This is a genomic window from Flavobacterium jejuense (assembly GCF_006491595.2).
GTDB lineage: Bacteria > Bacteroidota > Bacteroidia > Flavobacteriales > Flavobacteriaceae > Flavobacterium > Flavobacterium jejuense.
On sequence record NZ_VEVQ02000014.1, the window covers coordinates 57,672 to 115,342 of the forward strand.

Genomic DNA, 57,671 nt, shown 5'->3' on the forward strand with positions numbered 1-57,671 from the left:
ACTTCCAAGTCTAATTGTATCTAGGAATTTTATACCACTAATCCAATTCCCTTCAAAAGAATCACCTTTCCATTGGTTGTCACTTTGTCGACCAGTAAAATTCCACATTAGGTATCTCCAATACATATCTCCAAATTGATAGTCAAACATAAACTTCATGTTGTTTACGAAGCTTGGTTTTTCAACAATTAAATAATCGCCATATCCTTTCAGAAATTTATTATAATCATCAAGGTCTAAGTTAGATCTTTTGTCATTAAATGCACTTCTAAATTCAGATACTATTTGTACTAATTCTTGTTCGTCAGCATATTCAGGTTTAATTCTAAAGTCTAATGGTTCTGTGAAACGCATGTAGTTGGCACTATGATCGCTACTCCACATTCTAGGTAAAAATGCTTTGTGATTGTCATCAGTGTTTTGATTAGCATTTTTGTAATTATTTGTAATGATATACTTGCCAGACTTATAGTCTCTTTCATAATTAGGTTTCCCATCTAAGTATGGATTGTTTTCATCTAAACCAGAGTAGGTGTCAGAAAACTGAGGTCCATAAAATAAATGTTGTTCACCATATTGTTCTCTGTTGTAGTAAGCTAAAACTTCTGCTGCATCTGAAGGTTTGTTCTCGTTAATTGGAGGATTTGCATTAGCTCTAATAGGAAGCATTAACCAAGTTGAAAAACCAATTAAAATAAATAAAACAGAAAGTATAATTGTGTTGTAAAAGACATGTCCTTTTGTTTTGGTGTATTTTAAACCAAAATAGAATAAAGTTACTAGAACAATGAAAGCTATAATTGTACCAGAATTAAAAGGTAATCCTAAGCTGTTTACTACAAAAATTTCTGTTTTTCCAAAAAAAGCTAAAGTGTAAGGAAGTAATAATTTGAAAATGAACAGAAGTATGGCAACAATAACTACATTGGCAATTAAAAAACTTTTTACAGTAATGTTCTTATGTTTTTTGAAAAAATAAAGGAAACCAATAGCAGGAAAAGTCAATAAAGCCATGAAATGAACTCCAAATGATAAGCCTATAACGAGTGAAATAATAAGTAACCATTTGTTTCCTTTAGGTTTATCCATGTCTTGTTCCCATCTTAAACCTAGCCAGAAAAGTAAAGCAATTAAAAAAGAAGCCATAGCATAAACTTCTGCTTCTACTGCATTAAACCAGAAACTGTCAGAAAAAGTAAAAGCTAAAGAGGCTACAAAAGCACTACCTAATAGCATGATGTAATTTTCTGTAGAGTTGTTTTCTTCTTTAATGAAAATTCGTTTCATTAAAAGAGTCAAAGACCAAAACATAAAAAGAATTGTAAAAGCACTTGAAAACACAGACATCATATTAACCATGAATGCTATTTTTGAGGCACTATTTGCAAACATTGCAAAGAAAGCACCTAACATTTGAAATAAAGGAGCTCCAGGTGGATGTCCGATTTCAAGATTAGCAGAAGTAGCAATGTATTCTCCACAATCCCAAAAGCTCATTGTAGGTTCAACTGTTAATGTGAAGGTTACTAGGGCAATAGTAAAAGTAACCCAACCTACTATAGTGTTCCATTTTTTAAAATTAAATGCAGTCATAAAGTGTCTATTTGTCTTTTTTAATTTGTAATACAAAGAAACTACTTTTTTGTTAGCATAAAAGATTTAAAATAAATTTTAATATTTTTTTTAGAAAAACTTGCAGAATAAAAAATATGTTCTAAATTTGCACTCGCATTAAGGAAATATGTCCCATGGTGTAATGGTAACACTCCGGTTTTTGGTACCGTCATTCAAGGTTCGAGTCCTTGTGGGACAACAAAAAGCCTCTCAGTTGAGAGGCTTTTTTTATTTCAATTGTTTTTAGGTTATATTTTAAAGGTTATAACAGGTCTTTTGGCATGATTGACTAAGTCTTCACTAATGCTTCCATTAAAGAAGTGAGATAGGCCTTTTCTTCCGTGTGTACTCATTCCAATGATATCAGCATCTACGCTTTTTGCAAAATGAAGTATTCCTTTTTCAACATTAATGTCGTTATAGATATGAGTGGAGAAGCTGTTTATTTTAAAGCCAGAAATAAAATCATCCATGGTGTTTTGAGCAACATGAGTGGATTTAAAATTATTAGGTGTGTTTATATTTACCAAATGAATGTGTGAATTGAACTTATTGGCGAAATCTACTACTTTTTCAAATGGTTTTTTTATTTCATCTGAAAAATCAGAAGCAAACACAAAGTTATTTGCGTTAAAATTTTCTTCCTCTCTTTTAATAACTAAAACTGGTATTTCGGAATTTCTAACTACCTTTTCAGTATTTGAGCCAATAAACATTTCTTGAAAACCACTAGCACCATGAGAACCCATAACAATTAAATCGGCATTCTCGCTTTTTTCGTTTTTCATGATTCCGTCGAAGGCAACTTCAAATTGTATTACTTTGGTAGTTTTGATACCTTGTAAATAAGGTGCGTTCATTATATTGTCTAGTTTTGCTATAGCTGCATTTTTAAAAAGCATTAACTCTGGTATTTCATGAGATGAGGTTATAGCATCGTTTCCTGTAGTGGGAAGTTCAAGCATATGTATAACAATAATTTCACTATTGTCTTTTTTAGCTATTTGGGCAGCAACTTTTAGGGCATATTCAGCGTGTTTGGAAAAATCTGTAGGGACTAAAATTTTTTTCATAAATACTTTATTTTTTAATAATTTAAATTGTAAAAGTTTACATCATAAAGTTACTGATTATATTCTAATTAAACAATTATTTTAATTTAAAAAAATATTATGTATATTTGCACCGATTATTTATAAAGTAGTTAAATAATGAGGCACGCATTGCGTGCCTCTTTTTATAAAAATATGACATTTAAAGAAGACGTAAATCAGTTGTTAGAAGACGCCTTAAAAGAGCGTCCATCTTTGTTTTTGATTGATCTCAAAATAGATGATTCGTTTAAAATAAATATTGTTTTAGATGGTGATAACGGTGTTAGTTTACAGGATTGCATAGATGTAAGTCGAGCGATTGACGGTAATTTGGATAGTGAGAAATATGACTTTAGTATTGAAGTAGCTTCTGCTGGAGTTTCAAGTCCATTGAGTTTGGTTAGACAATACAAAAAGAATATTGGAAGGAATTTAAAGGTTAAAACAACAACATCACAAGAGATCGAAGCATTGCTTTCAGCTGCTGATGATGATGGAATCACATTAGAGTGGAAAGCAAGAGAACCAAAAAAAATAGGAAAAGGTAAAGAAACAGTAGAAAAATCTGTAAATTTGCCTTATTCTGAAATTAAAGAAGCTACAGTAATAGTATTATTTTAAATAAAGAGTTGACATGGAAAATATTGCGTTAATAGAATCGTTTTCAGAATTTAAAGACGATAAGCTCATAGATAGAGTTACCTTAATGGCAATTTTAGAAGATGTGTTTAGAAATGCATTGAAGAAAAAATATGGTTCAGATGATAATTTTGATATCATTATTAATCCTGATAAAGGAGATATGGAAATTTGGAGAAATAGAACTGTTGTTGAAAATGGAGAAGTTGAAGATGAAAACTCTGAAATTTCATTAGCGGACGCAAGAAAAATTGAACCTGATTTTGAAGTAGGTGAAGATGTTTCTGAAGAAGTGAAGTTATTTCAATTAGGAAGAAGAGCTATTTTAGCACTTCGTCAAAACTTAATATCAAAAATTCATGAACATGACAATACTAATCTTTATAAACAATTTAAAGATTTAGTAGGAGATATTTATACGGCTGAAGTTCACCATGTAAGACCTAAAATGGTGGTTTTGATGGATGATGATGGAAATGAAATTGTTTTACTAAAAGAAAAACAAATTCCTAATGACTATTTCAAAAAAGGAGATAATGTTAGGGGGATTATTGAAAGTGTTGAATTAAAAGGGAATAAACCTCAAATTATGATGTCAAGAACGGCACCAGAGTTTCTTGAAAAATTATTTGAACAGGAAATTCCTGAAGTATTCGATGGTTTGATTAATGTGAAAAAAGTTGTAAGAATTCCTGGAGAAAAAGCAAAAGTAGCTGTTGATTCTTATGATGATAGAATTGATCCAGTTGGTGCTTGTGTAGGAATGAAGGGGTCGCGTATTCACGGAATTGTTCGTGAATTAGGTAATGAAAATATTGATGTTATCAATTATACTAATAATATTCAATTATACATAACAAGAGCTTTAAGTCCAGCAAAAGTTTCTTCTGTTAAAATTGATGAGGAAACTAAAAAAGCTGAAGTTTTCTTGAAAGTCGAAGAAGTATCTAAAGCAATTGGTAGAGGAGGTTATAACATTAAATTAGCAAGTTTATTAACAGGTTATGAGTTAGATGTTATTAGAGAAGGTGTTGTTGAAGTTGATGATGTTGAATTAAGAGAGTTCTCTGATGAAATTGATGCTTGGGTGATTGAAGAGTTTGAAAAAATAGGATTAGATACAGCTAGAAGTATTTTAGGTCAAGATGTTGAAGATTTAGTAAGAAGAACAGACTTAGAAGAAGAAACTATATTAGAAGTTGTTCGTATTTTAAAAGAAGAATTAGAAGACTAATTTTTAGAAAAATAACAACACACAAAACAAAAAGAATTAGAAAAAAGATTATATGTCTGAAAAAAGAGTTATAAGAATCAATAAAGTTTTAAGGGAGTTAAACATTTCTCTAGATAGAGCTGTGGACTTTTTAAAAGAAAAGGACCATGAAATTGAGGCAAGTCCAAATGCTAAAATATCTCAAGAGGAATACGATGTCTTATGCAGTCAATTTTCTGCCGATAAAGGTAAGAAAGTGGCCTCTCTTGAAGTAAGTGAAGAGAAGAAAAAAGAGAAGGAAGCTCTTAAAAAAGAGCTTGAAAAAGAGGTTGAGATTAAACGTCAGCATGAAGAACTGCAAAAACAAGAAGTGATTAAAGCAAAAGCTTCTTTAGCAGGACCAAAAGCAGTAGGAAAAATCGATTTAAATCCTAGAAAGGTGGAACCAAAACAAGAAACTCCCGTTGTTGAGGAAAAACCAGTTGCTAAGGTTGAGAAAAAAGAAGAAACTCCTGTTGTTGAAGATAAGCCAAAAGTTGAACAGGAAAAACCAAAAGTAGAGCCAATACAAGAGAAACCAGTGGTGAAAGTTGTTGAAAAAGTAGAGCAACCAAAACCAACTAATACTCCTGTTGAAAAAAATGCTGTAGAAGAGACTACTAGCGCAAAAGTAGTTAGTGCTGAGGATTCTACAGAAGAGGTTAAAATAGCTACCAATTATCAAAAATTATCTGGAGCCACTTTTACAGGACAAAAAATTGATTTAAGTCAGTTTAATAAGCCTAAAAAGAAAATTGAGCCTAGAAAAGATATCAAGAAGCCAGGAGATACTAAAGCTCCTAATGTTGGTGGTGGTAACAATAATAACAATTCAAATAAGAATAAACGTAAGAGAATAACTAAACCCGTTCCAGGGGCAAACAATGCTGCAGGAGGACAAGGTGGTGTTAAAAAAGATTTCTCAAAAGATAGATTTAATAAAGGTAAAAAGGTTGTTGTTCAAAAGACTGAACCTACAGAAGAAGAAGTTAAAAACCAAATTAAAGAAACTCTTGAAAGACTTCAAGGTAAAGGTAAAAAAGGTTCAAAAGCTGCTAAATACCGTAAAGATAAAAGAGATACGCACCGTCAACGTGTGGATGATGAATTACAACAACAAGATCTAGAAAGTAAAATCTTAAAAGTAACGGAATTTGTTACAGTTGGTGAAATTGCTTCTTTAATGGATGTTCCAATTACAAAAGTTATAGGAACATGTATGTCTCTAGGTATAATGGTAACAATGAATCAGCGTTTAGATGCTGAAACATTATCTATAGTGGCAGATGAGTTTGGATTCGAGGTAGAATTTATTACAACTGATATTGAAGAAGCTGCTGAGGTAGTATTAGATAATCCAGAAGATTTAGTGCATAGAGCACCTATTGTTACAGTTATGGGTCACGTGGATCATGGTAAAACATCTTTGCTAGATTATATTCGTGAAGAAAATGTAATAGCAGGTGAATCAGGAGGAATTACTCAGCATATTGGTGCTTATGGTGTTCAGTTAGAAGGAGGGCAAAAAATCGCTTTCTTAGACACACCAGGTCACGAAGCGTTTACAGCAATGCGTGCTCGCGGAGCTCAAGTTACAGATATTGCAATTATCGTAATTGCTGCAGATGATGATATCATGCCTCAAACAAAAGAGGCTATTAGTCATGCTCAAGCAGCTGGAGTTCCAATGATATTTGCTATCAATAAAGTAGATAAGCCAACAGCTAATCCTGAAAAGATAAAAGAAAAATTAGCAGGAATGAATTTATTAGTTGAAGATTGGGGTGGTAAATACCAATCTCATGATATTTCAGCTAAAACAGGTTTAGGTGTTAAAGAATTATTAGAAAAAGTATTACTTGAAGCTGAAGTTTTAGAATTGACAGCTAACCCAGATAAAAATGCAATTGGAACTGTTGTTGAAGCACAATTAGATAAAGGACGTGGTTATGTTACTACTATATTAGTACAAGCAGGAACTTTGAAAATTGGTGATTATATGTTAGCAGGTAAAAATCATGGTAAGATTAAAGCGATGTTTGATGAACGTGGTCATAATGTTACTGTTGCTGGTCCTTCAACTCCTGTTTCTATTTTAGGATTAGATGGTGCTCCAACGGCTGGTGATAAGTTTAATGTATATGATGATGAAAGAGAAGCAAAGCAAATCGCAGCTAAGCGTACACAATTACAACGAGAGCAGTCTGTAAGAACACAGAAACATATTACACTTGCAGAAATTGGTCGTCGTATAGCTTTAGGTCAGTTTAAAGAATTAAATATAATTTTAAAAGGAGATGTTGATGGTTCTGTAGAAGCATTGTCTGATTCATTCTCTAAATTGTCTACTGAAGAAATTCAAATTAATATTATACATAAAGGTGTTGGAGCTATTACAGAATCTGATGTTTTATTAGCTTCTGCGTCTGATGCAATTATTATCGGATTTAATGTTCGTCCTCAAGGAAATGCGAAACAATTAGCTGAAAAAGAAGAAATCGATATCCGTAATTATTCTATTATTTATGCTGCTATCGACGATTTAAAAGATGCAATGGAAGGAATGTTATCTCCAGAATTAAAAGAAGAGATTACAGGAACTGCGGAAATTAGAGAATTGTTCAAAATTTCTAAGGTAGGAACTATTGCAGGTTGTATGGTTACGGATGGTAAAATCTTAAGAAATGGACAAATTCGTTTAATTAGAGAAGGTGTTGTAATCTATACGGGAGAATTAGTTGCTTTAAAGCGCTTCAAAGATGATGTAAAAGAAGTTTCTAAAGGGTATGATTGTGGTATGCAAATTAAGAACTACAATGACCTTAAAGAATATGACGTTATTGAATGTTTCCACGAAGTTGAAGTGAAGAAGAAATTGAAATAATAAAATAACTAGAATAGTATTTAAAAGTAAAAACCAAGCATTAAGCTTGGTTTTTTTTATTTTACTTTTTAAGGAGCACAGGATTAGTATGTTTTTTAGAAAAAACTTCCCGCTATCAGCTATGTCTTTGCTTTTTTATTAAAAAAAAGCAAAGGATGTCGTTTCTATAAAACTAGTTTGTGTTTTCATAAGATATTTGCTTAAAACTAATATGTAATAAAAAAAGTGAAACTATTTGAGTAATTCTCTTATGGGTTAAAAAGCGTATTTTAATCCACCATAAATATTTCTTCCAGGGGCATTAATTCCTGAGGCGAAATTTCTGTATTGTATATCTAAAATGTTTTCAATTCCAGCAAATAAAGTAGCTTCTTTTATTATGTTGAAGCTCATTTTAAAATTGTAAGTTTCCCAAGCTGCTATTCCTCCTTCTGGAGCATATTGTATGTTGTCTTCTCCATTTGTGAAATAATCTTTGCTACTCTTTTTGCCATTGTATAAGAGGTATGTCTCAAATTGCCCCCATTTTTTATCATAACGTAAACCAATTTTTCCAAAATAAGGTGAAATATGATCTAGAGGATTTTCATTTTCATCTTCTACAATTCGACCATAAGTATAATTGAAACTTGCGTTAAATTGTAAGTCTTCAATAATGTAGCCTCTCATGTTAGTTGATATTCCTGTAATGTAAGCTTTTCTTTTATTCTGGTTGGCTAAAACTTGACTATTGGAGCCATCATAATTTATGATAGTTTGTCCTTGGTATTCAAAATTATCGGTCACAATTGCGTCATATAAACGAGTGTAGAAATAGGTGTTTTCAAATTTAAACCGTTTATTGTTAGATTGAATTACTAAGCCAATATCTCCGGTAATTGTTTTCTCTGGACTTAAATCTTTATTGGGTACAATTATAAAACCATCTCCGGATTCAAATATTTTGCCAAAATCATCAATATTTGGTACTCTAAAACCAGAAGAAATATTCGCTTTTAAGGCTACATTTTTAGAAGTATTATGAATAATTCCTAATGAACCACTGTAAGTAAAATTACCTTGTTTTATTTCTGAAAAAGGTAAGGGGAAAAAAGTGTCATCCGTAATGGAGCTTTTTAAAGTAGTGTAGCCAAAACGTCCTCCAACAGTCCAAGTTGTTTTTTTAGTTGATTTTTCGTTGTACGAGATATAAATATCATTTCTAAACATAATATTGTCTCCATTGGGATAACGTGTATCTATACCTTCAATAATTCCTGTATTGATATTTTGTTTGTAACCAGATGATTTTAATGTTTCAAAATAAGATTCGAAACCATAAAACAATTCTCCTTTTTTAAATTTTCTGTTCAAGTCTGTAGAAAATGAATACATATTTACATTCTCCTCTCTATTCTGTAAATTATAGTTTTCAAAACGTCTATTATGTCTACTTTCTTTTGCGCTTTGAAAGGCAGTACTAATAAGTAAATTGCTTTCGAATAATGCTTTTTCTTTTTCAAGAGTATAAGCTGCTAAAATTCTTTGTTGAGGGCCATAATACCATTCTGCATTTTTTAGACCAGATGCAGTTTTATCAGTAAGTCTATCATATCTTGGTATATTTGATGTAGTTGAAAATTGTAAATTTACACCGTGCTTAAAGCCTGAATTGCTTTTATAAGCTAGTTTTTGAAGAGCATTATATTGGGTGTACCCCGAAAACTTTTGAAGATATTTATTGTTGTTTTCAACTTGTTGATCAATTCCATTTATAGTGGTAACATAAGAAAGTCTTTCTCCAAAAAAAGCAGCATGTGGATTTTTTTTCTTACCCATTTTTAAATCACCAAAATCATTGTATGATAATAGGGTTAATGAAGCGAAATTTTTACTAGCATAATTGAAATCAAATGTAATGGATTTTTCTTCATTGACACTTCCATATCTAGTATTTATTCTACCAGAAAACTTGTTTGAAGTTTCATTTAAAAATTTTACATTTTTTGTAGTCATATTTACAGTTCCACCAAGGGCATCACTTCCAAATAAAGTTGAAGTTGGGCCGTAAAATATATCAACATTTTCTAGCATGTTTTCATCAACAGTGATAACATTTTGTAAATGTCCTGCTCTAAATATTAAATTATTCATTCTAAAACCGTCTACTAGTAATAAAACTCTACTGGCTTCAAATCCTCTAATGACAGGGCTTCCTCCGCCTTGTTGTGATTTTTGAACAAACAAAGAGCCTGAATTTGCTAGCATTTCAGCAGTTGATTGAAAATTCTGAAATTCTATTTGCTTATTATTGATAGACTCAACCTGATTGGGTAGTTGAGTTTTGTTTTTAGGTGTTTTGTTTGAGGTAACGATTACTTCTTCCAAACTATTTGTCTTTATAGAATCTTTCAAGATTTGAGTAAAACTATAAATAGGTACTAGTAGGAAACAAGAAAAAAAAGCTTTCTTCATTCAATTTTTAACGATTTGGCTTAATTAGAAGAGCAGTAGGGTATTTTTTCTTTATTTCAACTAAATCCTTTTCTGCATTAATTCTTAACTTGTATTTGCCTACCCAAACTTTGTAAGTTGGATTAGTGTATAAATAGGTTGCTTCAATTTCTTTGAAGTCTTTTTTAAAACCCATTAATGTTTTCTTTGCAGTTTCTCTGTCTCCATAGAAAATTTGAATAGTATAATTTTCGTCAGATTCGTTAGAATTGTCAAGTTGTTGCTTTTCTTTTAGTAATTTGCCAAATCTTGGGTCTTGAATAACAGTTGTTTTGTTTTCTTGAGAAAAAGAATTTGAAGCAATAAAAAAGCTAATAAGTGATAAGTAAAAATAATTTTTAATGGTTAATTTTCTCATAATGAATAAAATTTAAAGCAAAAGTACAATTTTATAAACGAAACAAAATAAGTAAAATTATTTAGAATAAATATAAATTACATTTTATGATAAAATTAAGGTTTTTAGAATAGTTCTAATATTGTATTTTTGTCGGAGTTTAAAATAATGTATGCTTTCAAGGTGTAAATTATATATCTAAAATCATACCAAATCTAGTCGATAATCATTAATTAAATATGAAAAAGGTGGGTAACCATAAATCGTTTTCAAAGATTTTCTTCAGTTTAGCTTTAACGCTATCTTTTTCTTTATCTGTTTTTTCTCAAGATTCAGTGCCAACTGATGCAGCTGCGGCTCCAACTACTGGTGGTGATCCTGTAACGGGTAAAGCTCTTTTTAATGCTAATTGTGCTGCATGTCACGCTTTAGATAAGGTGATGACAGGGCCAGCTTTAAGAGGTGTAGCTGAAAAGTATGACATTGAATTTCTTTACAAGTGGATCAAGAACAATACTGAGCTTATTAAAGCAGGTGATGCTACAGCGTTGAAAATTTTTAATGAAAATGGTCAAAAAGCAATGACGCCATTTCCACAGTTGTCAAATGCAGATATTGATAATATTTTAGCGTATACTTCAACTACGCCTCCACCACCTCCAACTCCTAATCCAGGAGATGTTGTAGGTAAAACTGGTGGTGATTCTGGAATCTCGAATGATGTTATTCTAGGAGCATTGTCTCTAGTTTTGGCAATGTTAATTGTTATGTTGTTTTTGGTTAACAATGTTTTAACAAAAATTGCTAAGGCTAATGGAATTGAAGTTCAAAAGGATGAGAAATCATTACCAATTTGGAAAGCTTTTGTGAAAAACCAATTCTTACTAGTTGTTTCTGCAATTCTATTCTTATTGTTTGCTGCTTATTTTGCTTATGGTTTCTTAATGCAAGTAGGGGTAGATCAGGGATATGAACCAATTCAACCAATTCATTATTCACATAGAATACATGCTGGTGATAATGGTATTGATTGTAAATATTGTCACTCTGCAGCTAGAGTTGGTAAGCATTCAAATATACCTTCATTAAATGTTTGTATGAATTGTCATAAAAATATTTCTGAAGTGGCTCCTGAAACTTTAGCGGAAGGAAATGAGTTTGGTGTTAACTACAATACTGAAATTGATAAATTATACAAAGCAGTTGGTTGGGATAAAACATCACAGGCTTATACAGGGAAAACAGAACCAGTAAAATGGGTTAGAATACATAATTTACCAGATTTTGTGTATTTCAATCACTCACAACACGTAACGGTTGCTGGTGTAGAGTGTCAAACTTGTCATGGTCCAGTAGAAGAGATGGAAATTATGAGACAATATTCATCCTTAACAATGGGTTGGTGTATTAATTGTCACAGAGAGACTAATGTTAAAGTAGAAGACAACGCTTACTATACTAAAATACACGAAGAACTTTCTAAGAAATATGGAGTTAAGCAATTAACTGCAGCTCAAATGGGAGGTTTAGAATGTGGTAAATGCCACTATTAATTAATATAATTTAAGAAGCTAATATCAATATACAATATGGCATCAAACAAAAAATACTGGAAAAGTGTTGAAGAGCTAAACGAAAATAGTTCTATTGTTGAGACGCTAAGAAACAACGAGTTTGTAGAGCAAATTCCTGTAGATGAGTTTTTAGGAGACAATGAATCTTTATCAAACAGTGCAACATCTCGTCGTGACTTTTTAAAATACGTCGGATTTAGTACTGCTGCTGCGTCATTAGCAGCATGTGAAGGTCCTGTTGTAAAATCTATTCCTTATGTGGTTCAACCTGAGGAAATCATTCCTGGAGTTGCAGATTTTTATGCTACAACTATAGCGGATGGTTTTGATTTTGCAAATATTCTTATCAAAACACGTGAAGGTCGTCCAATTAAAGTTGAAAACAATAATTTAGAAGGAGCTAAGACTGGAGCTAATGCTAGAGTGCATGCTTCTGTGCTTTCCTTATATGATAGCTTGCGTTTAAAACAACCTAAAATTGCTGGTAAAGAAGCAACGTGGGGTGAGGTAAATGCGAAAGTTAAAGCTAGTTTAGAAGAGGCAAATTCTCAAGGAGGTTCTGTAGTTGTTCTAACAAATACTCTAGCAAGTCCTTCTACTGAAGCTTTAATTGAAGCTTTAAAAGTGAAATATCCAACAGTTAAGCATGTTATTTATGATGCTATTTCTGAATCTAATGCATTAGATGCTTTTGAAAAGGTTTATGGAGAGCGAGCTTTAGCAAATTACGATTTTTCAAAAGCAGATGTAATTGTGTCTGTTGGTGCTGATATATTAGGTGATTGGCAAGGTGGAGGTTATGATGCGGGTTATGCAAACGGCAGAATTCCTAAAAATGGAAAAATGTCTAAGCATATACAAATCGAAGCGAACATGTCTTTGGCTGGTGCTAATGCAGACAAAAGAATTCCAATGACTGTTGCAAATCAGAAGATTGCTTTAGTCGATTTATATAATGCAGTTGTTGGTGGTTCAGTATCTAAGAATACTGAAATAGTTAAAGTGGCAAATCAATTAAAATCGGCAAAGTCTAAAGGAGTAGTTGTTACAGGTATAGATGATCTTGATGCTCAGCTATTAGTGTTAGCAATAAATAATGCTATTTCATCTGAGGCTTTTAATCCAAATGATGCTAAGTTAACAAGAAAAGGTAATGCTAAGGAAGTTAGTCAATTGGTTGATTATATGAAGGCTGGTAAGGTGCATACTCTTATTATGAGTGGTGTCAATCCAGTTTATACTTTGCCAAACTCTAAAGATTTCGTAGATGCTCTTAAAAAAGTGAAGTTATCTGTTGCATTTTCAATGAAGGAAGATGAAACAGCATTAATTACAAATATAGCTGCTGCAGCACCACATTACTTAGAATCTTGGTCAGATGTAGCGATTGAAAGAGGACACTATAGTGTGGCCCAACCTACAATTCGTCCTTTATTTGATACAAAACAATTTCAAGATGCTTTGTTGACTTGGACAGAAAATAGTGCCAGTTATTATGATTATTTAAAAGATTTTGCTGCTAACACAATAGTAGAAAAATCTTGGAATCAAATTGTGCATGATGGTTTTGCGACAAGTGAGGTATTGCCTTTGGTGATGAATGAGGTTGATTTTTCATCTTCATCATCTAAATTAGCTCAAGTTAAACCTGCTGCTCTTGAATTGGTCTTATATACTAAAACAGGAATGGGTGATGGGCAACAAGCTAATAATCCTTGGTTACAAGAATTTCCAGATCCGATAACAAGAGTGTCATGGGATAATTATGTAACCATTTCTAAAAAAGATGCTGAGAGGTATGGTTTGAAAAATTGGAATGTGGCTAATGGAGGTATGAATGGAAGTTATGTTACTTTAAAAGTAGGTAATGCGACTCTAAATAAAGTGCCAGTAGTAGTTCAACCAGGTCAAGCTGTCGGTACCTTAGGTTTAGCTTTTGGTTATGGGAAATCAGCTGCTTTAAAACAAGAAATGCAAGTAGGAGTTAATGCTTATACATTGTATAATGATTTAACGGCAAATCAAATTGTTACTGTAACTAAGGAAGAGGGGGAACACGAGTTTGCCTGTGTGCAATTACAAAAAACATTAATGGGTCGTGGAGATATTATCAAAGAAACGACTCTTGAAATATTTAATTCTAAAGATGCAGAAGTTTGGAATCCGATTCCAATGGTTTCTTTAGATCATCAAGAGACTCCAGCAACTGAGGTTGATCTATGGACTTCTTTTGATAGAACAACAGGTCATCATTTTAATTTATCTATAGATTTAAATGCTTGTACAGGTTGTGGAGCATGTGTGATTGCTTGTCATGCAGAAAATAACGTTCCTGTTGTGGGGAAATCTGAAGTAAGAAGAAGTAGAGATATGCACTGGTTGCGTATTGATAGATATTATTCTCATGAAGAGACATTTAATGGGGATGTGGAATTAAAAGAAGGTACTTCTGGATTAATGGATTCTGTAAATACACTTTCAGATATGGAAGATCCATCTGAGAATCCTCAAGTAGCATTCCAGCCAGTAATGTGTCAACATTGTAATCACGCTCCTTGTGAAACAGTTTGCCCAGTTGCTGCAACATCTCATAGTAGAGAAGGACAAAATCACATGGCTTATAATAGATGTGTTGGTACTCGTTATTGCGCTAATAACTGTCCATATAAAGTAAGACGTTTTAACTGGTTCTTATATAATAAAAACAGTGAATTTGATTACCATATGAATGACGATTTAGGTCGAATGGTATTAAATCCTGATGTAAATGTACGTTCTCGTGGAGTTATGGAAAAATGCTCAATGTGTATTCAAAAAACACAAGCAACTAAACTTCAAGCAAAACGTGAAGGTAGATTAGTTAAAGATGGTGAATTCCAAACAGCATGTTCTGCAGCTTGTAGTAGTGGAGCAATGATTTTTGGTGATGTAAATGATAAAGAAAGTCAAGTGGCTAAATTAGTTGAAGACGAAAGAATGTATCATTTACTAGAGCACGTTGGTACAAAACCAAATGTATTCTATCACGTTAAAGTAAGAAACGTTAAATAAGTATTAATTAAAGAAACAATATAAAGGATTATGTCGTCTCATTACGAAGCACCCATTAGAAAACCTTTAGTAGTAGGAAATAAATCTTACCACGACGTTACTGTAGATGTAGCTGCACCTGTTGAAGGTAGAGCTAATAAACAATGGTGGATTGTATTTTCAATTGCCTTAACTGCTTTCCTTTATGGATTGGGTTGTATGATTTATACCATATCTACTGGTATTGGTACTTGGGGATTAAATAAAACTGTAGGTTGGGCTTGGGATATCACTAACTTTGTTTGGTGGGTAGGTATCGGTCACGCAGGAACCTTAATCTCTGCTGTATTATTATTATTCCGTCAAAAATGGAGAATGGCTATTAACCGTTCTGCAGAAGCAATGACAATTTTCTCTGTAATGCAAGCGGGTTTATTCCCAATTATTCACATGGGACGTCCATGGTTAGGATACTGGGTATTGCCTATTCCAAATCAATTTGGATCACTTTGGGTTAATTTTAACTCACCATTACTTTGGGATGTATTTGCAATTTCTACATATTTATCAGTATCCTTAGTTTTCTGGTGGACTGGTTTATTACCTGATTTTGCTATGTTGCGTGATAGAGCAATAACACCTTTTACAAAAAAAATATACTCAACTTTGTCTTTCGGATGGAGTGGAAGAGCTAAAGATTGGCAACGTTTTGAAGAAGTATCATTGGTATTAGCTGGTTTAGCGACACCACTTGTGTTATCTGTTCATACGATTGTGTCTTTTGACTTCGCAACTTCTGTAATTCCAGGTTGGCATACTACTATTCTTCCGCCTTATTTCGTGGCAGGAGCAATTTTTTCAGGATTTGCAATGGTAAATACATTGTTAATTATTATGAGAAAAGTTTCTAACTTAGAAGATTATATTACAATTCAACATATTGAATTAATGAATATTGTAATTATGATTACTGGTTCTATTGTTGGTTGTGCCTATATTACTGAGTTATTTATCGCTTGGTATTCGGGAGTAGAATATGAACAATATGCTTTCTTGAATAGAGCAACTGGTCCTTATTGGTGGTCTTATTTCTTGATGATGACTTGTAATGTATTTTCACCTCAGTTTATGTGGTCTAAAAAATTAAGAACAAGTATCGCTTTCTCTTTTATTATTTCAATTGTTGTAAATGTTGGGATGTGGTTTGAGCGTTTCGTAATTATTGTTACGTCATTACATAGGGATTACTTACCGTCTTCATGGACTATGTTTCAACCAACTTTTGTTGATGCTGGTATTTTTATTGGAACAATTGGTTTCTTCTTTGTATTGTTTTTATTATATTCTAGAAGTTTTCCAGTGATTGCTCAAGCTGAAGTTAAGACAATCTTAAAATCTTCTGGAGATAATTATAAGAGAGAGAGAGAAGAACACGGACATAATCATTCAGATAATCATTAATATTATGACTAATAAAGTTATACACGCTATATATAATGATGATGATGTTTTAATGGATGCTGTTAAACAAACAAGAGCAGCACATCATCATATAGAAGAAGTTTACACTCCATTTCCAGTTCATGGATTGGATAAGGCTATGGGTCTAGCACCAACAAGAATTGCAATTGCTTCATTTTTATACGGATTAGTAGGTTTGTCTGTTGCAACAGCAATGATGCGTTTTATTATGATTGTTGATTGGCCTCAAGATATTGGTGGTAAACCAAGTTTTAGTTATATCGATAATATGCCTGCGTTTGTTCCAATTATGTTTGAAATGACAGTGTTTTTTGCAGCTCACTTAATGGTAATTACCTTCTATATGAGAAGTAAATTATGGCCATTCAAAAAAGCAGAAAACCCAGATGTTAGAACAACAGACGATCATTTCTTAATGGAAGTAGGGGTTCATGGTAATGAAGAAGATATGGTTTCTTTTTTTAAGTCAACTGGAGCTGTAGAAGTTAAAGTAATAGAAAAGCATTAATACAAGATATGAAAAGCTTATATAAAATAGTAGCAATAACAGGTTTAACTTTCATGGCAACATCATGTCATGATAATGCTAAACCTAACTATCAGTTTTTTCCTAACATGTATGAATCTGTTTCGTATGAGACTTATTCAGAGCATGATGTTTTTAAAAATGGTAAAGAAGGGCAACAACCTGCTCTAGGTTCAATAAAGAGAGGTTTTGTCCCTTATGAGATTCCTAATACAACTGAAGGATATGCTTTAGCTAAGGAAACTTTAAAATCTCCATTAGATTCTATTTCTAAGTCTCCCGAAAAAGGAAAAGAGTTGTTCAATATTTACTGTGCTATTTGTCACGGTGAAAAAGGAAATGGTAAAGGAAAACTTGTTGAAAGAGAAAAATTTTTAGGAGTTCCTAGCTATAAAGATAGAGAGATAACTGAAGGGAGTATTTATCACGTGGTTACTTATGGATTAAATTCTATGGGATCTCATGCTAATCAATTGACGCAAGAAGAGAGATGGCAAGTGGCAGATTACGTTTTAAAACTGAAGTCCGAATTATAATTGTAAAACACTTTTTTGAAAATTATTAATATGTATACGTTTTCAAGTAAATTAAAAACTTTTTCATTGATCTTAATGGTTTTAGGAATCATAGGTATTGGTATTGGTTTTGTGTCTGTACCAAATAAAGAAGAAGTTAAAGAAATGATGGAGAATGCTCATGGTGATCATCATGGTCAAGCAAATAGTCATGAGTCACACGCTACGCATGAAGTTGCTTCAGGTCATCATGACACACACCAATCTGAAGTGAACCATAAAGAAGAGGGTCATGATGCTCATTTAGAACATGTTTTACATCAGCAACAAAATAAACCATGGTCAGCTTTTTATGTGGCTTGTATTTTCTTCATGTTATTAACAGTTGGGGTTTTAGCTTTTTATGCAATTCAACAAGCAGCACAAGCAGGTTGGTCCCCAATTTTGTTTAGAGTTATGGAAGGAATAACTGGTTATTTATTGCCAGGTTCTGTTATATTTTTCGTGTTCTTAGTTCTTTCAGGATTTCATATGAACCATCTTTTTGTTTGGATGGATGAAACTGAAGTAGCAAAGGATCACTTATTGCAAGCAAAATCTGGATATTTGAATGTTCCATTCTTTTTAATAAGAGCTGTTGTGTTTTTAGGTGGTTGGAATTTGTATAGATATTTCTCTAGAAGAAATTCGATCGCGCAAGATGATGCTACTGATGTATCTTTCTATAAGAAGAATTTCAAATTAGCTGCGGCATTCTTAGTGTTTTTTATTGTTTCTGAATCTATTATGTCATGGGATTGGATCATGTCTGTTGATCCTCATTGGTATAGTACTTTGTTTGGATGGTACGTGTTTGCTAGTTTCTTTGTAAGTGGTATTACTGTAATAGCTTTAATAACGTTATATTTGAAATCTAAAGGTTATTTAGAGCAAGTTAATACAAGTCATATTCATGATTTAGCTAAATTCATGTTTGGTATTAGTATTTTCTGGACTTACTTATGGTTTTCTCAATTTATGTTGATTTGGTATTCTGATATTCCAGAGGAGGTGACTTATTTCGTTTTCAGAATTGAAAATTATAAATTACCATTTTTTGGTATGCTTGTTATGAATTTTGTATTTCCAGTACTAATTTTAATTAATACTGATTTCAAGCGTTTGTCTTGGATAATTACAATGGCAGGTATTGTTATTCTATTTGGACACTATATTGATTTTTACAATATGATTATGCCTGCAACTGTTGGTGATCAATGGTTTATTGGTTGGGCGGAATTAGGTTCAATAGCTTTCTTTTTAGGATTATTTATCTTTGTGGTGTTTACAACATTAACAAAAGCTTCATTATTTGCTAAAGGAAATCCACTTATGGAAGAGAGCAAACATTTTCATTATTAATATTTAAAGAAATAAACAAATGACAAGTTTATTGATATTCTTTGTTTTAGTTTTAATTGGAATTGCAATTTGGCAATTAACTAAAATATTCGATTTAACTCAAGTAGGTTCAAACTCAGCTGATTCTGAAGTTGCAAATGATAAAGATAATAGTATTAATGGATACTTGATGTTTGCCTTTGTTGGTTTTATCTATATTTTTACTATTTATTCATTATTAAAATGGGGTGATTTAGTTTTAGGAACACCTGCTTCTGAACACGGAGCTGATGTAGATAATTTGATGGCCATTTCAATGTACTTAATATTCTTTGTACAAACAATAACCCAGTTTTTATTACACTATTTTACATTTAAATACAGAGGAAAACAAGGACAAAAAGCACTTTATTTTGCAGATAATAACAAATTAGAGGCTGTATGGACAATCATACCAGTTATTGTTTTAGCGGGTTTAATTCTTTATGGATTGTATACTTGGAATGACATCATGTATTATGACGATGAAGAAGAAGTTATTTATGTAGAGTTATATGCTAAACAATTTGGTTGGGAAGCTAGATATTCAGGTGAAGACAATACTCTAGGTAAAGCAAATGTTCGTTTTATTGAGGGTGTGAATACTTTAGGTGTAGATTTATCTGATCCTGCTGCTCAAGATGATAAAGTAGTTAATGAATTACATTTACCAAAGGGTAAAAAAGTAGTTTTCAAAATGCGTTCACAAGATGTATTACACTCTGCTTATATGCCTCATTTTAGAGCTCAAATGAATTGTGTTCCAGGAATGATAACTCAGTTTGCGTTCGTTCCTAGTATGACAACAGCAGAAATGCGTGAAGATGAAGCTATAATAGCTAAAGTTGATAAGATAAATAAAATTAGAGCTAAAAAAAGTATAGAATTAGCAGCCAAAGGTGAAGAAGCCTTAGATCCTTATACTTTTGATTACTTATTGCTTTGTAATAAAATATGTGGTCAATCTCATTACAACATGCAAATGAAAATTGTGGTAGATACACCTGAAGAGTTTAAAGCTTGGTTAAATGAAAAACCAACGTTATCCTCGCAATGGGCAGAGGCAAATGCACCAGCACCAGTAGTCGTTCCTGTTCCTGAGGTTGTAGTACCTGTTGAAACGATTGAAGATTCTACAAAAGTTGTAGCTCAAATTATTAAATAGATTAAGATATTAAAATAATATAAGATTATGTCAGCACACGAACACGGTCATCATAAAGAAACATTTATTACTAAATATATTTTTAGTTTAGATCATAAGATGATTGCTAAGCAATACCTTATAACAGGTTTAATTATGGGAATTGTAGGAGTTTTACTTTCTATTTTATTCCGTATGCAAATTGCTTGGCCAGAACAATCTTTTGGTTTGTTTAAAGTTCTTTTAGGTGAAAACTTTGCACCAGGAGGTGTAATGCGTAATGATATTTATTTGGCATTAGTTACAATACATGGTACTATAATGGTATTCTTTGTACTAACAGCTGGTTTAAGTGGTACTTTTAGTAATCTTCTTATTCCTTTACAAATTGGAGCTAGAGATATGGCTTCTGGATTTATGAATATGTTATCTTATTGGATGTTTTTCATATCTTCAGTAATTATGTTAAGTTCTTTATTTATAGAATCTGGTCCTGCATCAGCTGGTTGGACAATTTATCCTCCATTAAGTGCTCTGCCACAAGCTATTCCTGGTTCTGGATTAGGAATGACTTTATGGTTAGTTTCTATGGCTATATTTATAGCATCTTCATTAATGGGATCTTTAAATTATGTTGTAACTGTTATTAATTTAAGAACAAAAGGGATGACAATGACAAGATTGCCATTGACAGTTTGGGCTTTCTTTGTTACTGCTATAATAGGTATAGTTTCCTTTCCAGTATTGTTTTCTGCAGCTTTATTATTGATTTTTGATAGAAGTTTTGGAACATCATTCTTTTTGTCTGATATCTTTATTCAAGGTGAAGTATTGCATTATCAAGGTGGTTCACCAGTTTTATTTGAACATTTATTCTGGTTTTTAGGTCACCCTGAAGTTTATATTGTGTTATTACCAGCATTAGGTATTACTTCAGAAATTATTGCTACAAATTCTAGAAAACCTATTTTTGGTTATAGAGCTATGATTGCTTCTATTTTGGCAATTGCTTTCTTATCAACTATCGTTTGGGGTCACCATATGTTTATATCAGGAATGAATCCTTTCTTGGGTTCTGTATTTACATTCACGACTTTATTAATTGCAATTCCTTCTGCAGTAAAAGCTTTTAATTATATAACAACACTTTGGAAAGGAAATTTACAGTTAAATCCTGCCATGTTGTTCTCAATTGGTTTAGTTTCTACTTTCATTACTGGAGGTTTAACAGGAATTATACTTGGAGATTCTACTTTAGATATAAACGTTCATGATACTTATTTCGTTGTTGCACACTTCCACTTAGTAATGGGTATTTCTGCTCTTTACGGATTCTTTGCAGGAGTTTATCACTGGTTTCCAAAAATGTTTGGGAAAATGATGAACAAAAACTTAGGATATGTACACTTTTGGGTAACAGCAGTCTGTGCTTATGGAGTTTTCTTCCCAATGCATTTTATTGGAATGGCTGGTCTACCAAGACGTTATTATACGAATTCAGCTTTCCCGTTATTTGATGAATTAGCAGATGTGAATGTATTAATTACAATATTTGCAATAGTTGGTGCTGTTTTCCAAATTGTATTCTTTTGGAACTTCTTCTACAGTATGTTCTATGGTAAGAAAGCAACACAAAACCCTTGGAAATCAAATACGTTAGAATGGACTACACCAGTAGAACATATTCACGGAAATTGGCCTGGAGAAATTCCTGAAGTTCATCGTTGGCCTTATGACTATAGCAAACCAGGTCATGATGAAGACTTTGTTTCTCAAATTACTCCAATGAAGGAGGGTGAAGAAGAATTGCATCACTAATATTTTTTAAAATATATTGAAAAACCTTTCCAATTTGGAAAGGTTTTTTCTTTTTAAGTTTGCTTATCTTTGTTCTATGAATGAGAATCTAGATCCTAATAAAGAACGTTTTACTCCACAGGAAGTGGATATTGAAAAAGCATTAAGACCTTTGTCTTTTGATGATTTTGCAGGTCAAGATCATGTTTTAGATAATTTGAAAATTTTTGTACAAGCGGCTAATCAAAGAGATGAAGCTTTAGATCATGCTTTATTCCATGGTCCTCCTGGACTTGGTAAAACCACTTTGGCTAATATTTTGGCTAATGAATTGGGAGTTGGAATAAAAATAACTTCAGGTCCTGTTTTAGACAAGCCTGGTGATTTGGCAGGATTGTTAACTAATCTGGAAGAACGTGACGTGTTGTTTATTGATGAAATTCATAGACTGAGTCCTATTGTGGAAGAGTATTTGTATTCTGCAATGGAAGATTACAAAATTGATATTATGATTGAAAGTGGACCTAATGCAAGAACGGTTCAAATCAACTTAAATCCATTTACTTTAGTAGGAGCAACTACTCGTTCAGGATTACTAACAGCTCCTATGCGTGCTCGTTTTGGTATACAAAGTCGATTGCAATATTATAATAAAGAATTATTAGCTACTATTATTGAAAGAAGTGCTTCTATTTTAAGAGTTGAAATTGATATTGAAGCTGCAATTGAAATAGCAGGAAGAAGTAGAGGGACTCCAAGAATTGCTAATGCGTTGTTGAGACGTGTTCGAGATTTTGCTCAAATTAAAGGAAATGGAAGAATTGATGTTGAAATTACAAAATATGCTTTAAAAGCTTTAAATGTTGATGAAAACGGATTAGATGAAATGGACAACAAGATTTTGCTAACCATAATTGATAAATTTAAAGGAGGTCCTGTAGGATTAACAACTTTGGCAACAGCAGTCTCAGAAAATGGAGAAACAATAGAAGAAGTTTATGAACCTTTTTTAATTCAGGAAGGATTTATTATGCGTACGCCAAGAGGAAGAGAAGTAACCGAAAAGGCGTATAAACATTTGGGTCGAATAAAAAATAATATTCAAGGGGGACTTTTTTAAGAATGTATTAAAATATGAGTGAATTAAAATTAATACCAGAAGTTTCGCTACCAAAATTTCTTAAACATTCTTTGTCTATATTAAGAAATCCTTTACCTTTCCATCATTCTAATTTTCTTTTACATGGAAATTTATTTCGATTAAAAGTGGGCTTTGGAAAATCAGTTATTTTTACTCGTGATGCAGATTTATTGAGTTATGTGCTGCAAAAAAACCAAAAAAATTATACAAAATCACCTATCCAAACCAGAGATTTAGCTAAATATGTTGGTAAAGGGCTATTAACTGCTGAAGGTGAAAAATGGCAAAAGCAAAGGAAGTTAATACAACCCGCTTTTCATAAGAGCCAATTAACCTTGCTATTAGATACAATTTATGTAATAATTCAAAAAGAATTAGATATTATTGTTGTTGATAAACCAATTGATATTTTCCCCATTTTTAATGATTTGGCTTTTCAAACCGTTGTGAAATCATTATTTAGTTCAGAAGTTGAAGAGAAGGACATTAAAAAATTACAGCATACTACAGAGGTAACTCAGCAAATGCTTGTTAAAGAATTACGTCAACCTTATTTGGGGTGGTGGTTTAAATTATCAGGAAAAATTAAATTTCATATCAATTTAATTGAAGAATCTAGAGCGATTTTAAGTAGGTTAGTTAACCAAAGAAAAAAAAGCAATAATAAGTATAATGATTTATTAGATATGTTGTTGGATGCTCGCTATGAGGATGGTTCTGCTATGAAAGAAACGCAACTGCTTGACGAAATTCTAATTTTATTTGCTGCTGGACATGAAACTACTTCAAATGCTTTGACTTTTATATGTGAATTGTTAGCTAGAAATCCAGAATCTCAAGATAAAATTTTGGAGGAAGTTCGTAAAGTAAAATCGGAATCTAATGATATAATGTATTGGTTAAAAAATACTACTTATACTAAGTTAGTTATTGAAGAGGCAATGCGATTGTATCCACCAGCTTATTTTATTGATAGAGTTAATAAAGAAGACGATTCATTTAATGGTATTGATTTGCCTAAAGGTTCTAATTTGTTGTTTTCTGTATACGAAATCCATCGTCATCCTGACTTTTGGGAAAGACCAGAAGAGTTCTTTCCTGAGCGTTTTCTAGATGAGAATACTAAATTCTCTAAAAATTATTATCCATTTGGTGCTGGGCAAAGAATGTGTATTGGTAATAATTTCGCCATGTATGAAATGATTTTGACTATAATGACAGTAGTAGAACGATTTGAAATTCTGGAAAAAAAGGAAACCATTCAGATAAAGCCATTAATCACATTAAAACCATTTGAAGCTATTTTAGAGTTTAAGAACCGATAATGAATGCTAAAGAAAGACATACCCAAAGCATTAAAGAAGAAGCTAAACGACTTGGATTTTTATCCTGTGGAATTTCAAAAGCTGAATTTCTTGAAGAAGAAGCACCACGATTGGAAAATTGGTTAAACGAAAACAGACACGGTCAAATGAGTTATATGGAAAATCATTTTGACAAAAGATTAAATCCAACGTTATTAGTTGATGATGCTAAAAGTGTTATTTCCTTATTGTTAAATTATTTTCCTTCGGAAACTCAAAATCAAGATTCGTATAAAATTTCAAAATATGCTTATGGTCAAGATTATCATTATGTAATTAAAGAAAAACTAAAAGAATTATTGCATTTTATTCAAACTGAAATAGGTGAAGTTTCTGGAAGGGCTTTTGTAGATTCTGCACCTGTTTTGGATAAAGCTTGGGCTGCAAAAAGCGGTTTAGGTTGGATAGGAAAAAACAGTAATTTGATTACTCAAAAAGTAGGTTCTTTTTATTTTATTGCCGAATTAATCATTGATTTAGATTTAGAATATGATACTGCAACAACAGATCATTGCGGAACTTGTACGGCTTGTTTAGATGCTTGTCCAACAGAAGCTATTGTTGCTCCTTATGTAGTTGATGGTAGTAAATGTATTTCTTATTTTACCATAGAATTAAAAGATAATTTACCACAAGAAATGAAAGGAAATTTTGACGATTGGGCTTTTGGTTGTGATGTTTGCCAAGATGTGTGTCCTTGGAATCGATTTTCAAAACCGCATAATGAATCATTATTTCAACCTAATGAATCACTTTTGAAATTTTCAAAAAAGGATTGGGAAGAAATTACAAATGAGACCTTTAACAAAGTGTTTAAAAATTCAGCTGTTAAAAGAACCAAATTCGAGGGTTTTAAAAGGAATATTGATTTCTTAAAAAGTAATGAATAAGAATTTTTTATAATTAGCTATATTTGGGCTTTAAAATAGTAATTGTGAAAAAAATTTGTGCTCTAATCATTTTGTTAAACTTTCTTAAATTTAGTTTTAGCCAAAATTTACCAAATGATTGTCAAAACTATATACAGGCTTGTGATAATCAAAGTGTTTCTTTTAATGTTGCTGGTGCTGGAATTCAAGAAATTAATCCACCATCTTGCAGTAGTCAAGAGACTAATTCATTGTGGTTAAGAGTGACTATAGATCAGCCTGGTAAATTAGGATTTACTATAATACCTCAGAGTTCAAATATTAATGAAGATTATGATTTTTGGGTTTTTGGACCAGGATCAACTTGTGGTAATTTAGGCAATCCAATTCGTTGTTCAACAACAAATCCTGCTGCTGCTGGTCAATCTAATAATCATACAGGTTTAAATGCTACTGCTACAGATACTAGTGAAGGTCCTGGTCAAAGCGGAGATAGTTTTGTGAGAGAACTAGATGTTCTAGCAGGGCAAAGTTATTTTGTAGTTATTGATAGACCTGTAGGAAGTTCTCCCTTTTCTTTAAATTGGAACGGAACAGCTACTATTTTAAATCCTTTTGCAAATTTAAATTTTCCTGATTTTCCTGATATTGTTCTTTGTGATGAAGGAGCTGATAATTTAGAGCCCTATAATTTTTCAGTAATTGATAATCAGTATTTAACAAGTTTTCCAGGTTTCTTTATCACTTACTTTACTTCATTGCAAGATGCTTCATTAAATAATAATCCTTTAGTTGGAATAACAAATATAAGTCAAGGAACATACTTTGCTAGGATTAATTCTGTATCAGCTCAGTGTACTGAAATTAAACCTATCAATGTGATTTTTGATAATATAATGACAAGCGATATTACTAAGACTGTTTGTGAGGATACTAATGCTGCTACAATTAATTATGATTTAAGCTCACACACTAATGAGGTTTATACAGGAACTCAAACCGTAGTTTACAGTTATTATAATTCATTAACAGAAGCAACAAATAGTAATAATGCTATAACAAATTGGCAAAATATTAGTTTGCCAGTTGGAACTAATATTTTCTATATAAGAACAGAAAAAGGAACTTGTTTTGATATTGCTGAATTAACAATTAACGTTGTGGCTAGACCTGTAATTAATGGATTGGTTAGTTTGAAACAATGTGATGATGATACTGATGGTTTTAGTGCTTTTAATCTAACAGAAGCAAATGAATTAATTATAGCGAATACAATAGGGTTAACGTTCACCTACTTTTTAAACGCAACAGATGCTCAAAACAATACAAATCCAATAGGGAACGATACTAATTTTGTCAATCAAACAGTAAATGTTCAAACAATCTATTATAGAGTTAGTAATAGTAATGGTTGTTTTAGAACAGGACAATTAGATCTGACGGTAGCAGCTACTCAAATCCCAACATCTTTTACGCCTTTACTATATGTTTCTTGTGATGATACTTTTGGAGCAAATAATGATGGAATAGCAAATTTTGATTTTAGTACTGCAGTCACAACTATTTCTAATTTATTCACAGGTCAAGTTGTATCCGTTACTTTTTATGAAAATGTAAATGATGCTTTGGCTGAAATTAATCCTATTATTAATTCTTCTAATTTTAATAACACTAGTTCAAATACGCAAGATATTTATGTGAGAGTAGATAGCGATGTTAATAATGATTGTGTTGGTTTGGGAATATATGTTACGCTTGAAGTGGAACGTTTACCAATAGTATTTCCAAAAGTAGTTAAAACGTGTGATGTTAATAATGATGGAATATTTAATTTTGATACCACAAATATAGAAACTGAACTTTTAAATGGATTAACCAATGTTTCAGTAACTTATATAGACGATAATAATTTTACTTATACAGCATTACCTAATCCATTTACAACAACTTCACAAACTTTAGATGTAGTTCTAATTAATAATACAACAAATGCTTGTAGTTTTTCAACAACCCTTGAATTTATTGTTGATGAAAGACCAATGATTAATTCAATTGATTCCAACTTATTAATTAAGTGTGACGATGAATCAAATCCTTCATTTCAAGATGGAAGTGTTACATTTGATACTTCTACTTTTGAAAATACAATAATTGGTACACAAACAAATGTTATTGTGGAATATTTTGACGAAAATAATAATCAACTAACTGATTTTATTGGGAGTTTTGAAACTACAACACAAGATATAACGGTTAAAATAACAAATTTGAATAATGTAAATTGTTTTGCTACAGATGTTTTATCTTTTGTGGTGAATCCAATTCCAAATATTTATATAAATTCAAGTACCGAAGTAATTTGTACTGATGATGCTAGTTCTTTTATTACTTTAAATGCGGGTTTAGTTGATGAAACAACTATTGGAAATTTTACTTACCAGTGGTATTTGGATAACCAACCTATTTCTGGAGCTAATCAATATTTGTATGACGCAACATCTGCTGGTAATTATAGTGTTGTAGTTACAAACTCTAATATGTGTACTAGTACTAGAAATTTAATGGTTAACCCGTCAAATATTGCTATAATAAACGATATCCAGATTTTAGATTTAGTAGATTCTAATACTATATCCATTTTAGTTTCTGGAGATGGAGAGTATCAATATAGTATAGATGGAGAAAATTTTCAGAATGATAATGTTTTCTACGATGTTCAATCAGGATTGCTTACTGCTTATGTTTATGATTTGAATGGTTGTGGGGTTTCAAATGAAACAATAAGTGTTTTAGGAGTGCCAAAATTTTTCACACCTAATGGAGATGGTATTAATGATTTTTGGAATGTAAAAGGATTTGATGAACGATTTGGAAATCAAACAACTATTTCCATTTTTGATAGATATGGAAAACTATTAAAACAAATTTCGTCTTCGTCACTAGGTTGGGATGGAACATTTAATAGTTTAAATATGCCTGCTTCGGATTATTGGTATACCATAAATATGATAGATGGTCGAGTGCAAAAAGGGCATTTTTCATTAAAAAGATAATTAAACTAAGATTTTTTTACATTTTTAGAAAAGAGTAGTATTAAAATTTTTTTCTTTCGTTCCTTATTTTAACTTTGTAAATTCATATAAAAGTGATTATATGCACAAAGATACAAAAAGAAGAGAAGCCTTATTATACCACGCTAAACCAACACCTGGAAAAATTCAGGTTGTACCAACTAAAAAATATGCTACGCAAAGAGATTTGTCATTAGCTTATTCTCCTGGTGTTGCCGAACCTTGTTTGGAAATAGTAAAAGATATAAACAATGTTTATAAATACACTGCTAAAGGAAATTTAGTAGCAGTAATTTCTAATGGAACAGCTGTTTTAGGACTTGGAGATATCGGTCCAGAAGCCTCTAAGCCTGTTATGGAAGGAAAAGGATTGTTGTTTAAAATATTTGCAGATATAGATGTGTTTGATATAGAAGTTGGGACTAAAGATGTAGAAGCATTTATACAAACCGTTAAAAATATAGCCCCAACATTTGGAGGGATTAATTTGGAAGATATTAAAGCTCCAGAATCTTTTGAAATTGAAAGAAGATTGGTGGAAGAGTTGAATATCCCAGTAATGCATGACGATCAGCATGGAACTGCAATTATTTCCTCTGCTGCTTTATTAAATGCACTTGAATTAGCAGGTAAAGAATTAGGAAGTGTTAAAGTAGTAGTTTCTGGTGCAGGATCAGCGGCATTAGCATGTGCTAATTTATATGTCTTATTAGGTGTGAAAGTAGAGAATATTTTCATGTTTGACAAGGATGGAATGTTAACGAATAGCAGAGAAGATATTTCTGATTTACAAAAAACATATGCTAAACCGTGTAAGCCACAAACACTAAAAGAAGTAATAGTTGATGCAGATGTCTTTTTAGGATTGTCTGTAGGGAATATTTTTACACCTGAGATGTTACTTTCTATGAGTAACGATCCAATTGTGTTTGCAATGGCAAATCCAGTCCCTGAAATCGATTATAATGTAGCTATTAATACAAGAGAAGATGTAATTATGGCAACTGGTCGTTCTGATCATCCTAATCAAGTAAATAATGTTTTAGGATTTCCATATATTTTTAGAGGAGCTTTAGATGTTCGTGCTAAAAAAATAAATGAGGAAATGAAAATGGCTGCTGTTCGTGCACTTGCCGAACTAGCAAAGAGTCCTGTTCCTGAACAAGTAAATATTGCTTATGGTGAAACTAAGCTAAATTTTGGTCGTGATTATATTATACCAAAACCATTTGACCCAAGGTTAATAGGTGTTGTTGCTCCAGCTGTAGCAAAAGCAGCTATAGATTCAGGTGTGGCTCAAATTGAAATTGTTGATTGGGAAAAGTATGAGTTAGATTTATTAGAACGATTGGGTTCTGATAATAAAATGATTCGTATGCTAGTAAATAGAGCGAAGACAAATCCCAAGAAAGTTGTTTTTGCAGAAGCAGATCATTTAGATGTGCTAAAAGCAGCTCAGATTGTTCATGAAGAAGGAATTGGTGTGCCAGTTTTACTTGGAAATAAAGATATTATCCAAGAATTAATGCTAGAAATAGGTTTTGATTCTGATGTTGAAATTATTGATCCCAAAATAGCAGAAGAAGATAAGAGAAGAAAAAAATATGCTAAAGCTTTTTGGAAATCAAGACAGAGAAGAGGTGTTACTATGCTTGATGCTGAAAAATGGATGCGTGAACGTAACTATTTTGGATTAATGATGGTTAATTCTGGTGAGGCTGATACAATGGTTACAGGTTATTCAAGAAGTTATCCTACAGTTGTTAAGCCAGTAATGGAATTAATAGATAAAGCACCTGGAGTAACTCGTATTGCAACAACTAATATGATGATGACATCGAGGGGACCAATTTTCCTTTCAGATACAGCGATTAATCCAAACCCTTCTGCTGAAGACTTGGCTAAAATTGCTTTAATGACAGCAAAAACAGTTAGAATGTTTGGTATGGAACCCGTAATTGCAATGGTTTCATTTTCTAATTTTGGTTCGTCCGAAAATGAAAATCCTAAGAAAGTTAGAGAAGCTGTAGCTTATCTTCATAAATATTATCCCGATTTGATAATCGATGGAGAAATTCAAACCGATTTTGCATTGAATCCTGAGATGTTAAAAAGTAAGTTTCCTTTTTCAAAATTGGCAAACAAAAAAGTGAATACTCTTGTTTTTCCAAATTTAGATTCTGCGAATATTACTTATAAAATGATGAAGGAATTAAATAAGTCAGATTCAATAGGACCTATAATGTTAGGATTAGATAAACCAGTACATATTTTTCAATTAGGAGCTAGCGTAGAAGAAATGGTAAATATGGCTGCAGTCTCTGTAGTTGATGCTCAAGAAAAAGAAAGAAGGTTTAAACAATCAACTTTAAAATAATATTTTATATAAAAACGACTATTAACAAACATGATAACACATATTCAAGGAAGATTAGTTGAAAAAACACCAACAGAAGTTGTGATTGATTGTAACGGAATTGGTTATCATGTCAACATATCTTTGCATACTTTTTCACTCATTCCAAATGAGGAAAAAATTAAACTTTTTACTTTTTTACAGATAAAGGAAGATGCACATACGTTATACGGATTTGTAGAAAAACAAGAAAGAGAATTGTTTAAGTTGCTTATTTCAGTTTCTGGAGTTGGAGCAAGTATTGCAAGAACCATGTTGTCCTCATTAGCGCCCCAACAAATTATTCAAGCCATAGCATCAAACGATGTAGCTACAGTACAAAGCATAAAAGGTATAGGTGCAAAAACTGCCCAAAGAGTTATTTTAGATTTAAAGGATAAAGTGTTAAAAGTGTATGCTTTAGATGAAGTTTCTCTGGTTTCAAACAATACTAATAAGGAAGAAGCGTTATCTGCTTTGGAGGTGTTAGGGTTTGCTAGAAAAACAGCTGAGAAAGTTGTTGAGAAAGTTGTTAAAGAAGACCCTAATGCAAGTGTAGAAAATTTAATAAAACAAGCACTAAAAAATTTATAAGACTTGGAAAAGAAATTAAAAGTTAATATTTTGAGCAGGCAAATAAAAGGGGATAAAAAAATATTTTTAGGCATTTTATTTTTGTTTTTTTTGCAAATTAATGCTCAAGACAATGATTCTATAAAAGCGGGTGTCGATTTAGGTAAAATTGAAGTACCAAATCCTCAAAGTATAGTGGAAGCTTATACTTATGATGTTACAACCGATAGATATATCTATACGAATACTTTTGATGGTTTTAATGTAAATTATCCTTTAGTTTTAACTCCAAAACAATATCAGGAATTAGTTTTGCGCGAAGAAATGCGTAAATATTATAGAGAGAAATCTGCTGCTGTAGATGGTAAAAAAGAGGGAAGTGAAGAAAAGAAGAAAGATTTATTACCGAGATATTATGTGAATTCTAAATTTTTTGAAAGTATTTTTGGGAGTAATACAATTGATATTAAACCGACAGGTTCTGTAGAAATTGACCTAGGACTTCGTTATACAAAACAAGATAATCCCGCTTTTTCTCCAAGAAACAGAGTGACTACAACTTTTGATTTTGATCAAAGAATTAGTGTTGGTTTACAAGGAAAAGTTGGTACTCGATTAAATGTAAATATAAATTATGATACTCAATCTACATTTGCTTTTCAGAATTTAATAAAATTAGAATACGGTTCAACCGAAGATGATATTCTTCAGAAATTAGAAATTGGTAACGTGAGTTTTCCTCTTTCGAATTCACTAATTAGAGGGTCTCAGAGTTTATTTGGAGTTAAAGCTCAATTCCAATTTGGAAAAACAACAGTTACTGGAGTTTTTTCTGAACAGAAATCACAAACCAAAACAGTTACTTCACAAGGAGGAGGAACACTTCAGGATTTCCAGTTATTTGCTCAAGAATACGATTCTGATAAGCACTATTTTTTATCTCAGTATTTTAGAGATAAATATGACAAATCTTTGGAAACTTATCCTTATATTAACAGTAGAGTTCAAATTACAAGAATTGAAGTTTGGGTAACTAATAAACAAAATAGAATTAACTCTAATGAGAATAACTTAAGAAATCTTATTGCTTTACAAGATATAGGTGAAGCTCCATTATCAAATTTATTGCCGCAAGAGGTGGTTGGGGTTAATTTAACAAGTAATCCTAATTTTTTCAATGCTGTTGCTCCAGATAGTCCAGCTGATAATGCTAATAATAAATTTAATCCAAATAAAATAGGAACTAATTTTTTAAAGCCAGCTATTCGAGAAGTTGCTACAGCAAATAATGGTTTTACTATTGGTGTAGATGAAGGTTTAGATTATGCTAAATTAGAAAATGCTAGAAAATTAACGGCTTCTGAGTTTACTTATCACCCTCAGTTAGGATATATATCTTTAAATCAAAGATTGGCTAATGATGAGGTATTAGGAGTTGCTTATCAATATACAGTTGGAGATAAAGTATACCAAGTAGGAGAGTTTGGGACTGATGGAGTAGATGCTACTCAAGTTAATAATTCTGGTGTTCCTTCTTCTCAAGCATTAATTGTTAAGTTGTTAAAAAGTAATTTAACTGCTGTTAAGCAAAAGGCTCCTAATGATCCTCTTACAATGCCAACTTGGAACTTGATGATGAAAAATATTTATCAAATTCCTGGAGGTTATCAATTGCAACAAGAAGATTTTAAGTTTAACATTTTATATACGGATCCGTCACCATTAAATTATATTACTGCAGCAAATTCTGGTTCTCCACTTCCTGCAGATGTGAAGGATACTCCTTTGTTAAAAGTGTTAAATGTAGATAAGTTAAATTATACTAATGATCCGCAGGATGGTGGGGATGGTTTCTTTGACTTTATTCCAGGTACAACTATTGATACTCAATATGGAAGAATAATTTTCACAACTAAAGAGCCTTTTGGAGAACTTATGTTTAAGAAATTGAATACTTCTGCATCTGAGGATTATAATAATCCATTAACTTATAATGATAATCAATCAAAATATGTCTTTAGAACACTTTATAGATCTACTCAAGCAGCAGCTTTACAAGAAAGCGAGAAGAATAAGTTCCAATTAAGAGGGCGTTTTAAGTCGTCAGGTGGTGATGGAATTTCTATAGGAGCATTTAATGTGCCTCAGGGTTCTGTAGTTGTGAAATCTGGTGGAAGAATTTTGGTAGAAGGGGTTGATTATACTGTAAATTATCAACTCGGGAAAGTGCAATTGTTAGATCCTTCATTGCAAGCTTCTAATACACCAATTGAAATATCAGTTGAAAACAATTCTGTTTTTGGCCAACAGACTAAAAGATTTTGGGGAGTTAATGTAGAGCATCAGTTTAATAAAAATTTTCTAGTTGGAGGAACTATTTTAAATTTGTCAGAACGCCCTTTTACTAATAAATCAAATTATGGTCAGGAATCGGTTAATAATACAATTGTAGGCTTAAATACAAATTTCTCAACAGAAGTTCCTTTGTTAACTCGTTTAGTTAATAAGTTGCCAAATATTGACACAGATGTACCTTCTAATCTGTCATTTAGAGGAGAAATAGCTTATTTATTACCAGGAGCTTCAAAAGCCGATCAGTTTAATGGTGAAGCAACCACTTATGTAGATGATTTTGAAGGTTCTCAATCTTCAATAGATTTACGTTCACCTCTTTCTTGGGATTTAGCATCTGTTCCATTGGAAGGGAATTTTGATGGTAATCCAGATACAACTGAGCCACCAACAGATGTTAGAAATGTAGGTTATAAAAGAGCTAAATTGTCTTGGTATACTATTGACCCTCTTTTTTATACGCAACCACCAAGCGGAATTAATAATGACGATTTATCTTTAAATAGAACAAGAAGAATTTTTAGTAGGGAATTGTTCCCAAATGTGGATATTGCCCAAGGGAATTCTAACGTTATTAGTACTTTGGATTTAACATATTATCCTAAGGATAGAGGGCCTTACAACTATAATCCGGCAATTGCAGCAACAAATCAGTTTTCTGAAGTAGATGCTCCAGATAATTGGGCCGGAATTATGCGTTCAATTAACTCTACAAATTTTGAACAATCAAATGTAGAGTATGTACAGTTTTGGGTTTTAAGTCCTTATTCATCTGAAACACCAGACGAAGCTGATCCAAATAACATAGGGAAGTTGGTTATTAATTTGGGTGAGATTTCTGAGGATATATTGAAAGATGGAAGAAAACAATTTGAGAATGGTTTACCAGAAGTTGGTTCTACAGTTCCTGCTTTACAGACTGAATGGGCACAGGTACCTAGTTCACAATCTTTAGTGTATGCTTTTGATACCAATGAAGGGAATAGAAATGTTCAAGATGTTGGATATGATGGTTTGAATGATGCAGCAGAAGCAGCAAAGTTTCCTGATTATGCAACTTATAATGATCCTTCTGCAGATAATTATCAATTTTATTTAAGTGCAACTGGAGATATAGTTAATCGTTACAGAAATTACAATAATTCTGAAGGTAATTCCCCAGTTAATGTTACAGATACAAATAGAGGAAATGATACAAAACCAGATGTAGAGGATGTTAATCGTGATCAAACGATGAATACAATTAATGCATATTTTAAATTTGAAGTGCCTATTAATTCAAGTCCTCAAGTTGGTCAAGATTATGTAGTAAATATTCAGAATACAACAGAACAGATGCCTAATGGAGCTACTGTCAAAGCAAAATGGGTTCAATATAAAGTACCTATTCAAGAATTTACAGCGGATAATCAAGTTGGATCAATTACAGATTTTCGTTCGATTCGCTTTATGAGAATGTATATGACTGGTTTTAAAGATGAAATAACTTTGCGCTTTGGTTCGCTTGAATTGGTAAGAGGAGAATGGAGAAGATATACAGGTCTTTTAGATTCAACTCCTCCTGATATGGATGGAACTGATGACCCAAACACAGGTTTTGATGTCGTAGCAGTTAATATTCAAGAAAATGCAGATAGGGAACCAATTCCTTATGTCTCTCCTCCAGGAGTTACAAGAGAACAGCTGTATAACAACAATACAGTTATTAATCAAAATGAACAATCATTATCGTTACGTGTTTATGATAAAAATGGAGGATATGATGATGGATTGGAATTAGGCGATTCTAGGGCTGTTTTCAAGAATGTAAGTGTCGATATGCGACAATTTAAAAAACTAAGAATGTTTTTGCATGCAGAAGCACTTCCTCCTGGCGAAACACAAGCTCTCGAAAATGATGAAATGATTGCTTTTATTCGTTTTGGAAATGATTTTACTGAGAATTTTTACCAAATTGAGGTTCCTTTAAAAGTAACTTCTCAAAATGCAGTTTCTCCTGATGATATATGGCCTTTAGAAAATGAAATTGATTTACCACTAAACCTCTTGACAAAGCTTAAAATTTTAAAATTGAATAATGATTCAACTATTCAGTTTGATGTAAATGGAATAGGCTTTATTGAAGAGCAAACTGCAAATAATAAGCTGAAACTAGGTATTAAAGGAAATCCTAACTTTGGTCTAGTAAGAACCTTGATGGTTGGAGTGAAAAATAATAGTGACAGAGTTATAAGAGGTGAAGTTTGGTTTAATGAATTACGACTTTCAGATTTAGATAATAAAGGAGGTTATGCAGCTGTTGCTAATTTAGATACAAATATGGCAGATTTTGCAACGCTTTCAGCCACAAGTAGGGTTAGTACAATTGGATTCGGTGGAATAGAAGAAGGTCCTAATGAGAGAAGTAGGGAGGATGTTTTTCAATATGATATCGTTACTAACTTTAATTTAGGTAAATTGTTACCTAAGAAATGGGGAATAACTTTACCATTTAATTATGCAGTTGGAGAGGAAACAATTACTCCTAAATATGATCCTTTTTATCAAGACATAGAATTACAACAAATTATAGACAATACTGATGATGAAGCTAAAAAAGATGAGGTGAAAAATAGAGCTATAGATTATACTAAAAGAACAAGTATTAATTTTATAGGAGTAAGAAAAGAAAGAGGAGAAGAACAAAAACAACATTTTTATGATGTAGAGAATTTAACACTTTCTTATTCATTTAATACTACAGAACATCATGATTATGAGATAGAGAGTTTGTTAGATCAACAAAATAGGACTACTGTTGATTATGCTTATGCTTTCAAGCCTAAAACTATTGAGCCATTTAAGAATTCTAAGAAATTGTCAAAAAGTGGCTATTATAAGTTATTGAAAGATTTTAATTTTAATTTCATGCCTGCTAATGTCTCTTTTAGTTCTAATATTATCAGACAGTTTAATAGACAACAGTTTAGATTAGTAGATGTTGAAGGTATTGGTTTGGATCCTCTATATAGAAGAAATTATTTCTTTAACTATCAATATGGGTTTAATTATAATATTACGAAATCATTACGTGTCAATTATACAGCAGCTACAAGTAATATTGTTAGAAATTATTTAGATGAAAGTAATGTGCCAATTGATGGTTTGGATATTTGGGATGATTATTGGAATGTAGGTGAGTCTAATCAACATAATCAACAAATCGTTGTAAATTATGATTTACCAATTAATAAAATTCCAGCTTTAAGTTTTGTGAAATCAAATTATAGTTATACTGGTGATTTTAATTGGCAACGTTCGTCAGATGCATTTTCAACTATCGAAGCAGAAAATGGTGTTGAATATCAGTTAGGAAATACTATTCAGAATGCAAATTCGCATAAGTTGAATACTACATTTAATATGGACCTTCTTTATAGATATATTGGTCTAACAGGGAACAAGAAGAAGAAAAATAAGAATAAAAAAGAGGGAGATAAAGGAAGTAAAACTTCTTTGCCTAAACCAGGCCAAAAAATTACTGCAAAAGGGAAAACGACCAAAAATGACGGAAATATTTTAGTAAATGGATTGATTGGTTTGGTAACGAGTGTAAAAAATATTCAAGCAAATTATACTCAAACTAGTGGTACAGTTTTACCTGGTTATTTGCCAGGATTAGGGTTTTTTGGTTCTTCGAAACCATCATTAGGATTTGTTTTTGGAAGTCAGTCCGATGTTCGCTATGAAGCAGCTAGACAAGGATGGCTTACAACTTTTCCAGAATTCAATCAAAATTTCACACAAGTAGTTAATAAGCAATTAAATTTCACAGCACAAGTTGAGCCTTTTTCAGATTTAAAAATTGATTTAATAGCTGATAGGATGTATTCAGAAAATTATTCAGAACAATATGATGTGAGCAATAGTGAATATAATTCTCGCTCTCCTTATAATTTTGGTAACTTTAATATTTCTACTATTTTAATCAAAACCGCTTTTACTGAGAGTAATGAGAATTTTTCTGAAACGTTTCAAGACTTCCGAGATAATAGGATTTTAGTAGCAGATAAGCTAGCGCAAGATCATTATGGAAGTAATAATTATCCTAGAGATATAGAAGGTTATCCTGTTGGTTTTGGAAAAAATAGCCAACAAGTTTTATTGCCTTCTTTTAGGGCTGCATATTCTGGAAAAGATGTTTCAAAAGAGTCTAATGGTGTTTTTAAAAACATTCCGTTACCAAATTGGAATTTAAAATATACTGGTTTAATGCGTTATAAATGGTTTAAAGAGAAGTTTAAGCGCTTTTCGTTGCAACATGGCTATAGAGCGAGTTATAACGTTAATTCATTTAGGTCTAATTTGAATGAAGCGCCAGTTGATGCAAATGGTAATTTTTATGCCAGTACAATCATCTCAAATGTAAATTTAACAGAGCAATTCAATCCATTATTAAGAGTTGATTTCGAGATGAAAAATTCAATTAAAATTATTGCTGAGATGAAAAAAGATAGAACTTTAAATATGAGTTTTGATAATAACCTCTTGACAGAAGTAAGTGGGAATGAATATACAATAGGATTAGGTTATCGAATTAAAAACGTAACTATTAATTCGTCTTTGGCAGATAATCCAACGGGTGTCATAAAAAGTGATATTAATATTAAAACCGATTTTTCACTTAGAAAAAATAACACGATAGTACGTTATTTGGACTATAATAATAATGAGCTAGCAGGTGGTCAAGATTTATGGTCAATTAAGTTATCTGCTGATTATTCGTTTAGTAAAAACTTAACGGCAATTTTCTTCTATGATCATCAGTTTTCACAAGCAGTCATATCGACTTCTTTTCCAATAACTAATATTAGAACAGGGTTTACAATTCGTTATAATTTTGGAAACTAAATATAAATAAAGAATAAATAACAAAAAATCCGTTTGAATTGCAAACGGATTTTTTATTTAAAACTATGTTGTAAAAAATATAGTGCAAGTTATTTTAGAATTAAATTATTAAAACTACATTTGTATAACGATTAAATACACACAAAATGAATATACCATCAAACTTAAAGTACACAAAAGATCACGAATGGGTTTCCATTGAAGGAGACATTGCAACAATTGGAATAACAGATTTTGCACAAAAAGAATTAGGAGATATTGTATATGTTGAAGTTGAAACCTTAGATCAAACTTTAGATAAAGATGAGGTTTTTGGAACAGTAGAAGCGGTTAAAACTGTATCGGATTTGTTTTTACCTTTAACGGGAGAGATTATTGAATTTAACGATAGTCTTGAATCAGACCCAGAAAAAGTAAATACAGATCCATATGGAGATGGCTGGATGGTAAAAGTTAAGTTTTCAGATAAAACTGAATTAGAAAAATTACTATCTAATGAAGATTACGCAGCACTTATCGGAGCGTAAGTTTTTATATTTTGCTTTTTTTTGGAGCATATTTATTGGATACATATGTTTAATTACAATAAAAAAAACTCCTACTCTAGTAAGTATTCCGTTTAAAGATAAGATAGCCCATTTTTCGTTTTATTTTATTTTATTTTATTTGTGGAAAAAAGCTTTAAATGTAAAAGAAATAAAAAGTCAATTAAAAATAGTTCTTATGGCTGTGCTGTATGGCATAATTATTGAGGTACTTCAAGGGATATTTACTAGTGATCGTCATGCAGATATTTTTGATGCTTTGGCAAATACGCTAGGAGCTGTTTCAGCATTTGTTTTTTTAAGGTTTGTTAATAAATAAATCTTAAAAAAATTTTAAAACTATTTTTAAATTAATTATATTAGCGACCTCAAAAACAAAATTATGGAAGTAAAGAAAAATCCTAATGTTGACCCTAAAAGAAATGCTACTCTGTTTTTTCAGATAGGGCTTGTAGCTGTTTTAGTGCTTACTTATATTGGAATTGAATTTAAATCGGAAGATCCAAGAGTTGAAAATGAAAAGTTTGCATTAACAGATAATTTAGTGTTAGATGAAGAGGATGTAGTTTTAACTATGCCTCCAGTACAAAGATTGCCACCACCACCACCACCAGCACCAGAGGTGATTGAAGTGGTTAAGAATGAAATCAAATTAGAAGAGAAAAAAATTGAAACTACAGAAATTGAAGAAAACAAACCTGTGGTTGTAGTTGAAGCTTCTGAAGTGGGTGAAGCTGGTCCTAGTTTAGATGATATTCCGGATGAGATGCCTTTTGCAATTATTGAACAAATTCCTATGTTTCCTGGTTGTGAAGGAATTCCTAAAAATAAACAAATGGATTGTTTTAATGAAAAAATGAATGCACACATTAAGAAATATTTCAGTTATCCAGAAAGAGCAGCAGAAAATGGTTCTCAAGGTTCTGTAGCTGTTCAGTTTATGATTGATAAAGATGGTGTTGTGAAAGATATTCAAGTAAGAGGTAGAGGTATAAAACAAGATGCAGAATTATTAGAAAAAGAAGCTCAAAGAATTATTTCTAAATTGCCAAAATTCACTCCTGGTAAACAAAGAGGAAAAGCGGTAAGAGTAAAATATGGTTTACCTATTACATTTAAATTACAATAAGAAAGTATATTCTTGTATAAAAAAAATTCCAATCAATTGATTGGAATTTTTTTTTTGGCATATAATTTGTATATGTTTTGTTAACGAGATGTTAATAATAAAAACTATATAATTATGAGAGCAAAAGATGATTTCAAAAAAAAGACAAAAAATAGCTTTATCTATTTTCAATTAGGCCTTATCGCTACAATGGTTGTGGCTTTATTTGTTTTAGAGTTTAATTTTAAGGATGTTAAGAAGATTTATAAACCTAATAGCGGTTTGACTCCTATAGAAGAAACTGTATTTGTTTATAATCCTGCAGAGCCAGAAGTTCCTGCTAAAGTTAAGCCTGTTGTTGCAAAACCAATTGCAAGAGTGGAGCCTCAAGTTAAAGTTCATGATGTTTTAAATGATTTTGATATAAAAAAAGATGATGAAGTTGTAGTAAAACAAGATTTAGCAACTCAAGATGATTCTCAAACTGCAGAGAATCCTATTGATACTACTCCAACTACTGAGTCAGCTTCGGGAAATACTGATGCTGCAAATACATCTCCTAACATATTTAGCGTAGAGCAATTGCCAATGTTTAAAGCATGTAAAGGGTTGCTAAGATCAGAGCAAAAAGCTTGTTTTGATGAACAGTTAGCTAAAGCAATTTCTAGGAACTTGACTTATCCTGAAAGAGATTATGAAAACAGAAAACAAGGAACAGCTCTTATTGAGTTTATAATTGATGAAAATGGAAATATTACAAATGTAAAACCATTAGAAAATAATAGAGCGACAGAAGATATGAAAAAAGCTGCTGAAAAAGCTGTTAAAAAAATACCACAATTAATTCCTGCAAAACAAGGGAAAAAGAATGTTAGAATTAAATATGCAATTCCAATTACATTCAAGTTAAATTAATTCAAATTAATAGCTAAAAAAAATCCCATATCAATGGGATTTTTTTATTTTTACCGTATATTCAAAATAGAAACGCTATGCATGTTGAACAATATTTAGATGCTACTTATTTGAAAACAGCAGAACAAGCTGGAATTTCTAAAAAAGATAATGTTGAAATTGTAAGGAAAAACATTGAGGAAGCAATACAATACGGTTTTAAATTAATTATGTTACGTCCTGATTTTGTAGCTTTAGCAAAAGAAATGATTGTGGCTTCAAATTCAAGAGTGACTATTGGTACTGTTATAGATTTTCCTAAAGGAGATAAATCTACTGAGTTTAAAATAACTGAAGCTAAAAAAGTTATTAAAGATGGTGCTGATGATTTGGATTTTGTGATCGATTATGAGGCTTTTAAAAGAGGAGAAATAGATTTGGTTAAAGAGCAGGTTTTAGTTTGTACGCAATTAGGGTTGGATAATAATAAGATTGTAAAGTGGATTATTGAAGTAGCTGCATTAACGAATCATCAAATTGTGCAACTTTGTGCTTTAATTAAAAATACAGTGATAGCACATTTTAAAGAATCGAATTATGAAAATGTATTTGTGAAATCTTCTACAGGATTTTATGTTACTAAAGATGGTTTGCCTAATGGTGCAACTACAGCATCAGTTAAATTAATGCTAGAAAATGCTTTTCCTTTACCAGTTAAGGCAGCTGGAGGTGTTCGGAATTATCAAGAAGCAATAGAAATGATACGACTGGGAGTAAAAAGAATTGGAACTTCAGCTGCTAAAGCAATAGTAGACGGTAAGGAATCAAAATCAGATTATTAAAGATGAATAAATATTTAAAACTTTTTGTTTTTTTACTTAGTATTTCAATGTATGCTCAAGTAGAAAAAGAAATTTTTCCTGTTTTTTCTGAATGTGAGAATGAACAAACTGAAAACCTAGAAAATTGTTTCTATAATACATTGCAGAATTTTGTTTATTCAAGTTTTGTTGTTCCTGCTGAAATTAAAGAAAAAGCGTATAAAGGAAATATTATAGTGGTATTTGAAGTAGATACGATTGGTTTTTTTAAAACATTGTACATCGATGCAGTATCAAACGATTTAAAACAAGAGACTCAAAGGGTTTTTAATACTTTGCCAAGAATAAAACCTGCAAATTTTTCAGGAAGACCAACGTATTCTAAGTTCACGCTCAAATTCGCAATTCCGCTTTCAGATCCTTCAGAGTATAAAAATCAAGTTATTGAAGATAATCAAGACAAAACTACTGCAGTTTTAATTGATAATTCAAAAGAGTTAAATGAGTTTGAAGCGGTAGAAAAATCATATAAACCTTTTAAAAACTCTAATTTTAATAGTGATTTGAATATTTCATTTACACATTCAAATTATTACAATTTTGAAGCATTGCTTAATCAGGTTGGAAGTAATAATCATACTGCAACAAAGCCGTATTCTTATAATGATGTGGCTAAATATTATGATTTTGAAGCAGTTAAAAAAAGTATGCTGAAAGATAAAGGGTCTTGGTGGGGTAGGAAAATTTGGAATGAAAATTTAGTAGCCATTCAAGGAGAAGGATATTGGTTTACTTTAAATCCAATTTTTGATTTGAGAATAGGGAAAGATACAGAAAGCGAATTATCAAGTACTTTTGTAAATACAAGAGGAATTCAAGTTCAAGGATCTCTAGGTAAAAATATAACCTTTGCTTCGTCGATTTACGAAAGCCAAGGGCGTTTTGCAGATTACTACAACGAATATGCACTTAGTTTAAGGCCGTCTGGTGGGAATCCAGCAATAGTTCCAGGAATAGGTATTGCAAAACAATTTAAAGAGAATGCTTTTGATTTTCCTTTGGCTGAAGCTAATCTTAAATACAAACCGAGTGAATTTATTGATTTACAATTAGGATATGGTAGAAATTTTATAGGTGATGGATATCGTTCTTTATTGCAAAGTGATGCGACGAGTCCTTATCCTTACTTTAAAATTAATACTACTTTTTGGAAAATTAAGTATACTAATACATATATGTGGCTGAAAGACGTTCGTCCAGATGTGACTTTGGAAGGAACTTATGCTACAAAATATATGGCAAGTCATTATTTGAGTTATAATGTTTCTAAGCGCTTGAATATTGGGTTGTTTGAAAATGTAGTCTGGTCCAATACTAATGAGCGAGGATTTGATGTTAATTTTGTAAACCCAATTATCTTTTATAGAGCAGTTGAGTTTTCTTCTTCTTCAAAAAGTGGAAATGCTGTTTTAGGAGCAACAGCTAAATATAAATGGAACAATCAAATTAATTTTTACGGACAATTTCTTTTAGACGAATTTGCTATTGGTGATGTAAAAGAAGGAAATAAAAGTTGGAGAAATAAATTTGGATATCAAATAGGAGCCAAATATTATGATGCTTTTAAGGTTAAAAATTTAATGCTTCAGTTGGAATACAATCATGTACGACCTTATGTGTATTCACATAGTAACCCATTAACTAATTATGGACATAATAATCAAAGTATAGGGCATGCTTGGAGTGGTAATTTTAGAGAACTAATTGGAATTGCGAGATATTTTAAAGGAAGGTATTTTGGTGAAGCGAAATTTACCTATGGGCAAAGGGGGTTTGATTTTAATTCAGCTTCAGATACTTTTAATTATGGAGGTAATATTTATTTGACTTATGAGGATAATAGACCTTTTGATACAGGTGTAAAAGTGGCTCAAGGAAATAAAACAACCATTGTTATTGCTGATTTACAATTAGGTTATGTAATTAATCCCTCTTCTAATTTAAAAGTTTTTGGTAGTTTGTTCTATCGTGATTTCAGTCCAAAAGTTCAAACACAATCACTACAAAAATCAAATACAACTTGGTTTTCAATTGGTTTAAGAAGTGATTTATTTAATTGGTATTTTGATTATTAACAAATGTTAGATGTTTTTCTATTGTAATTTAGATATAAATCAAAAATCTTATTTGTATCTTTGCGCCCAATTAAACAAGGATATCTGTTAATTTTGGATACTTTAAATCATACCATTTCAAAACCATCTCTTTTTTCAAGTTTTGTTGCTATTACAAAAGCTAGATTGGCTATAAGTGTAGTTTTTTCTACATTGGCAGGCTATTTATTAGGGGTTTCAAGCTGGACAAATCAAAATTGGATTTCCTTATTGCTTTTGGTAATAGGAGGATACTGTATGGTTGGTGCTTCAAATGTTTTTAATCAAATTATTGAAAAAGATTTGGATGCATTAATGGATAGAACTAAAAATCGTCCATTGCCATCAGGAACAATAACAAAACAAAATGCTTTTGTATTAGGAATTGTTCTCACAGTTTTAGGTTTAGCAATTTTGTATTATGTGAATGCAAAAACGGCTATGTTCGGTGCTATATCTATCTTCATGTATGTAAGTTTATATACACCTTTAAAAACGATAACGCCTCTATCTGTCTTTGTTGGCGCTTTTCCAGGTGCTATTCCTTATATGTTAGGTTGGGTTGCTGCAACAGGTCATTTTGGTATAGAAGCTGGAACTTTATTTATAATTCAGTTCTTTTGGCAATTTCCTCATTTTTGGGCTATTGGCTGGTTTTTATATGAAGATTATAAAAAAGCAGGTTTCTTTATGTTGCCAACAGGAAAAAGAGATAAAAAAACTGCTTTGCAAACTATATTATATACAGTTTGGATGATTATTGCTTCTGTTATTCCAGCATTTGGATTCACAGGTAAATTATTCTTAACTAAATTTTCTGCAGCTATAGTTTTATTGTTAGGTTTGTGGATGTTGTTTTATGCAATAAAACTTTATAAAGAAATGGATTCGAAAGCAGCTAGAAAATTAATGATTGTAAGTGTTTCTTACATTTCGTTATTACAAATAATATTTATTTTAGATAAATTTTTAAGATAAAATGGAAACAAAAATGACTTTAGAAGAACACAATGCCAGAAAATCAAGAACATATAAAATGTTATTGATTTTTGGTATGATGAGTATATTAATGATTTTTGCTGGATTAACTAGTGCTTATGTAGTTAGTAAATCAAGACCGGATTGGTTGAATGAATTTCAATTGCCTACTGCTTTTATATGGAGTACTTTGGTTATGTTAGCAAGTAGTGTTACATTTATTTTAGCACTTAAAGCAATAAAAAGATCAGATAGTAAATCTACTATGTTTTTGTTATGTTCAACTCTATTGCTAGGGGTTTTATTTGTCTTTTTTCAATTTAAGGGTTTTGGTCAAGTAATAGAAAACGGCTATTTTTTTACAGGAAGTGAAAGTAATGTAACAACTTCTTTTTTATATATTGTTGTTTTAGTACATTTGGCACACCTTTTAGGAGGTTTTATTTCATTAATTATAGTAATTTATAATCATTATAAACAAAAGTATAATGCTGTACAAACCCTTGGTATTGAACTAAGTGCGATGTATTGGCATTTTATGGATTTTATTTGGGTATATTTGTTTTTATTTTTCTATTTTTTCAAATAGAAAAAAAGTAATAAATTTGGGAACTTTTTAACAATTAAATTTTATGGGAGCGACAGTTACTACACATGACGATCACGCTTTGCTAGACGGAGGACCAGGACCAATGGGAGCAACCTATGGTAAATTAATGATGTGGTTTTTTATCCTATCGGATGCATTAACATTTTCAGGATTCCTTGCGGCTTATGGTTTTTCAAGATTTAAATTTATAGGAACTTGGCCTATAGCTGATGAAGTGTTTACACACTTTCCATTTTTACATGGTGTAGATGCACCTATGTATTATGTGGCTTTAATGACATTTATTCTTATTTTCTCTTCGGTTACTATGGTTCTTGCTGTAGATGCAGGTCATCATTTGAAAAAGGGGAAAGTTGCTTTTTATATGTTCTTTACTATAATTGGTGGTCTTATTTTCTTAGGTTCTCAAGCTTGGGAATGGAAAAATTTCATCAAAGGAGAATACGGAGCAGTTGAAACTAAAGGAGGTTCAATACTTCAATTTGGTAAGGTAGATAAAGAAGGGAAATTTGAAAGAGTAGCTTTAGCTGATTTTGCATTAGTTTTGCCAGAAGAAAGGGAACAATTGACCCGTAATGAAGGGGTTTGGTTTATGGAAGAATCGTCATTGCCTTCGTTTTCTGTAAATGAAGTAGTGGAAGGTTTTAAAGCAAAAAATGATTTAGTTATTTTGACTGAAGAAATACATGATAAAGAAAAAGTCGCTTTAAATAGAACACAATCCTTAGCTAGAATAAATGATGCAAAATATGTTGTGGAAGGAGCTAATTTAGTTAGAAACGAATACGGACATAAATTATTTGCTAATTTCTTTTTCTTTATTACAGGATTTCACGGATTCCACGTTTTTACAGGAGTACTTATTAATATTATAATCTTCTTCAATGTTATTTTAGGAACTTATGAAAAAAGAAGAAGTTATGAAATGGTTGAAAAAGTTGGATTATACTGGCACTTTGTAGATTTAGTTTGGGTATTTGTATTCACATTCTTCTACTTAGTATAATTATATAAAAAGAAAAGTTATGGAACACGCACACGAATCAAATACAAAAAGAATCTGGATCGTTTTTGGACTTCTTTCAGTAATTACAACAGTTGAAGTTGCTTTAGGTATTATTAAACCAGATTTTTTATTTAGAGGGCATTTTTTGTCAACTAGTATCTTAAATTGGATATTTATTATTTTAACATTAGTTAAAGCTTATTATATCATGTGGGCTTTTATGCACTTAGAAGGTGAAAAAGCTAGTCTACGCTGGTCTGTAGTGGCTCCATTAATATTTTTAATACTTTATTTATGTTTTATTGTCCTTGTTGAAGGAGATTATATTTATGAAGTGTATAAAAATGGTCACTTAGAATGGATATTTTAACTTTAGTTTAGATATATAAAATCCCGATAATCATCGGGATTTTTTTTACTTTTGTATTTCTAAATAATGCCTAAAAAGTTTACTAGATGAAAAATAAAGTTGTACTTGTCATTCTTTTCATTTTACCTATAGTTACCTATCTTATTTTTGCTTCTGCTAAACATAATTCTTTATTTCTACCAACACTTTCAGAACACAATACAGAAATACCTAAAGATTGGTCTTCATTAAGAAATGAAAATATACAATTGAAAGATAAAATTACTGTTTTAGGTTTTACAGGATCGGATATGGTTGAATTTAAAGCCAATATGTTTAATCTTAATCAAAAAATTTACAATAAATATTTTGGATTCGAAGATTTTCAAATGGTGATGATAGCACCTTTAGGAACAGAAAGTGAAATTCAAAAAATCATATCTGAGTTAGATCGTATTACAGAAGATATGAAAGGCTGGAAATTTGTATTCGCTTCTCCTGAAAAAATTCAAGAATATTACACTGGTTTGCATTTGAAAACCAATTTAAATGCGAATTCAGGCACGTCTAATGTTATTATTTTGGATAAAAACATAAATCATAGAGGAAGAATTGGTAAAAATAGAAAAGGGGAAGAAGAATTCAGAGAAAGTTATAATTCATCATCGGCTGCTGATTTACATAATGAAATGACTGATGATGTAAAGATTATCCTAAGGGAATATCGATTGGCTTTAAAAAAGAATAAAAGAAAGGATGAATTCAAAGATAATATTGTAAATGAAGTAGAAAAGTCTTCACAAGCTAAATAATTAATTTATGAAAAATAAATCATATATTGGGATCACTTTTATTGTTCTGATTTTCGGAATTTGGGCTATCCCAAAAATAATAGCAAAATTCCAAAAATCAGATTTGTATACTATGGGGCATGTGCCTGCTTTTGAATTAACTGATCAGAATAATAAAAAAATATCGGATAAAGATTATTTAGGTAAAGTTTATGTAGTAGAATTTTTCTTTTCTACTTGCCCAACTATCTGTCCTATAATGAATCAGAATATGTTGTTGTTGCAAGAGGAGTTTTATGGTAATCCGAAATTCGGAATTGCTTCTATAACTATCAATCCTGAGTTCGATACTCCAAATGTATTAAAAGAACATGCTGATTTGTTAGGTGTAAAACATTACAATTGGCATATGTTAACAGGAGATAAAGAGTATATTTTTAAGTTAGCAAATCAAGGTTTTAATATTTATACAGGAGAGAACAAAAAAGTAGCTGGTGGTTTTGAACATTCAGGTTTATTTGCCTTAATTGACAAAGAAGGAAATATTAGATGTCGTAAAGACGAATTTGGAAACCCTATTTTATATTATGATGGCATTGAAAAAGAAGGTATTCAGGCCATAAAAGACGATATTAAAAAATTATTAGAAGAATAAATTTTTGAAATTGGAGATATTAAATTCTAATTAGAAAAATTTCTTATTTGGTATTCCAAAAATATATATTTAAACGAAATGGAAAATAATATAGAAACAAAATATAATAAACTAATTACAGTATTATCAATAGTAATTCCTGTTGCTGTTGCAGCGCTTTTTGGAGTTAGTTTTAAGCGTTTGGGGTTAGATGTTAAGCCTTTTACTTTTTTGCCTCCAATCTATGCTACTATAAATGGAATTACAGCGGTTTTATTAGTAATTGCTATAATTGCTATTAAGAATGGTAAAAGAAAGTTACACGAAAGCTTAATGAAAACCGCTATTGGTTGTTCTGTTGCTTTTTTATTGTTGTATGTAGCTTATCATATGTCTTCGGAATCAACAGCTTACTTAGGAGCTTACAAGCCACTTTATTATTTTATTCTGATTAGTCATATTGTTTTATCTATTGCTATTATTCCTTTAGTTTTAATTACCTATGTAAAAGCTTTAGCAAGACGATTTGATAAGCATAAAAAAATTGCAAAAATTACTTTTCCTATTTGGTTATATGTTGCGATTACGGGTGTTGTAGTGTACTTAATGATTTCTCCTTATTATGCTTAACGAAGAACAAAGAACAAAGAGCAAAGATAAAAGATGGTCTAGTAGAAGGGTTTTCTTAGTTCTATTCTTTATATTCTATTCTCTATATTCTTTTCCTCAATGCGCTATGTGTAGAGCTGCTTTAGAAAGTGAAGAAAGTGGAGTGCAAGCTGAAGCTATAAATGATGGAATTGTATACCTTATGGTGATTCCATATATATTAGTTGCATTAGCTGGTTATGCTATCTATCGAATGAAATATGCTAAGAAAAAGGAGAAAACTGAATAACCTTATTCCATTCCATCAATTGTTATCTTCATTTTTCCATTGGTGGAAATAAAAGCAATAATTGCTTTATTGGTTAATTCTACTTTGTCAAAAGTAAAATCGCTCATCGTTCCATTTACAAAGACACCTTTCATAGGTGAGTAGTTGTTTAAATAAGTAGCCATGCTTTTTTTGCCTTCGTCCATATTTTCTTGAATGGAATACCTACAGTTTTCCTGAATGGCTCTTAAAATACTTCCTTGTGCTAACCAATTGGCCGATTTTAATAAAACACTTTTAGTATTTAATACATAGTCTAATTTGTCAAAGAAAATTTCTTTCGTAACACTGTTGTATTGAGGATAGCCTGTTAAATAAATTGTTCCATTTACCGAACCTGTTAAATTTAATGCAATTATTAATTTTCTCTCATTTTGCCAAAGTGTAACTTTCTGAACGGTTACTTTTTTACTACCAGAACCAAATTCTTGCCCTTGGAAATTCTTGGTAATTACTTTTGAAGCACTTTCAAAAGTAGAAACTGCAGCAACGGCCACTTCAAATTCATTTGGAATTTTTGTAACGGGTTTTAAAACCAACTTATTTTTATCAAATGTATTCTTTGGCTCTTGACCTATCATGGTTTGCATAGTGCATTTTAACCCCATATCCATGGTTATTTTGCTGTTTTTTAGTTCAGCTTCTGTTACATATAATTCTACAGGAGCTAATTTAAACCAAGCTTCATAAGCGTCATTTGTCAAAAAAGGAGTGCTTATTTTTTCCATTGCATCTAAAACCATTGGTTTAAAATCGCAAGACGAATCAATAGCTTCATCAATCATTTTGGCTATTTTGTTTTTGAAGATAGAAACTGTCGGATTGATTATATAAGTAATAGGTACTTTTTTGCCTGCAATGATAATATTAGGACTTTCACTCCATTTAAAGTCCTGAATAGTTGAAGTTGTGGTTAATTTCCAATTGTATAAATGTGCTTTACTATTGAGTGTAATTATTCCATTTAAATTAATTTCTTTAGTGTCATTTAGTCCCATAAAACTGGTTCCATATCTTATTTTAGTCCAAATTTTTAACGGAATTTCGGAAATAATTTCTCCATTGGTTTCTGTTAAACGTATAGGAGCGGTTTTCCAAATTTTCATTTCGGTATCATCATCATTTATATCATTATCTTCATAAATTAACCCATCCATGTTTTTATTTAAAAGTGTTTCAATATCTTTTAAATTAATTTCTGTGGGTAAAGAAATAAAAGAAGTTTTGTTTTTAAAAACCATAGGACTATCGTCGGATAAAGGAGGTTTTAAAGCTTCAATTTTACTGGTTGTACTACAAGAAACTAAGATGAACAAGAAGGATAGCACTAAAAGTAGGCTTATGATGTATTTCATTTTCAATTAATTTGAATACAAAAATAAAATATTATACGATTAGTGTAACAAAAACTTCTTTTTTTGGTCTTATAAGAAAATTCATTTATAATTCATACATAATGATAACTAAAAGAATACTTATTTTTTTCTTACTCATAGGAATAAATGTTTTTGCACAAGAAAAGAAATGGACTTTGCAAGAATGTGTAGACTATGCGATCAAGAATAATATTTCAGTAAAACAATCGGAGCTAGATTTAAAGACTTCTGATGTAGAAAAATTAGAAGCTATTGGGGGTTTCTTACCTAGCCTAAGTGGAAATGCTAATTATAGTATAAACACGGGTGCTAATATTAATCCAGCAACCAATCAATTTGAAAATCAAACTTTTAAATCTTTTTCTGCATCAGCAAATTCAAGTGTTACTTTGTTTAACGGATTGGCTAATTGGAAAACATTGCAACGTACTAAATTAAACAAGATAGCAAATGAATATCGTTTAGATAAAATGAAAGATGATATTGCCTTATCAGTTGCAAATTCTTATTTGCAAATTCTTTTTAACAAAGAGCAATTAAAAGTTCAAAAAAATCAAAATCAAATTACAAAAGAAAATATTAAGAGGACTCAACAGTTAATCGAAGCAGGTTCAGTTCCAGCTGGAGATATTTATGAATTACAAGCTACAGATGCAACGCAAGAACAACAAATCATAAGTACAGAAAACACTTTGATTATTTCTAAATTAGCACTCTGTCAAACTTTATTATTAGAAGATTATGCAACTTTTGATATTTCTGATGAAACAATAGATATTCCAATGACAGATATTGTGAATGAAAGTCAAGAAGCGATTTTAGAAAAAGCAAGAGAAGCTGTTAAAGACATTAAAATTGCTGAATCAAATGTTTCCATTGCTAAAAAAGACTTGTCTATAACACGATCAGGATACTTACCTACTTTAACTGGTTTTGTTGGATATAATACTAGATGGTCTGAAAGTGCTGTGTTAAATTTTGTTGACCAACTGTCTTTATTCGACGGTACTTCTATAGGTTTACAATTAAATGTTCCCATTTTAAATGGATTCTCAACAAGAGGTAGAGTACAGCGTTCTAAGATTAATTTACAAAGAACAGAATTTCAATTAACACAAGCGGAATTAGATTTAGAAAGAAATGTTTATCAAGCTTATAATGATGTAGTAAATGCAAAAAAATCTTTTGAAGCCGCAGAAAAAACACTAGAAGCAAGAAAATTAGCATATGATTTTGCCAAAGAGAGATATGAGGTAGGATTGATGAATTCTTTCGATTTTTCACAATCTTCAATTACTTTTGAGAATGCTCAATCTGAAGTGTTAAGAACAAAGTATGATTACATATTTAGAACAAAAATATTAGAATTTTATTTCGGAATACCATTAATTCAAAAACAATAAATCATGTCAAAGAAATCGATATATATCTTATTAGGAACTGTTATAGGTTTAATCGTGCTTTTAGTTGCATTAAAAAAAGGAGGCGTTATAGGTAATAATGATGATAGTAAAGAGGTTGAAGTTACCAAAGTGAGCCAAATGTCTATCATAGAAACAGTTTCTGCAACTGGAAAAATTCAGCCAGAAATAGAAGTAAAAATATCATCTGAAGTTTCAGGAGAAATTATTCAATTGCCAATTAAAGAAGGACAACAAGTGAAAAAAGGAGATTTATTAGTAAAAATAAATCCAGATATATATGTTTCAGGTGTAAATAGAACAGCCGCTTCATTGTCCACTACAAAAGCAGGTTTAAGTCAGGCAGAAGCTCAAGTAAAAGAAGCAAAGGCTAATTATGATAGAAATAAACCTTTATTTGAAAAAGGAATAATCTCAAAATCAGAATGGGATAAAGTTTTATCGGCTTATGAAGTAGCTGAAGCAAACAAACAATCAGCCTATTTTAATGTCCAAAGTGCTTCGGCTACTTTAACAGAAGCGAGAGATAATTTAGGAAGAACTACTATTTATGCTCCTGCAGATGGAACCATTTCATTATTGTCTGTGGAGTTAGGAGAACGTGTTTTGGGAACCCAACAAATGGCTGGAACTGAAATCCTTCGTGTGGCTAACTTAAATAATATGGAAGTAGAAGTAGATGTCAACGAAAATGATATTGTTAAAGTAACAGTTGGTGACTCTGCTAAGATTGAGGTAGATGCTTATTTAAAGAAAGAGTTTAAAGGAGTTGTAACTAGTATTTCTAATTCGGCTAGCTCAGCTTTAACTGCTGACCAAGTAACAAATTTTAAAGTAAAAGTTAGAATATTAAAAGAGTCTTATGAAGATTTGTTAAAAGGGAAAGCACCGAATTATTCTCCATTTCGTCCAGGAATGACTGCAACGGTAGATATTATCACTACTAAAAAGGAAAATATTATTGGAGTGCCAATTAGTGCTGTTGTAATTAAAGAGGATACTACTTCTTCTAAAAAAGATATTGTTGCTGAACTTGAAAAAGAAGAAAAACAAAATAAAGGCACTTACAATCCTGATCAAAAATTTGAATGTGTTTTTGTGAAAGTAGGTGGTAAAGCAAAATTAAGAGTTGTAAAAACAGGAATTCAAGATGATACAAACATTGAAATCAAGGAAGGTTTAAAGAAAGGTGAGGAGATTGTTACAGGTCCTTATACTATGGTTTCTAAAGATTTGAATACCAATGATAAAATAAAAACAGCAGGAGATAAAGACGATAAAGTAAAAAAGTAGTTGAATAGTTAAGGTTATTTTTTTGAGACGCAAATTTTATTTGCGTCTTTTTTTGTATTACTAAATTACTACTTCGTATTTTTGTATTTATAAAATTTAACAATGTCTATCATTTTAAACATAGAAACAGCAACTAAAAATTGTTCAGTTTCATTAGCTAAAGGAGGAAAAACGATTATCTGCGAAGAAATTGCAACAGAAAATTTTTCTCATGCAGAAAAATTGCACGTTTTCATAGATGCTATTTTAGAGAAAACTAATTTGACTTTTAAAAATATAAATGCTGTTGCTGTAAGTCAAGGCCCTGGTTCTTATACTGGATTACGAATAGGTGTTTCATCTGCGAAAGGTTTATGCTATGCATTGGGTTTGCCAATGATTGCTATTGATACATTAGAATTGCTAGCTAGAAGAATTAAAATTGAGAATGGAATTATTATTCCTATGATTGATGCTAGACGAATGGAAGTATATACTTCTTTTTTTGATAAAAATCATTTAAAAATAAGAGAGACAAAAGCAGAAATTATTGATGAATCTACTTATAATGAAATAAATGACACGATGCATTTAGTTGGTGATGGGGCTTTAAAATTCAAAGAAACTTTAACAACTGCTAATTTTATTTTTTATGATGAAGTAGTGTATCCATCTGCCAATGAAATGAGTGCGCTTTCCTTTGAAAAGTACAAAAAAAGCGACTTTGTAGATGTCGCTTATTTTGAACCTTTTTATTTAAAAGATTTTGTATTAAATAAATAATAGTTACTTCTTTTTAATTTCTACTTGATGTGGGTAAGGGATTTCAATGCCAACTGCATCAAAAGCTATTTTACATTGTTCAAGTGTTTCACTATGAATTGTTAGGAAGTTTTCAGCATTTGTCCAAGGTCTAACTGATAAATTAATTGAGCTATCTGCTAATTCCATTACTAAAACTACTGGTGCAGGTTCTTTTAGGACTAAAGGATTTTTGTCTAAAACTTCCAAAATAACGTCTTTCACTTGTTTTAAATCAGAATTATAATCGACTCCAATAGTTAAATCTAACCTTCTAATTCCTTCTTGGGTATAATTTTTTATAATACCATTTGATAAAGATCCATTTGGTATATAAACCGTTTGATTATTACCAGTTAATAATCGTGTGTTGAAAATTTGAATTTCTTTTACTGATCCTATTTCTCCTTGTGCTTCAATAAGATCTCCAAGTTTGAAAGGTTTGAATAAAATAATTAAAATTCCACCTGCAAAATTTGATAAAGATCCTTGTAATGCCAAACCTACAGCTAAACCAGCTGCCCCTAATATAGCAACAAAAGAAGAAGTTGGAACTCCTAAGTTTGAAATTACAGTTATGAAAACCAGCACTCGAAGGGTCCAAAAAATAAAATTGCCTATAAAGTTCGAAAGGGTAATATCTACTTCTCTTTTAATTAAAACCTTTTTTATTGTTTTTGTAAGAATACTTGTTAGCCAAAGTCCAGCAAATAAAATTATTATTGCCGTAACAACTTTTGGAGAATATTCAACAATTGTATTTATTATTATTTCGGTGTATTTTTCAATTTTTTCTGTAGTCATTCTCTATTTGGTTTATAATATTTTCTATTTTAATTTCAGGAATTTGACAAGTCCTATTACTACAAAGGTAAAACAAGTCTTGTTCTTTATCAAATCTATCATTTAAAAAAGGAATATTAGTTTCGGCAGTACTTCCAGCTACTATTATATTGGGAAGGTATCTGTTATTTATTTTTTTTATATTTTTTAAAGCATTCGTTCCACAAACTGCTAGTTCTTTTTGATTGTCTAATGTATTCATCCAAAGAGAAAGCCAGTTTGAAAAAGCAGAGGCATAATCTATAGTAGGAAGAATGATTGCTAACATGTTTTTGTACACTTTTTCATAATAGGAATTTTCATAATAAATGCTCAAGGCATATAAATTATGTCCCATAACCGAATTTGAAGCAGGAATTACATTGTCTTCAATTTCATAATGAGAGGCAATCAGTGCATCCGAATTTCTTGAGGTAAAAGAGAAGAATTGTTCATTCTCATTATAAAAATGCTCCAAACAATAATCGGTTAGTTGTTTGGCATTTAACAAGTGTTTGTAGTCTAATGTAACTTGATAAAGAGTAATAAATGCTTCTATAGTAAAAGCATAATCTTCTAAGAAACCTTCAATTTTACTAGTGTTTTTTTTATAAGTATGCCAAAGGAACCCTGCTTCATTCCAAAGTTGGTTAGTAATAAAATTAGCAATATTGATAGCTTTATCTAGGTGTTTTTGGTTATTCAATGCTTTATAGCTATCGACAAAACCTTTGATTAATAAAGCATTCCATGATGTAATACTTTTATCATCTAATCTAGGCTTTTTTCTTTCTTTACGGATGATGTAAAGTTGTTGCTCCCAATTTTTCTTTTTCTCCTTTAAAGTGTCAACTGAAATAGCATTTGCTGAGGCAATTTCGATTAAAGATTGATTTTGAATTAAAACATATTTCTTCTCTTCTTCCCAATAGCCAAAAGAATTAATGTTAAACACATTAGCAAACAAATCAAAATCATCCTTTAAAATTGATTTTAATTCCTCTTTGGTCCAACTATAAAAAGCACCTTCTTCTAAGTGATTTTGTTCATTTAAACTATCTGCATCAAGAGAGGCAAAGTATCCTTTTTTATCATTTAAGAGTTCATTGTCACAAAATAGGATTGTTTTTTCTATGACTTCTTTGTATAATTCATTTTTGGTACGTTTATAAGCATTTGCATAAATCGAGAGGAGTTGAGCATTGTCGTATAACATTTTTTCAAAATGAGGAATATGCCATTTGATGTCAACCGAATATCTAGAAAAACCACCTTCTACAGTGTCAAATAAACCACCATAAGCCATTTTTGTCAAAGTTGTATCTACATGTTTTAAAATAGATTGGTCTTTATTTTGGAATCCATAGCGCTGAAGAAACTCTAAGTTTGTTGGCATCATAAATTTAGGAGATCTTGAATAACCTCCATATTCTAAGTCAAAGCTTTTTTGCCATTTTTCAATTAAACTAAAGGCTTGTTTCTTAGAAAAAATCATATCTGAATTATTTTTTTGAACTAATCCAATTAACTGAATACCTTCATGAAGTTTCTCAGCATATTCAATCATTTTTTCAGGATTGGTTTCAAATAAAAGCTGTAATTGCTCTAATGCATTTGTCCACTCTTCTTTTTTAAAGTAAGTGCCTCCCCAAACAGGTCTTCCGTCTGGCAAGCAAACTACATTTAGTGGCCAGCCACCTTGACCACTCATTATTTGGATAGCTTTCATATAGATGGCATCAATGTCTGGTCGTTCTTCTCGGTCTACTTTTATTGAGGTATAAGAAGAATTCATTACTTTGGCTACAGCTTCATCTTCAAAAGATTCGTGTTCCATGACATGACACCAATGGCAAGCAGCATAGCCAATACTTATGATTATAAGTGTGTTGTTTTCTTTAGCGTGTTGTAAGGTTTCTTTATTCCATGCTTTCCAAAAGATTGGGTTTGTAGCATGTTGTAATAAATAAGGACTATTTTCTTTCTGTAATTCGTTCATATAAAGTTATAAAAAAAGCGTTCAGTAGAACGCTTAAAGGTAAATAAAGAATTAAAATTAATCTAATTCAAAAGTGACTTTTAAATTTACTCTAAATTCAGTTACTTGGTCATTCTTAACAGAAACACTTTGATCTTGAACATAAGCAGAACGTATGTTTTTTAATGATTTTGATGCTTTTTCAATAGCTTTTTTTGTAGCATCTTCCCAGCTTTTATCTGAACTTGATAATACTTCTATAACTTTTAATACTGCCATAATTGTTTGTTTTTATTGTTAATAATTAATTTAAAGGTAGGTAAATGTTCGTTATATTGCAAATTATATATTTTCAAAAATTAAAATTAATAACGTTAACTTAACATTGGAAAGAAATAGTTAAAGGACTTTTGCACTAGAATAAATTTTAAGATTAAATGGAACAAATATATCTTGTAATGCTTATTGCATTGGCTCTTTTAGCTTCAATAGATTTAATGGTTGGTGTAGCTAATGATGCAGTTAATTTTTTAAATTCAGGAATAGGATCAAAAGCAGTATCTTTTAAAACCTTAATGATTGTAGCTAGTATTGGTATCGCATTGGGAGCTTTGTTTTCTAGTGGTATGATGGAAATTGCTCGTAGTGGGATTTTTGTACCAGCTATGTTTACGTTTAACGACGTAATGATTATTTTTCTAGCAGTAATGATTACGGACG

The 57,671-nt window shown here is 31.2% G+C and carries 44 protein-coding genes and 1 tRNA gene (2 of these 45 cut by a window edge); 37 read left to right on the top strand and 8 right to left on the bottom strand.

Annotated features, from left to right (window positions below; all coding sequences use genetic code 11):
- Positions 1-1,593, bottom strand: partial view of a glycosyltransferase family 117 protein gene (locus FIA58_RS17385; RefSeq protein ID WP_140963972.1) — the 5' end (the start) only. 1,623 nt of this gene lie to the left of the window's left edge; the window shows 1,593 of its 3,216 coding nt (coding positions 1-1,593); its start codon is at positions 1,591-1,593; its stop codon lies beyond the left edge, outside the window.
- Between the two features lie 149 nt (positions 1,594-1,742).
- Between FIA58_RS17385 and FIA58_RS17390 the strand changes: the two genes are divergently transcribed.
- Positions 1,743-1,813: transfer RNA gene (locus FIA58_RS17390), tRNA-Gln, on the top strand.
- Positions 1,814-1,862: 49 nt separating this feature from the next.
- Here FIA58_RS17390 and FIA58_RS17395 read toward each other — a convergent pair.
- Complete coding sequence (locus FIA58_RS17395) at positions 1,863-2,687, bottom strand: universal stress protein (protein ID WP_140963973.1); 825 nt, start codon at positions 2,685-2,687, stop codon at positions 1,863-1,865.
- A 174-nt stretch (positions 2,688-2,861) separates the two neighbouring features.
- Between FIA58_RS17395 and rimP the strand changes: the two genes are divergently transcribed.
- The 3 genes from rimP to infB are packed head-to-tail and all read left to right on the top strand — an operon-like array spanning position 2,862 to position 7,483.
- Positions 2,862-3,329 (top strand): ribosome assembly cofactor RimP, encoded by a 468-nt coding sequence (gene rimP, locus FIA58_RS17400; RefSeq protein WP_140964014.1) that lies wholly within the window; start codon positions 2,862-2,864, stop codon positions 3,327-3,329.
- 13 nt (positions 3,330-3,342) lie between these two features.
- The gene (gene nusA, locus FIA58_RS17405; protein WP_140963974.1) at positions 3,343-4,581 is read left to right on the top strand and encodes a transcription termination factor NusA; all 1,239 of its coding nucleotides are present in this window, start codon (positions 3,343-3,345) and stop codon (positions 4,579-4,581) included.
- Between the two features lie 52 nt (positions 4,582-4,633).
- A complete protein-coding gene (infB, locus tag FIA58_RS17410) occupies positions 4,634-7,483 on the top strand; it encodes a translation initiation factor IF-2 (RefSeq protein ID WP_140963975.1) in 2,850 nt (949 codons plus the stop codon).
- Positions 7,484-7,738: 255 nt separating this feature from the next.
- Here the strand turns inward: infB and FIA58_RS17415 are convergent, their stop codons facing one another.
- Together FIA58_RS17415 and FIA58_RS17420 are read right to left on the bottom strand one after the other, a co-directional pair.
- A complete protein-coding gene (locus FIA58_RS17415) occupies positions 7,739-9,937 on the bottom strand; it encodes a TonB-dependent receptor plug domain-containing protein (RefSeq protein WP_140963976.1) in 2,199 nt (732 codons plus the stop codon).
- A gap of 7 nt (positions 9,938-9,944) precedes the next feature.
- Positions 9,945-10,334 (bottom strand): SPOR domain-containing protein, encoded by a 390-nt coding sequence (locus FIA58_RS17420; RefSeq protein ID WP_140963977.1) that lies wholly within the window; start codon positions 10,332-10,334, stop codon positions 9,945-9,947.
- Positions 10,335-10,552: 218 nt separating this feature from the next.
- Here FIA58_RS17420 and FIA58_RS17425 point away from each other — a divergent pair, with 218 nt between their 5' ends.
- The 29 genes from FIA58_RS17425 to FIA58_RS17565 all read left to right on the top strand — a co-directional run bounded on the left by FIA58_RS17425 (position 10,553) and on the right by FIA58_RS17565 (position 49,242).
- Complete coding sequence (locus FIA58_RS17425; RefSeq protein ID WP_140963978.1) at positions 10,553-11,866, top strand: c-type cytochrome; 1,314 nt, start codon at positions 10,553-10,555, stop codon at positions 11,864-11,866.
- A gap of 36 nt (positions 11,867-11,902) precedes the next feature.
- Positions 11,903-14,938: a TAT-variant-translocated molybdopterin oxidoreductase gene (locus tag FIA58_RS17430; protein WP_140963979.1), complete on the top strand. Its 3,036-nt coding sequence runs from the start codon at positions 11,903-11,905 to the stop codon at positions 14,936-14,938.
- Between the two features lie 30 nt (positions 14,939-14,968).
- Entirely contained in the window at positions 14,969-16,378 is a 1,410-nt protein-coding gene (nrfD, locus tag FIA58_RS17435; protein ID WP_140963980.1) for an NrfD/PsrC family molybdoenzyme membrane anchor subunit, read from the top strand.
- A gap of 4 nt (positions 16,379-16,382) precedes the next feature.
- Positions 16,383-16,907, top strand: coding sequence for a DUF3341 domain-containing protein (locus FIA58_RS17440; protein WP_140963981.1), 525 nt, complete (start codon positions 16,383-16,385; stop codon positions 16,905-16,907).
- Between the two features lie 8 nt (positions 16,908-16,915).
- Positions 16,916-17,461, top strand: a complete 546-nt coding sequence (locus FIA58_RS17445; protein ID WP_140963982.1) for a c-type cytochrome — start codon at positions 16,916-16,918, stop codon at positions 17,459-17,461.
- Between the two features lie 30 nt (positions 17,462-17,491).
- Entirely contained in the window at positions 17,492-18,841 is a 1,350-nt protein-coding gene (locus FIA58_RS17450) for a quinol:cytochrome C oxidoreductase (RefSeq protein WP_140963983.1), read from the top strand.
- Positions 18,842-18,860: 19 nt separating this feature from the next.
- A complete protein-coding gene (locus tag FIA58_RS17455; RefSeq protein ID WP_140963984.1) occupies positions 18,861-20,024 on the top strand; it encodes a cytochrome c oxidase subunit II in 1,164 nt (387 codons plus the stop codon).
- 27 nt (positions 20,025-20,051) lie between these two features.
- Positions 20,052-21,821 (top strand): cytochrome c oxidase subunit I, encoded by a 1,770-nt coding sequence (locus tag FIA58_RS17460; RefSeq protein WP_140963985.1) that lies wholly within the window; start codon positions 20,052-20,054, stop codon positions 21,819-21,821.
- A 76-nt stretch (positions 21,822-21,897) separates the two neighbouring features.
- A complete protein-coding gene (gene ruvB / locus FIA58_RS17465) occupies positions 21,898-22,920 on the top strand; it encodes a Holliday junction branch migration DNA helicase RuvB (protein WP_140963986.1) in 1,023 nt (340 codons plus the stop codon).
- A gap of 14 nt (positions 22,921-22,934) precedes the next feature.
- Complete coding sequence (locus FIA58_RS17470) at positions 22,935-24,266, top strand: cytochrome P450 (protein ID WP_140963987.1); 1,332 nt, start codon at positions 22,935-22,937, stop codon at positions 24,264-24,266.
- Positions 24,266-25,195, top strand: a complete 930-nt coding sequence (gene queG / locus FIA58_RS17475; protein ID WP_165928946.1) for a tRNA epoxyqueuosine(34) reductase QueG — start codon at positions 24,266-24,268, stop codon at positions 25,193-25,195. Before FIA58_RS17470 ends, queG begins: the two co-directional genes overlap by 1 nt.
- 44 nt (positions 25,196-25,239) lie before the next feature.
- Entirely contained in the window at positions 25,240-28,227 is a 2,988-nt protein-coding gene (locus tag FIA58_RS21745; protein ID WP_140963989.1) for a T9SS type B sorting domain-containing protein, read from the top strand.
- A 100-nt stretch (positions 28,228-28,327) separates the two neighbouring features.
- Positions 28,328-30,622 carry an NADP-dependent malic enzyme gene (locus FIA58_RS17485; RefSeq protein WP_140963990.1) on the top strand — a complete coding sequence of 765 codons (2,295 nt, stop codon included), beginning with the start codon at positions 28,328-28,330 and terminating at the stop codon, positions 30,620-30,622.
- Between the two features lie 30 nt (positions 30,623-30,652).
- Positions 30,653-31,234 (top strand): Holliday junction branch migration protein RuvA, encoded by a 582-nt coding sequence (ruvA, locus tag FIA58_RS17490; protein ID WP_140963991.1) that lies wholly within the window; start codon positions 30,653-30,655, stop codon positions 31,232-31,234.
- 30 nt (positions 31,235-31,264) lie between these two features.
- The gene (gene sov / locus FIA58_RS17495; RefSeq protein WP_208022830.1) at positions 31,265-38,455 is read left to right on the top strand and encodes a T9SS outer membrane translocon Sov/SprA; all 7,191 of its coding nucleotides are present in this window, start codon (positions 31,265-31,267) and stop codon (positions 38,453-38,455) included.
- A gap of 146 nt (positions 38,456-38,601) precedes the next feature.
- Positions 38,602-38,982, top strand: coding sequence for a glycine cleavage system protein GcvH (gcvH, locus tag FIA58_RS17500; RefSeq protein ID WP_140963992.1), 381 nt, complete (start codon positions 38,602-38,604; stop codon positions 38,980-38,982).
- Positions 38,951-39,319 carry a VanZ family protein gene (locus tag FIA58_RS17505; protein ID WP_140963993.1) on the top strand — a complete coding sequence of 123 codons (369 nt, stop codon included), beginning with the start codon at positions 38,951-38,953 and terminating at the stop codon, positions 39,317-39,319. Before gcvH ends, FIA58_RS17505 begins: the two co-directional genes overlap by 32 nt.
- 63 nt (positions 39,320-39,382) lie before the next feature.
- Positions 39,383-40,129: an energy transducer TonB gene (locus tag FIA58_RS17510; RefSeq protein WP_140963994.1), complete on the top strand. Its 747-nt coding sequence runs from the start codon at positions 39,383-39,385 to the stop codon at positions 40,127-40,129.
- A 114-nt stretch (positions 40,130-40,243) separates the two neighbouring features.
- Entirely contained in the window at positions 40,244-41,023 is a 780-nt protein-coding gene (locus FIA58_RS17515) for a TonB family protein (protein ID WP_140963995.1), read from the top strand.
- Positions 41,024-41,100: 77 nt separating this feature from the next.
- Positions 41,101-41,844 (top strand): deoxyribose-phosphate aldolase, encoded by a 744-nt coding sequence (deoC, locus tag FIA58_RS17520; RefSeq protein ID WP_140963996.1) that lies wholly within the window; start codon positions 41,101-41,103, stop codon positions 41,842-41,844.
- Between the two features lie 2 nt (positions 41,845-41,846).
- Positions 41,847-43,958: a gliding motility protein RemB gene (locus tag FIA58_RS17525; RefSeq protein ID WP_140963997.1), complete on the top strand. Its 2,112-nt coding sequence runs from the start codon at positions 41,847-41,849 to the stop codon at positions 43,956-43,958.
- 93 nt (positions 43,959-44,051) lie between these two features.
- A complete protein-coding gene (gene cyoE, locus FIA58_RS17530; RefSeq protein WP_140964016.1) occupies positions 44,052-44,954 on the top strand; it encodes a heme o synthase in 903 nt (300 codons plus the stop codon).
- A 1-nt stretch (position 44,955) separates the two neighbouring features.
- Positions 44,956-45,543: a cytochrome c oxidase subunit 3 gene (locus FIA58_RS17535; RefSeq protein ID WP_140963998.1), complete on the top strand. Its 588-nt coding sequence runs from the start codon at positions 44,956-44,958 to the stop codon at positions 45,541-45,543.
- A 43-nt stretch (positions 45,544-45,586) separates the two neighbouring features.
- Entirely contained in the window at positions 45,587-46,570 is a 984-nt protein-coding gene (locus FIA58_RS17540; RefSeq protein ID WP_140963999.1) for a cytochrome c oxidase subunit 3, read from the top strand.
- Between the two features lie 19 nt (positions 46,571-46,589).
- A complete protein-coding gene (locus tag FIA58_RS17545) occupies positions 46,590-46,940 on the top strand; it encodes a cytochrome C oxidase subunit IV family protein (RefSeq protein WP_140964000.1) in 351 nt (116 codons plus the stop codon).
- Positions 46,941-47,026: 86 nt separating this feature from the next.
- Complete coding sequence (locus tag FIA58_RS17550) at positions 47,027-47,731, top strand: hypothetical protein (RefSeq protein WP_140964001.1); 705 nt, start codon at positions 47,027-47,029, stop codon at positions 47,729-47,731.
- A gap of 7 nt (positions 47,732-47,738) precedes the next feature.
- Positions 47,739-48,365 carry an SCO family protein gene (locus tag FIA58_RS17555; protein ID WP_140964002.1) on the top strand — a complete coding sequence of 209 codons (627 nt, stop codon included), beginning with the start codon at positions 47,739-47,741 and terminating at the stop codon, positions 48,363-48,365.
- A gap of 78 nt (positions 48,366-48,443) precedes the next feature.
- Complete coding sequence (locus FIA58_RS17560; protein ID WP_140964003.1) at positions 48,444-48,974, top strand: DUF420 domain-containing protein; 531 nt, start codon at positions 48,444-48,446, stop codon at positions 48,972-48,974.
- Positions 48,967-49,242 (top strand): hypothetical protein, encoded by a 276-nt coding sequence (locus FIA58_RS17565; protein ID WP_140964004.1) that lies wholly within the window; start codon positions 48,967-48,969, stop codon positions 49,240-49,242. The genes FIA58_RS17560 and FIA58_RS17565 overlap by 8 nt, the downstream gene beginning before the upstream one ends.
- Before the next feature lie 2 nt (positions 49,243-49,244).
- Here FIA58_RS17565 and FIA58_RS17570 read toward each other — a convergent pair whose 3' ends face one another.
- Complete coding sequence (locus tag FIA58_RS17570) at positions 49,245-50,636, bottom strand: DUF4403 family protein (RefSeq protein WP_140964005.1); 1,392 nt, start codon at positions 50,634-50,636, stop codon at positions 49,245-49,247.
- A 101-nt stretch (positions 50,637-50,737) separates the two neighbouring features.
- Here FIA58_RS17570 and FIA58_RS17575 point away from each other — a divergent pair, with 101 nt between their 5' ends.
- From FIA58_RS17575 to tsaB, 3 genes are all read left to right on the top strand, one after another.
- On the top strand, positions 50,738-52,060 hold the full coding sequence (locus tag FIA58_RS17575; RefSeq protein WP_140964006.1) for a TolC family protein: 1,323 nt from the start codon (positions 50,738-50,740) through the stop codon (positions 52,058-52,060).
- A gap of 3 nt (positions 52,061-52,063) precedes the next feature.
- The gene (locus FIA58_RS17580) at positions 52,064-53,371 is read left to right on the top strand and encodes an efflux RND transporter periplasmic adaptor subunit (RefSeq protein ID WP_140964007.1); all 1,308 of its coding nucleotides are present in this window, start codon (positions 52,064-52,066) and stop codon (positions 53,369-53,371) included.
- 102 nt (positions 53,372-53,473) lie between these two features.
- A complete protein-coding gene (gene tsaB / locus FIA58_RS17585) occupies positions 53,474-54,133 on the top strand; it encodes a tRNA (adenosine(37)-N6)-threonylcarbamoyltransferase complex dimerization subunit type 1 TsaB (RefSeq protein WP_140964008.1) in 660 nt (219 codons plus the stop codon).
- Between the two features lie 3 nt (positions 54,134-54,136).
- Here tsaB and FIA58_RS17590 read toward each other — a convergent pair whose 3' ends face one another.
- From FIA58_RS17590 to FIA58_RS17600, 3 genes are read right to left on the bottom strand one after another with little or no spacing between them, the layout of a single operon-like run.
- A complete protein-coding gene (locus FIA58_RS17590) occupies positions 54,137-54,955 on the bottom strand; it encodes a mechanosensitive ion channel family protein (protein ID WP_140964009.1) in 819 nt (272 codons plus the stop codon).
- Entirely contained in the window at positions 54,936-56,972 is a 2,037-nt protein-coding gene (locus tag FIA58_RS17595; protein WP_140964010.1) for a thioredoxin domain-containing protein, read from the bottom strand. Before FIA58_RS17595 ends, FIA58_RS17590 begins: the two co-directional genes overlap by 20 nt.
- 57 nt (positions 56,973-57,029) lie before the next feature.
- Positions 57,030-57,230, bottom strand: coding sequence for a dodecin family protein (locus FIA58_RS17600; RefSeq protein WP_140964011.1), 201 nt, complete (start codon positions 57,228-57,230; stop codon positions 57,030-57,032).
- A gap of 158 nt (positions 57,231-57,388) precedes the next feature.
- On the opposite strand from FIA58_RS17600, the gene FIA58_RS17605 reads away from it, so the two are divergent.
- Positions 57,389-57,671: the beginning of an inorganic phosphate transporter gene (locus FIA58_RS17605; protein WP_140964012.1), read on the top strand. It continues 1,958 nt past the right edge of the window; the window shows 283 of its 2,241 coding nt (coding positions 1-283); it begins with the start codon at positions 57,389-57,391; its stop codon lies off the right edge, out of view.

What these genes read in the sequence shown, in the direction of transcription:
- FIA58_RS17415 (WP_140963976.1), bottom strand. Translation starts at nt 9,937, where the DNA reads ATGAAGAAAGCTTTTTTTTCTTGTTTCCTACTAGTACCTATTTATAGT.
- FIA58_RS17505 (WP_140963993.1), top strand. Translation starts at nt 38,951, where the DNA reads ATGAAGATTACGCAGCACTTATCGGAGCGTAAGTTTTTATATTTTGCT.
- FIA58_RS17425 (WP_140963978.1), top strand. Translation starts at nt 10,553, where the DNA reads ATGAAAAAGGTGGGTAACCATAAATCGTTTTCAAAGATTTTCTTCAGT.
- tsaB (WP_140964008.1), top strand. Translation starts at nt 53,474, where the DNA reads ATGTCTATCATTTTAAACATAGAAACAGCAACTAAAAATTGTTCAGTT.
- FIA58_RS17450 (WP_140963983.1), top strand. Translation starts at nt 17,492, where the DNA reads ATGTATACGTTTTCAAGTAAATTAAAAACTTTTTCATTGATCTTAATG.
- FIA58_RS17550 (WP_140964001.1), top strand. Translation starts at nt 47,027, where the DNA reads ATGAAAAATAAAGTTGTACTTGTCATTCTTTTCATTTTACCTATAGTT.
- FIA58_RS17460 (WP_140963985.1), top strand. Translation starts at nt 20,052, where the DNA reads ATGTCAGCACACGAACACGGTCATCATAAAGAAACATTTATTACTAAA.
- FIA58_RS17545 (WP_140964000.1), top strand. Translation starts at nt 46,590, where the DNA reads ATGGAACACGCACACGAATCAAATACAAAAAGAATCTGGATCGTTTTT.
- queG (WP_165928946.1), top strand. Translation starts at nt 24,266, where the DNA reads ATGAATGCTAAAGAAAGACATACCCAAAGCATTAAAGAAGAAGCTAAA.
- FIA58_RS17470 (WP_140963987.1), top strand. Translation starts at nt 22,935, where the DNA reads ATGAGTGAATTAAAATTAATACCAGAAGTTTCGCTACCAAAATTTCTT.
- FIA58_RS17395 (WP_140963973.1), bottom strand. Translation starts at nt 2,687, where the DNA reads ATGAAAAAAATTTTAGTCCCTACAGATTTTTCCAAACACGCTGAATAT.
- FIA58_RS17510 (WP_140963994.1), top strand. Translation starts at nt 39,383, where the DNA reads ATGGAAGTAAAGAAAAATCCTAATGTTGACCCTAAAAGAAATGCTACT.
- FIA58_RS17555 (WP_140964002.1), top strand. Translation starts at nt 47,739, where the DNA reads ATGAAAAATAAATCATATATTGGGATCACTTTTATTGTTCTGATTTTC.
- infB (WP_140963975.1), top strand. Translation starts at nt 4,634, where the DNA reads ATGTCTGAAAAAAGAGTTATAAGAATCAATAAAGTTTTAAGGGAGTTA.
- FIA58_RS17515 (WP_140963995.1), top strand. Translation starts at nt 40,244, where the DNA reads ATGAGAGCAAAAGATGATTTCAAAAAAAAGACAAAAAATAGCTTTATC.
- FIA58_RS17485 (WP_140963990.1), top strand. Translation starts at nt 28,328, where the DNA reads ATGCACAAAGATACAAAAAGAAGAGAAGCCTTATTATACCACGCTAAA.
- nusA (WP_140963974.1), top strand. Translation starts at nt 3,343, where the DNA reads ATGGAAAATATTGCGTTAATAGAATCGTTTTCAGAATTTAAAGACGAT.
- FIA58_RS17600 (WP_140964011.1), bottom strand. Translation starts at nt 57,230, where the DNA reads ATGGCAGTATTAAAAGTTATAGAAGTATTATCAAGTTCAGATAAAAGC.
- FIA58_RS17540 (WP_140963999.1), top strand. Translation starts at nt 45,587, where the DNA reads ATGGGAGCGACAGTTACTACACATGACGATCACGCTTTGCTAGACGGA.
- rimP (WP_140964014.1), top strand. Translation starts at nt 2,862, where the DNA reads ATGACATTTAAAGAAGACGTAAATCAGTTGTTAGAAGACGCCTTAAAA.
- gcvH (WP_140963992.1), top strand. Translation starts at nt 38,602, where the DNA reads ATGAATATACCATCAAACTTAAAGTACACAAAAGATCACGAATGGGTT.
- FIA58_RS17595 (WP_140964010.1), bottom strand. Translation starts at nt 56,972, where the DNA reads ATGAACGAATTACAGAAAGAAAATAGTCCTTATTTATTACAACATGCT.
- FIA58_RS17420 (WP_140963977.1), bottom strand. Translation starts at nt 10,334, where the DNA reads ATGAGAAAATTAACCATTAAAAATTATTTTTACTTATCACTTATTAGC.
- FIA58_RS17590 (WP_140964009.1), bottom strand. Translation starts at nt 54,955, where the DNA reads ATGACTACAGAAAAAATTGAAAAATACACCGAAATAATAATAAATACA.
- FIA58_RS17580 (WP_140964007.1), top strand. Translation starts at nt 52,064, where the DNA reads ATGTCAAAGAAATCGATATATATCTTATTAGGAACTGTTATAGGTTTA.
- deoC (WP_140963996.1), top strand. Translation starts at nt 41,101, where the DNA reads ATGCATGTTGAACAATATTTAGATGCTACTTATTTGAAAACAGCAGAA.
- FIA58_RS17535 (WP_140963998.1), top strand. Translation starts at nt 44,956, where the DNA reads ATGGAAACAAAAATGACTTTAGAAGAACACAATGCCAGAAAATCAAGA.
- FIA58_RS17525 (WP_140963997.1), top strand. Translation starts at nt 41,847, where the DNA reads ATGAATAAATATTTAAAACTTTTTGTTTTTTTACTTAGTATTTCAATG.
- FIA58_RS17565 (WP_140964004.1), top strand. Translation starts at nt 48,967, where the DNA reads ATGCTTAACGAAGAACAAAGAACAAAGAGCAAAGATAAAAGATGGTCT.
- ruvB (WP_140963986.1), top strand. Translation starts at nt 21,898, where the DNA reads ATGAATGAGAATCTAGATCCTAATAAAGAACGTTTTACTCCACAGGAA.
- nrfD (WP_140963980.1), top strand. Translation starts at nt 14,969, where the DNA reads ATGTCGTCTCATTACGAAGCACCCATTAGAAAACCTTTAGTAGTAGGA.
- FIA58_RS17455 (WP_140963984.1), top strand. Translation starts at nt 18,861, where the DNA reads ATGACAAGTTTATTGATATTCTTTGTTTTAGTTTTAATTGGAATTGCA.
- FIA58_RS17445 (WP_140963982.1), top strand. Translation starts at nt 16,916, where the DNA reads ATGAAAAGCTTATATAAAATAGTAGCAATAACAGGTTTAACTTTCATG.
- FIA58_RS17430 (WP_140963979.1), top strand. Translation starts at nt 11,903, where the DNA reads ATGGCATCAAACAAAAAATACTGGAAAAGTGTTGAAGAGCTAAACGAA.
- FIA58_RS17440 (WP_140963981.1), top strand. Translation starts at nt 16,383, where the DNA reads ATGACTAATAAAGTTATACACGCTATATATAATGATGATGATGTTTTA.
- FIA58_RS17560 (WP_140964003.1), top strand. Translation starts at nt 48,444, where the DNA reads ATGGAAAATAATATAGAAACAAAATATAATAAACTAATTACAGTATTA.
- FIA58_RS17570 (WP_140964005.1), bottom strand. Translation starts at nt 50,636, where the DNA reads ATGAAATACATCATAAGCCTACTTTTAGTGCTATCCTTCTTGTTCATC.
- FIA58_RS17575 (WP_140964006.1), top strand. Translation starts at nt 50,738, where the DNA reads ATGATAACTAAAAGAATACTTATTTTTTTCTTACTCATAGGAATAAAT.
- ruvA (WP_140963991.1), top strand. Translation starts at nt 30,653, where the DNA reads ATGATAACACATATTCAAGGAAGATTAGTTGAAAAAACACCAACAGAA.